This is a genomic window from Streptomyces macrolidinus, assembly GCF_023887685.1.
GTDB classification, from domain to species: Bacteria; Actinomycetota; Actinomycetes; order Streptomycetales; family Streptomycetaceae; genus Streptomyces; species Streptomyces macrolidinus.
In genome coordinates, this window is the sequence record NZ_JAMWMR010000002.1 from 1 (window position 1) to 56,226 (window position 56,226).

At 71.5% G+C, this 56,226-nt stretch carries 54 protein-coding genes, 1 pseudogene and 1 riboswitch (1 of these 56 only partly in view); of the genes and pseudogenes, 30 read left to right on the top strand and 25 right to left on the bottom strand.

Annotation, left to right across the window (positions count from 1 at the left end; genetic code table 11):
* Window positions 1-450, top strand: a pseudogene (locus NGF19_RS02195) (hypothetical protein); the annotation flags it as partial.
* Here the strand turns inward: NGF19_RS02195 and NGF19_RS02200 are convergent.
* A complete protein-coding gene (locus NGF19_RS02200) occupies window positions 380-640 on the bottom strand; it encodes a hypothetical protein (protein ID WP_252421755.1) in 261 nt (86 codons plus the stop codon). The pseudogene NGF19_RS02195 and the gene NGF19_RS02200 sit on opposite strands and share 71 nt — an antisense overlap.
* Before the next feature lie 78 nt (window positions 641-718).
* Window positions 719-946, bottom strand: coding sequence for a DUF397 domain-containing protein (locus tag NGF19_RS02205; protein WP_252421757.1), 228 nt, complete (start codon window positions 944-946; stop codon window positions 719-721).
* Between the two features lie 186 nt (window positions 947-1,132).
* A riboswitch (cobalamin riboswitch) is annotated at window positions 1,133-1,272 on the top strand.
* A 100-nt stretch (window positions 1,273-1,372) separates the two neighbouring features.
* Between NGF19_RS02205 and NGF19_RS02210 the strand changes: the two genes are divergently transcribed.
* The 13 genes from NGF19_RS02210 (at window position 1,373) to cobC (ending at window position 18,659) form a co-directional block, all read left to right on the top strand.
* Window positions 1,373-2,329 (top strand): cobalamin biosynthesis protein, encoded by a 957-nt coding sequence (locus tag NGF19_RS02210; protein ID WP_252421759.1) that lies wholly within the window; start codon window positions 1,373-1,375, stop codon window positions 2,327-2,329.
* Complete coding sequence (locus tag NGF19_RS02215; RefSeq protein ID WP_252421761.1) at window positions 2,326-3,834, top strand: cobyric acid synthase; 1,509 nt, start codon at window positions 2,326-2,328, stop codon at window positions 3,832-3,834. The genes NGF19_RS02210 and NGF19_RS02215 overlap by 4 nt, the downstream gene beginning before the upstream one ends.
* The gene (gene cobN / locus NGF19_RS02220; protein WP_252421762.1) at window positions 3,831-7,481 is read left to right on the top strand and encodes a cobaltochelatase subunit CobN; all 3,651 of its coding nucleotides are present in this window, start codon (window positions 3,831-3,833) and stop codon (window positions 7,479-7,481) included. Before NGF19_RS02215 ends, cobN begins: the two co-directional genes overlap by 4 nt.
* Window positions 7,478-9,535: a putative cobaltochelatase gene (locus NGF19_RS02225; protein WP_252421763.1), complete on the top strand. Its 2,058-nt coding sequence runs from the start codon at window positions 7,478-7,480 to the stop codon at window positions 9,533-9,535. Before cobN ends, NGF19_RS02225 begins: the two co-directional genes overlap by 4 nt.
* Window positions 9,535-10,134: a cob(I)yrinic acid a,c-diamide adenosyltransferase gene (gene cobO, locus NGF19_RS02230; protein WP_252421764.1), complete on the top strand. Its 600-nt coding sequence runs from the start codon at window positions 9,535-9,537 to the stop codon at window positions 10,132-10,134. The genes NGF19_RS02225 and cobO overlap by 1 nt, the downstream gene beginning before the upstream one ends.
* Window positions 10,134-11,537, top strand: a complete 1,404-nt coding sequence (locus tag NGF19_RS02235) for a cobyrinic acid a,c-diamide synthase CobB (protein ID WP_252421765.1) — start codon at window positions 10,134-10,136, stop codon at window positions 11,535-11,537. The genes cobO and NGF19_RS02235 overlap by 1 nt, the downstream gene beginning before the upstream one ends.
* A complete protein-coding gene (gene cobI, locus NGF19_RS02240) occupies window positions 11,534-12,265 on the top strand; it encodes a precorrin-2 C(20)-methyltransferase (protein ID WP_252421766.1) in 732 nt (243 codons plus the stop codon). The genes NGF19_RS02235 and cobI overlap by 4 nt, the downstream gene beginning before the upstream one ends.
* A 67-nt stretch (window positions 12,266-12,332) precedes the next feature.
* Window positions 12,333-13,151 (top strand): precorrin-4 C(11)-methyltransferase, encoded by an 819-nt coding sequence (gene cobM, locus NGF19_RS02245; RefSeq protein ID WP_252421767.1) that lies wholly within the window; start codon window positions 12,333-12,335, stop codon window positions 13,149-13,151.
* Window positions 13,148-14,407 carry a precorrin-6y C5,15-methyltransferase (decarboxylating) subunit CbiE gene (gene cbiE / locus NGF19_RS02250; protein WP_252421768.1) on the top strand — a complete coding sequence of 420 codons (1,260 nt, stop codon included), beginning with the start codon at window positions 13,148-13,150 and terminating at the stop codon, window positions 14,405-14,407. The genes cobM and cbiE overlap by 4 nt, the downstream gene beginning before the upstream one ends.
* Window positions 14,404-16,074: a precorrin-3B C(17)-methyltransferase gene (gene cobJ / locus NGF19_RS02255; RefSeq protein WP_252421769.1), complete on the top strand. Its 1,671-nt coding sequence runs from the start codon at window positions 14,404-14,406 to the stop codon at window positions 16,072-16,074. The genes cbiE and cobJ overlap by 4 nt, the downstream gene beginning before the upstream one ends.
* Window positions 16,071-16,655 (top strand): precorrin-8X methylmutase, encoded by a 585-nt coding sequence (locus NGF19_RS02260; RefSeq protein ID WP_252421770.1) that lies wholly within the window; start codon window positions 16,071-16,073, stop codon window positions 16,653-16,655. Before cobJ ends, NGF19_RS02260 begins: the two co-directional genes overlap by 4 nt.
* Entirely contained in the window at window positions 16,655-17,593 is a 939-nt protein-coding gene (locus tag NGF19_RS02265; protein WP_252422198.1) for a sirohydrochlorin chelatase, read from the top strand. The genes NGF19_RS02260 and NGF19_RS02265 overlap by 1 nt, the downstream gene beginning before the upstream one ends.
* On the top strand, window positions 17,583-18,659 hold the full coding sequence (cobC, locus tag NGF19_RS02270; RefSeq protein ID WP_252421772.1) for an Rv2231c family histidinol phosphate aminotransferase CobC: 1,077 nt from the start codon (window positions 17,583-17,585) through the stop codon (window positions 18,657-18,659). The genes NGF19_RS02265 and cobC overlap by 11 nt, the downstream gene beginning before the upstream one ends.
* On the opposite strand, the gene NGF19_RS02275 is transcribed toward cobC, so the two are convergent.
* From NGF19_RS02275 to NGF19_RS02295, 5 genes are all read right to left on the bottom strand, one after another.
* Window positions 18,631-19,023: a hypothetical protein gene (locus tag NGF19_RS02275; protein ID WP_252421773.1), complete on the bottom strand. Its 393-nt coding sequence runs from the start codon at window positions 19,021-19,023 to the stop codon at window positions 18,631-18,633. The two genes, cobC and NGF19_RS02275, sit on opposite strands and share 29 nt — an antisense overlap.
* Window positions 19,023-21,518 carry a DUF4132 domain-containing protein gene (locus tag NGF19_RS02280; protein WP_252421774.1) on the bottom strand — a complete coding sequence of 832 codons (2,496 nt, stop codon included), beginning with the start codon at window positions 21,516-21,518 and terminating at the stop codon, window positions 19,023-19,025. The genes NGF19_RS02275 and NGF19_RS02280 overlap by 1 nt, the downstream gene beginning before the upstream one ends.
* An 88-nt stretch (window positions 21,519-21,606) precedes the next feature.
* Window positions 21,607-21,825 carry a DUF397 domain-containing protein gene (locus NGF19_RS02285; protein WP_252421775.1) on the bottom strand — a complete coding sequence of 73 codons (219 nt, stop codon included), beginning with the start codon at window positions 21,823-21,825 and terminating at the stop codon, window positions 21,607-21,609.
* A complete protein-coding gene (locus tag NGF19_RS02290; protein ID WP_372505550.1) occupies window positions 21,822-22,016 on the bottom strand; it encodes a Scr1 family TA system antitoxin-like transcriptional regulator in 195 nt (64 codons plus the stop codon). Before NGF19_RS02290 ends, NGF19_RS02285 begins: the two co-directional genes overlap by 4 nt.
* Window positions 22,017-22,132: 116 nt before the next feature.
* Window positions 22,133-22,774: a TetR/AcrR family transcriptional regulator gene (locus tag NGF19_RS02295; protein ID WP_252421776.1), complete on the bottom strand. Its 642-nt coding sequence runs from the start codon at window positions 22,772-22,774 to the stop codon at window positions 22,133-22,135.
* A 71-nt stretch (window positions 22,775-22,845) separates the two neighbouring features.
* Between NGF19_RS02295 and NGF19_RS02300 the strand changes: the two genes are divergently transcribed.
* Window positions 22,846-23,259, top strand: a complete 414-nt coding sequence (locus tag NGF19_RS02300; RefSeq protein WP_372505551.1) for a hypothetical protein — start codon at window positions 22,846-22,848, stop codon at window positions 23,257-23,259.
* A gap of 63 nt (window positions 23,260-23,322) precedes the next feature.
* On the opposite strand, the gene NGF19_RS02305 is transcribed toward NGF19_RS02300, so the two are convergent.
* Complete coding sequence (locus tag NGF19_RS02305) at window positions 23,323-24,297, bottom strand: SCO1860 family LAETG-anchored protein (protein WP_252421777.1); 975 nt, start codon at window positions 24,295-24,297, stop codon at window positions 23,323-23,325.
* Between the two features lie 241 nt (window positions 24,298-24,538).
* Window positions 24,539-25,630 (bottom strand): amidohydrolase family protein, encoded by a 1,092-nt coding sequence (locus NGF19_RS02310; protein ID WP_252421778.1) that lies wholly within the window; start codon window positions 25,628-25,630, stop codon window positions 24,539-24,541.
* A gap of 101 nt (window positions 25,631-25,731) precedes the next feature.
* Between NGF19_RS02310 and NGF19_RS02315 the strand changes: the two genes are divergently transcribed.
* The 6 genes from NGF19_RS02315 (at window position 25,732) to thpD (ending at window position 31,214) form a co-directional block, all read left to right on the top strand.
* Window positions 25,732-26,853: a pyridoxal-phosphate-dependent aminotransferase family protein gene (locus tag NGF19_RS02315; RefSeq protein ID WP_252421779.1), complete on the top strand. Its 1,122-nt coding sequence runs from the start codon at window positions 25,732-25,734 to the stop codon at window positions 26,851-26,853.
* 144 nt (window positions 26,854-26,997) lie between these two features.
* The gene (locus NGF19_RS02320) at window positions 26,998-27,528 is read left to right on the top strand and encodes a DinB family protein (protein WP_252421780.1); all 531 of its coding nucleotides are present in this window, start codon (window positions 26,998-27,000) and stop codon (window positions 27,526-27,528) included.
* A gap of 329 nt (window positions 27,529-27,857) precedes the next feature.
* Complete coding sequence (gene ectA, locus NGF19_RS02325) at window positions 27,858-28,415, top strand: diaminobutyrate acetyltransferase (protein WP_252421782.1); 558 nt, start codon at window positions 27,858-27,860, stop codon at window positions 28,413-28,415.
* 112 nt (window positions 28,416-28,527) lie between these two features.
* On the top strand, window positions 28,528-29,799 hold the full coding sequence (gene ectB / locus NGF19_RS02330) for a diaminobutyrate--2-oxoglutarate transaminase (protein ID WP_252421784.1): 1,272 nt from the start codon (window positions 28,528-28,530) through the stop codon (window positions 29,797-29,799).
* A gap of 127 nt (window positions 29,800-29,926) precedes the next feature.
* Window positions 29,927-30,325 carry an ectoine synthase gene (locus NGF19_RS02335; RefSeq protein WP_252421786.1) on the top strand — a complete coding sequence of 133 codons (399 nt, stop codon included), beginning with the start codon at window positions 29,927-29,929 and terminating at the stop codon, window positions 30,323-30,325.
* A 7-nt stretch (window positions 30,326-30,332) separates the two neighbouring features.
* The gene (thpD, locus tag NGF19_RS02340) at window positions 30,333-31,214 is read left to right on the top strand and encodes an ectoine hydroxylase (protein WP_252421787.1); all 882 of its coding nucleotides are present in this window, start codon (window positions 30,333-30,335) and stop codon (window positions 31,212-31,214) included.
* Between the two features lie 81 nt (window positions 31,215-31,295).
* On the opposite strand, the gene NGF19_RS02345 is transcribed toward thpD, so the two are convergent.
* The gene (locus NGF19_RS02345) at window positions 31,296-32,345 is read right to left on the bottom strand and encodes an aminotransferase class V-fold PLP-dependent enzyme (RefSeq protein WP_252421788.1); all 1,050 of its coding nucleotides are present in this window, start codon (window positions 32,343-32,345) and stop codon (window positions 31,296-31,298) included.
* Window positions 32,346-32,422: 77 nt separating this feature from the next.
* Entirely contained in the window at window positions 32,423-33,217 is a 795-nt protein-coding gene (locus NGF19_RS02350; protein WP_252421789.1) for an HAD family acid phosphatase, read from the bottom strand.
* Between the two features lie 210 nt (window positions 33,218-33,427).
* On the opposite strand from NGF19_RS02350, the gene NGF19_RS02355 reads away from it, so the two are divergent.
* Complete coding sequence (locus NGF19_RS02355; protein WP_252421790.1) at window positions 33,428-34,645, top strand: MFS transporter; 1,218 nt, start codon at window positions 33,428-33,430, stop codon at window positions 34,643-34,645.
* Window positions 34,646-34,660: 15 nt separating this feature from the next.
* Entirely contained in the window at window positions 34,661-35,848 is a 1,188-nt protein-coding gene (locus NGF19_RS02360) for a TerD family protein (protein ID WP_252422207.1), read from the top strand.
* A gap of 93 nt (window positions 35,849-35,941) precedes the next feature.
* Here the strand turns inward: NGF19_RS02360 and NGF19_RS02365 are convergent, their stop codons facing one another.
* Window positions 35,942-37,369: a hypothetical protein gene (locus tag NGF19_RS02365; protein WP_252421791.1), complete on the bottom strand. Its 1,428-nt coding sequence runs from the start codon at window positions 37,367-37,369 to the stop codon at window positions 35,942-35,944.
* A gap of 288 nt (window positions 37,370-37,657) precedes the next feature.
* Here NGF19_RS02365 and dapA point away from each other — a divergent pair, with 288 nt between their 5' ends.
* Window positions 37,658-38,566, top strand: a complete 909-nt coding sequence (gene dapA / locus NGF19_RS02370) for a 4-hydroxy-tetrahydrodipicolinate synthase (RefSeq protein WP_252421792.1) — start codon at window positions 37,658-37,660, stop codon at window positions 38,564-38,566.
* 112 nt (window positions 38,567-38,678) lie between these two features.
* Here dapA and dapD read toward each other — a convergent pair whose 3' ends face one another.
* The 11 genes from dapD to NGF19_RS02425 all read right to left on the bottom strand — a co-directional run bounded on the left by dapD (window position 38,679) and on the right by NGF19_RS02425 (window position 47,411).
* On the bottom strand, window positions 38,679-39,680 hold the full coding sequence (dapD, locus tag NGF19_RS02375) for a 2,3,4,5-tetrahydropyridine-2,6-dicarboxylate N-succinyltransferase (protein WP_252421793.1): 1,002 nt from the start codon (window positions 39,678-39,680) through the stop codon (window positions 38,679-38,681).
* 48 nt (window positions 39,681-39,728) lie between these two features.
* Entirely contained in the window at window positions 39,729-40,274 is a 546-nt protein-coding gene (locus NGF19_RS02380) for a TetR/AcrR family transcriptional regulator (protein ID WP_252421794.1), read from the bottom strand.
* Window positions 40,274-40,594, bottom strand: coding sequence for a DMT family transporter (locus tag NGF19_RS02385; protein ID WP_252421796.1), 321 nt, complete (start codon window positions 40,592-40,594; stop codon window positions 40,274-40,276). Before NGF19_RS02385 ends, NGF19_RS02380 begins: the two co-directional genes overlap by 1 nt.
* Before the next feature lie 164 nt (window positions 40,595-40,758).
* Window positions 40,759-41,094 carry a metal-sulfur cluster assembly factor gene (locus tag NGF19_RS02390; RefSeq protein WP_252421798.1) on the bottom strand — a complete coding sequence of 112 codons (336 nt, stop codon included), beginning with the start codon at window positions 41,092-41,094 and terminating at the stop codon, window positions 40,759-40,761.
* Window positions 41,091-41,558 (bottom strand): Fe-S cluster assembly sulfur transfer protein SufU, encoded by a 468-nt coding sequence (gene sufU / locus NGF19_RS02395; RefSeq protein ID WP_252421799.1) that lies wholly within the window; start codon window positions 41,556-41,558, stop codon window positions 41,091-41,093. Before sufU ends, NGF19_RS02390 begins: the two co-directional genes overlap by 4 nt.
* A gap of 11 nt (window positions 41,559-41,569) precedes the next feature.
* On the bottom strand, window positions 41,570-42,826 hold the full coding sequence (locus tag NGF19_RS02400) for a cysteine desulfurase (RefSeq protein ID WP_252421800.1): 1,257 nt from the start codon (window positions 42,824-42,826) through the stop codon (window positions 41,570-41,572).
* Window positions 42,823-43,614, bottom strand: coding sequence for a Fe-S cluster assembly ATPase SufC (gene sufC, locus NGF19_RS02405; RefSeq protein ID WP_252421801.1), 792 nt, complete (start codon window positions 43,612-43,614; stop codon window positions 42,823-42,825). Before sufC ends, NGF19_RS02400 begins: the two co-directional genes overlap by 4 nt.
* 6 nt (window positions 43,615-43,620) lie before the next feature.
* Window positions 43,621-43,947 carry a bifunctional 3-phenylpropionate/cinnamic acid dioxygenase ferredoxin subunit gene (locus tag NGF19_RS02410; protein WP_252421802.1) on the bottom strand — a complete coding sequence of 109 codons (327 nt, stop codon included), beginning with the start codon at window positions 43,945-43,947 and terminating at the stop codon, window positions 43,621-43,623.
* Window positions 43,944-45,134 (bottom strand): Fe-S cluster assembly protein SufD, encoded by a 1,191-nt coding sequence (gene sufD, locus NGF19_RS02415; protein WP_252421803.1) that lies wholly within the window; start codon window positions 45,132-45,134, stop codon window positions 43,944-43,946. Before sufD ends, NGF19_RS02410 begins: the two co-directional genes overlap by 4 nt.
* An 85-nt stretch (window positions 45,135-45,219) precedes the next feature.
* Window positions 45,220-46,641, bottom strand: coding sequence for a Fe-S cluster assembly protein SufB (sufB, locus tag NGF19_RS02420; protein WP_252421804.1), 1,422 nt, complete (start codon window positions 46,639-46,641; stop codon window positions 45,220-45,222).
* Entirely contained in the window at window positions 46,638-47,411 is a 774-nt protein-coding gene (locus NGF19_RS02425; RefSeq protein WP_252421805.1) for a helix-turn-helix transcriptional regulator, read from the bottom strand. The genes sufB and NGF19_RS02425 overlap by 4 nt, the downstream gene beginning before the upstream one ends.
* A gap of 160 nt (window positions 47,412-47,571) precedes the next feature.
* Between NGF19_RS02425 and NGF19_RS02430 the strand changes: the two genes are divergently transcribed.
* The 4 genes from NGF19_RS02430 (at window position 47,572) to NGF19_RS02445 (ending at window position 51,206) form a co-directional block, all read left to right on the top strand.
* Window positions 47,572-48,381: an AAC(3) family N-acetyltransferase gene (locus NGF19_RS02430; RefSeq protein WP_252421806.1), complete on the top strand. Its 810-nt coding sequence runs from the start codon at window positions 47,572-47,574 to the stop codon at window positions 48,379-48,381.
* Window positions 48,382-48,412: 31 nt separating this feature from the next.
* Window positions 48,413-49,336: an ABC transporter ATP-binding protein gene (locus NGF19_RS02435; RefSeq protein ID WP_252421807.1), complete on the top strand. Its 924-nt coding sequence runs from the start codon at window positions 48,413-48,415 to the stop codon at window positions 49,334-49,336.
* Between the two features lie 50 nt (window positions 49,337-49,386).
* Window positions 49,387-50,103: an ABC transporter permease gene (locus tag NGF19_RS02440; RefSeq protein ID WP_252422209.1), complete on the top strand. Its 717-nt coding sequence runs from the start codon at window positions 49,387-49,389 to the stop codon at window positions 50,101-50,103.
* An 86-nt stretch (window positions 50,104-50,189) separates the two neighbouring features.
* The gene (locus tag NGF19_RS02445; protein ID WP_252421808.1) at window positions 50,190-51,206 is read left to right on the top strand and encodes a COX15/CtaA family protein; all 1,017 of its coding nucleotides are present in this window, start codon (window positions 50,190-50,192) and stop codon (window positions 51,204-51,206) included.
* 83 nt (window positions 51,207-51,289) lie between these two features.
* Here NGF19_RS02445 and NGF19_RS02450 read toward each other — a convergent pair whose 3' ends face one another.
* Both NGF19_RS02450 and NGF19_RS02455 read right to left on the bottom strand, forming a co-directional pair.
* Window positions 51,290-51,643 (bottom strand): hypothetical protein, encoded by a 354-nt coding sequence (locus tag NGF19_RS02450; RefSeq protein ID WP_252421810.1) that lies wholly within the window; start codon window positions 51,641-51,643, stop codon window positions 51,290-51,292.
* 134 nt (window positions 51,644-51,777) lie between these two features.
* Window positions 51,778-52,731, bottom strand: coding sequence for a heme o synthase (locus NGF19_RS02455; RefSeq protein WP_252422211.1), 954 nt, complete (start codon window positions 52,729-52,731; stop codon window positions 51,778-51,780).
* Window positions 52,732-53,039: 308 nt separating this feature from the next.
* On the opposite strand from NGF19_RS02455, the gene tkt reads away from it, so the two are divergent.
* Together tkt and tal are read left to right on the top strand one after the other, a co-directional pair.
* Window positions 53,040-55,127, top strand: coding sequence for a transketolase (gene tkt, locus NGF19_RS02460; protein WP_252421812.1), 2,088 nt, complete (start codon window positions 53,040-53,042; stop codon window positions 55,125-55,127).
* Window positions 55,128-55,161: 34 nt separating this feature from the next.
* On the top strand, window positions 55,162-56,226 hold the 5' portion of the coding sequence (gene tal / locus NGF19_RS02465) for a transaldolase (protein ID WP_252421813.1). Its footprint extends 54 nt past the window's final position; the window shows 1,065 of its 1,119 coding nt (coding positions 1-1,065); its start codon is at window positions 55,162-55,164; its stop codon lies off the right edge, out of view.

Below are 56,226 nucleotides of genomic sequence, written 5' to 3' on the forward strand. Positions count from 1 at the left end.
GGCCCCCCCCCCGCCCCCCCCCCGCGGGCGGGCGCGGCCGACAACAACGCCCCCGCCTGTCTCGACGACGTCACGCTCAAGGCCCGCGCCATGCAGCGGCGGGAGTGGGCCGAGGCCCTCATCGACGTCGAGAACGCCCGGGTCAACGGCGAGATCCGGCTGCTGTCGGTCCGGCTGCTGCTGGGCACCGCCTGCGGCAGCGTCCTGCTGTTCAGCATCGCCGTGTCCGCACGAGTGGCGCCCAGCCTGCGGATCAGCGCCCTGACTCCGCTGACCACCACGGTGCTGGGCGCGCTGAGCGCTGCGCTCGTCACCGCCCTCGCGGCGGGCCTCGGCCGGGCCGTGCGCGGGCGCTCGGGAGCGGGGCGCGCGGGCGAGGTCAGCGGCTGTGCGAGTCCCGTGGACGAACCGCCGCAACGGCCCGGTCCAGAACGCGGAGGCGCTCCGTGAGCGGGGTGAGACCCCACCACAGGCCGGCGCAGCCCGCGGCCACGAGCGTCACCACCAGCCAGACCAGGGCCCGCGCCGAGGAGCCGGGCACGAGCAGTGCCGCGAGCGCGCCCATGCCGACGGCGAGCACGCCGGTCGTGAGGGAGAAGAGGGCGAGCGGAGCCGCCGCCGTCAGCGATACACGCGTCATAGGTGGACCTCCCGCACGCGCCGGGACGTCCTTGGCCCTGTCCCCCATGTGGGTCCCTCCCGTCCTGTGGACGGATCTTCAGAAGCGGTCCGCTGCCGGGTTCTCGAGTGCAGCCAGCAAACCACACCACGCGGTACGGCGAAAGACGAGCACCGGGCCTTCGCGCCGTTTCGAGTCACGCACCCGCACACACGCCCCCGCGGCGGTGACTTCGACGCAGGCGCTGTCGTCACCGGACGAGTAGCTGCTCTTGAGCCAGCCTCGCCCGGCCAGTGCCTGACACGGTGCTGGGTCCCTGCCGATCACACCGACCTCCTCCTGGCCCTGCCGTTCGTCGGCGCCCACCCCGCTCGTACTGCTGTTCCCTCTCCAGTGTTCCCGGCTTCCGCTGCGGGGAAGAGCCCAGAAACCGTCGATTCGGCGTACCGATCCGGACTTCCGCCGTGTGGGGCCGGGCACACTGTGGCGCCGCTGGTCAGGAGGCGGTTGACGGGTGTTCGGGAGGCGTGGTGAACTGCCGGGGCCATACGGCGGCAGGAGAGGAAGCCGGTGCGAATCCGGCGCGGTCCCGCCACTGTCACCGGGGAAGTACATCCCGGGAGCCAGGAACTCTCACCGCCGGTCTCGTCGAACCAGGGCGTGGACACCCTGAGTGAGGACACATCGCCATGCGCGGCTGCCGTTCCCGGTTCCGTACCCGACCCCTGACCGATCCCGCGGCCGACTGAGCCCATGGGTGCCGATCGCGTCTTCGCGTACGGCGCCGCCGCCGGCCTTCTCGGTGACCTCCTGTTCGGCGATCCACGCCGTGGGCATCCGGTCGCCGTGTTCGGGCTGGCCACCGGTGCCGTGGAGCGGGCGTTGTGGCGCGACCACCGAGGGTGGGGCGCGCTGCACACCGCTGTGTGCGCCGGTGGCGCCGTGGCCCTCGGGGCCGTGGCCGCCCGCCGCGTACGTCCCTGTCCTGCCGCCTCTCTCGCGCTGACCGCCGCCGCGACCTGGGCCGTCGTCGGCGGCACGTCGCTCGCGCGGGAGGCCCGGAGCATCGGGCGCGCTCTCGACGCGGGCGATGTCGAGGGCGCTCGCGCGCGGCTGCCGCATCTGTGCGGGCGGGATCCGCAGGCGCTCGACGCCGACGGGATCGCGCGGGCGGTCGTGGAGTCCGTCGCCGAGAACACCTCCGACGCCGTAGTAGGCGCGCTGGTGTGGGGGGCGGTCGCGGGGGTCCCCGGGCTGCTCGGGTTCCGGGCCGTCAACACCCTTGATGCCATGGTCGGGCACCGGTCGCCGCGGTACCGGCGCTTCGGGTGGGCCTCGGCCCGGCTCGACGACGTCGCCGGATGGCCGGGGGCGCGGCTGACCGCCGTCCTGGCGGCAGTGGCGGGCCCCGATCCGCGGGGCGCCGTACGGGCCCGGCGTGCCGACGCCGCGGCGCACCCGAGCCCCAACGCCGGGCCCGTGGAGGCCTCGTTCGCAGGGGCTCTCGGGGTGCGGCTCGGCGGGACGCTCTCGTACGGGGGCCGGGTGGAGCACCGGCCGGTCCTGAACAGCCCAGGGCGGGCGGTCCGGTTCGAGGACATCGAGCGCGCGGTACGGCTGTCCCGGCGCGTGAGCGGGCTCGCGCTCGGGGTCACGGTCGCCGGGCGGTTCCTCGCCCGGCGGGTTCTCACGAAGGGACGTCTGTCATGAGCGGCGGACTGCTGGTCGCCGGTACCACCTCCGACGCGGGCAAGAGCGTCGTCACCGCCGGGATCTGCCGCTGGCTGGTGCGACAGGGCGTCGAGGTCGCGCCGTTCAAGGCGCAGAACATGTCCCTCAACTCCTTCGTCACCCGCGAGGGCGCGGAGATCGGGCGGGCGCAGGCCATGCAGGCCCAGGCCTGCCGGATCGAACCGACCGCGCTCATGAACCCCGTACTGCTCAAGCCGGGCGGCGACCGGTCCAGTCAGGTCGTGGTCATGGGCCGGGCGGTGGGCGAGATGAGTGCGCGCGGCTACCACGGTGGGCGGCAGGAGACGCTGCTGGACACCGTGCTGGAGTGCCTTGCCACGCTGCGGAGTTCGTACGACGCGGTGATCTGCGAGGGGGCCGGGAGCCCGGCGGAGATCAATCTGCGGCGGACCGACATCGTGAACATGGGGATCGCCCGCCCCGCGCGGCTGCCCGTCCTCGTCGTCGGCGACATCGACCGCGGCGGTGTGTTCGCCTCCTTCTTCGGGACCGTCGCCCTGCTCGCGCGCAAGGACCAGGAGTTGGTGGCCGGGTTCCTGGTCAACAAGTTCCGCGGGGACGTCGCACTGCTGGAGCCCGGACTCGACATGCTGCGCGGTCTCACCGGGCGGCGCACCTACGGTGTGCTGCCCTTCCGGCACGGCCTCGGGATCGACGAGGAGGACGGCCTGAGGGTGTCGTTGCGGGGTGCGGTGCGGGAGTCGGAGGTGGCCGCGCCCGTCGGCGAGGACGTGCTGCGGGTCGCGGTGTGCGCGATCCCGCTGATGTCCAACTTCACCGATGTGGACGCCCTGGCCGCCGAACCGGGCGTCGTGGTGCGGTTCGTGGACCGGCCCGAGGAGCTGGCCGACGCCGACCTCGTGATCGTCCCCGGCACCCGGGCCACGGTCCGCGCCCTTGAGTGGCTGCGCGAGCGCGGTCTCGCCGAGGCCCTCGTACGCAGGGCCGCCGAGGGGCGGCCCGTCCTCGGGATCTGCGGCGGCTTCCAGATCCTCGGCGAGCGCATCGAGGACGAGGTCGAGAGCGGCCGAGGGGTGGTGGACGGGCTCGGGATGCTGCCCGTGCGGGTGCGGTTCGCACGGGAGAAGACCCTCGCGCGGCCCGTCGGCGAGGCGCTCGGCGCGCCTGTCGAGGGGTACGAGATCCACCACGGGGTCGCCGACGTCATGGGCGGTGAGCCCTTCCTGGACGGCTGCCGGGTCGGCTCGGTGTGGGGCACGCACTGGCACGGTTCGCTGGAGTCGGACGACTTCCGGCGGGCGTTCCTGCGCGCGGTGGCCGCCACCGCCGGTCGCCGCTTCGTCCCGGCTCCGGACACCTCGTTCGCCGCGCTGCGCGAGGAGCAGCTCGACCGGCTCGGCGATCTGATCGAACAGCACGCGGACACGGACGCGTTGTGGCGGCTCATCGAGTCCGGCGCACCGCTCGGTCTGCCCTACCTTCCCCCGGGAGCGCCCGTATGAGCACGGTGTTGTTGCTGTCGACCGCCGACACCGATCTGCTGGCCGCCCGTGCCTGCGGCGCGGCCTACCGGATCGGCAACCCGACGCGGGTCGATGTCGGCGCGGAACTCGCCGAGTTGGTCGAGGGCGCGGACGTGGCCGTCGTACGGCTGCTGGGCGGGAAGCGCGCCTGGGAGGACGGGCTGGCCCGGCTCAGGGCCCTCGGCATCCCGACGGTGCTGCTCGGCGGGGAGACCGTCCCCGACGCCGAGTTGATGGCGGAGTCGTCCGTGCCCGCGGGCGTGGTCGCCGAGGCGCTGCGCTATCTCGTGGAGGGCGGCCCGGCCAACCTCGCGGAGCTGGCCCGGTTCCTGTCCGACACCGTGCTGCTGACCGGTGAGGGGTTCGAACCGCCGACGACGATGCCCGCGTACGGAGTTCACGGTGAGCGCGCGTTGGTCGAGGGCCGCCCCACCGTGGGCGTGCTCTTCTACCGGGCCCATGAACTGGGCGGCAACACCGCCTTCGTGGACACCTTGTGCGACGCGATCGAGGCGCGGGGCGCCAACGCCCTTCCCGTGTACTGCGGTTCGCTGCGCGGCGCGGACGCCGGGCTGTACGAGCTGCTGGGGCGGGCCGACGCTCTCGTCACCACCGTGCTGGCCGCCGGGGGCGCCCACGCGGCGGAGGCATCGGCGGGCGGGGCCGAGGAGTCGTGGGACGTCGGAGCCCTCGCGGACCTGGACATCCCGGTGCTGCAAGGACTGTGCCTCACCTCCTCGCGCGCCGCGTGGGAGGCGTCCGATGCCGCCCTGTCCCCGATGGACGCGGCCATGCAGGTCGCGATCCCGGAGTTCGACGGCCGGCTGATCACCGTGCCGTTCTCCTTCAAGGAGGAGGGCCAGGGCGGCGTACCGGTGTATGTCGCCGACCCCGAACGGGCCGCGCGGGTCGCCGGGATCGCCGTACGCCACGCCCGGTTGCGGCACACGCCGAACGCCGACAAGCGGATCGCGCTCGTCTTCACCGCCTATCCGACCAAGCACTCGCGCGTCGGCAACGCGGTCGGCCTGGACACTCCGGCCTCGGCGGTCCGGGTGCTGGACGCGCTGCGGGCGGCGGGGTACACGCTGTCCGAATACCCCGCCGAGGGCGACGAGTTGATCCACCGGCTCATCGAGGCCGGGGGTCACGACGTCGAGTGGCTGACGGAGGAGCAGTTGGCCGCCGCGCCCGCGCGCGTGCCGCTCGCCGACTACCGGGCGTGGTTCGAGACGCTGGATCCGGGGCTGCGGGAGGCGATGGTCGAGGCGTGGGGCGAGCCACCGGGCTCGCTGTACGTCGACGGGGACGACATCGTGCTGGCGTCGCTGCGGTTCGGGAACGTCGTCGTGATGATCCAGCCGCCGCGCGGCTTCGGCGAGAACCCGATCGCGATCTACCACGACCCCGCCATGCCGCCCTCGCACCACTATCTGGCGGCCTACCGCTGGCTGGAGAACTCCTTCCGGGCCGACGCCCTCGTGCACATGGGCAAGCACGGCACGATGGAGTGGCTGCCGGGCAAGGGGCTCGGGCTGAGCCGGGGCTGCGCACCGGACGCCGTGCTCGGTGATCTCCCCCTGGTCTATCCGTTCATCGTCAACGACCCCGGCGAGGGCACCCAGGCCAAGCGGCGCGGCCACGCCACCGTCGTGGACCACCTCGTCCCGCCGATGGCGCGTGCCGAGACCTACGGCGACCTGGCCAAGCTGGAGCAACTCCTCGACGAGTACGCCCTCGTGTCCGACCTGGACCCGTCGAAGGCGCCCGCCGTACGGGCTCAGATCTGGACGCTCGTCAAGGCCGCGGAGCTGCACCACGACCTGCACATGGACGAGCAGCCGGACGACGCCGACTTCGACGAGTTCGTGCTCCACATCGACGGCTATCTGTGCGAGATCAAGGACGTGCAGATCCGGGACGGTCTGCACATCCTGGGCGAAGGTCCCGTCGGTGAGCCGCGGGTGAACCTCGTGCTCGCCGTGTTGCGCGCCTCGCAGGTGTGGGGCGGGCGGGCGCACGCGCTGCCGGGGCTGCGGGCGTCGCTGGCCGCGTGTTTCGGGCTGGTGGAGAAGGAGTTGCTGGCCGCGCCGGGGGCGCCGGTGAAGGTGCCGGTGGAGCTGACGGACCTGGTGGCGGGTCCGGCGCGCACGGCCGCCGACGCCATCGACCTCCTGGAGGCGCTGTGCCGTCGCCTCGCGGAGGGCATGGAGGAGCGCGGCTGGGACAGCGCGAGCGCCCCTGCCCTCGTCCGTGAGGTCCTCGGCCTCGAACTCCCCGACGCCGTCGCGGTGTTGGAGTTCGCCTGCACGGAGGTCGTGCCCCGGCTGACCCGGACCACCGACGAGATCGGCCATCTCCGCACGGCACTTGACGGTGGTTACGTCCCGGCGGGCCCCTCCGGCTCCCCCACCCGCGGTCTGGTCAACGTCCTGCCGACCGGCCGCAACTTCTACTCGGTCGACCCCAAGGCGATCCCGTCGAGGCTGAGTTGGGAGGTCGGCCAGTCGCTCGCGGACTCGCTGGTGCAGCGGTATCTGAGCGACACCGGCGCCTACCCGAAGTCCGTCGGACTCACCGTCTGGGGCACATCCGCAATGCGCACCCAGGGCGACGACATCGCCGAGATCCTGGCACTGCTGGGCTGCCGCCCGGTGTGGGACGACGCCTCGCGCCGGGTGACCGGCTTCGAGGTGGTCCCCCTGGAGGAGTCGGGCCGGCCGCGCATCGACGTGACGGTCCGCATCTCTGGCTTCTTCCGGGACGCGTTCCCGCATGTCGTCGGGCTGATCGACGACGCGGTACGGACGGTGGCCGAACTGGACGAGCCCGCCGAGTCCAACTACGTACGCGCGCACGCCGACGAGGACACCGCCCTGCACGGCGACCGGCGGCGGGCGACCGCCCGGATCTTCGGGTCCAAGCCGGGTGCGTACGGCGCGGGTCTGCTGCCGCTGATCGACGCGCGCAACTGGCGCAGCGACGCCGACCTGGCCGAGGTGTACGCGGTCTGGGGCGGCTACGCCTATGGGCGCGGCCTCGACGGGCGGGCGGCGCGCGGGGACATGGAGACGGCGTTCCGTCGGATCGCGGTGGCGGCGAAGAACGTGGACACGCGTGAACATGACATCGCGGACGCGGACGACTACTTCCAGTACCACGGCGGCATGGTCGCCATGGTCCGGCATCTGACGGGCGCCGACCCCCAGGCGTACGTGGGCGACAGTGCCGTACCCGACCAGGTGAGGACGCGGACGCTGGGCGAGGAGACGCACCGCGTCTTCCGCGCGCGCGTGGTCAACCCGCGCTGGATGAGCGCGATGCGAAGGCACGGCTACAAGGGCGCCTTCGAGATGGCGGCCACCGTCGACTACCTCTTCGGGTACGACGCCACGGCCGGGGTCGTGGACGACTGGATGTACGAGCGGCTCAGCGCGGAGTACGTCTTCGACGCCGAGAACCGGGCCTTCATGCGGAAGTCCAATCCATGGGCGCTGCGGGGCATCACCGAGCGGCTGCTGGAGGCCGCCGAGCGCGGGCTGTGGGCCGAGCCGGACCAGCAGACGCTGGAGCGACTCCGCGCCACCTATCTGGAACTCGAGGGCGATCTGGAGGCCGACGAGTGAGTGTTCCGTTTCCGTTCACGGCCGTGGTCGGGCAGGACGACCTGCGCTTGGCCCTGCTGCTCAACGCGGTGTCGCCGCAGGTCGGTGGCGTTCTCGTACGCGGCGAGAAGGGAACCGCGAAGAGCACCGCTGTCCGTGCGCTCGCCACGCTGCTGCCCGCGGTGGACGTGGTCCCCGGCTGCCGCTTCTCCTGCGACCCGGCCGCTCCCGACGCGCAGTGCCCGGACGGGCCGCACGAACCGGGGCCCGGTGTCGAACGGCCCGCCCGCATGGTCGAGTTGCCCGTCGGCGCCTCCGAGGACCGGCTCGTGGGTGCCCTCGACATCGAGCGGGCGCTGGCCGAGGGCGTGAAGGCCTTCGAGCCGGGGCTGCTGGCCGCCGCGCACCGGGGCATCCTCTACGTCGACGAGGTCAATCTCCTCCACGACCACCTGGTCGACCTCCTGCTGGACGCCGCCGCCATGGGTGCCTCGTACGTCGAGCGCGAGGGTGTCTCCGTACGGCACGCCGCGCGGTTCCTGCTCGTCGGGACCATGAACCCCGAAGAGGGCGAACTGCGACCGCAGTTGCTCGACCGCTTCGGACTCACCGTGGAGGTGGCCGCCTCGCGCGAGCCCGACCAGCGGGTGGAGGTGGTCCGGCGGCGGCTCGCCCACGACGACGACCCCGCCGGATTCGCCGCCCGCTGGGCCGACGAGGAGACCGCCCTGCGGGCGCGGATCGTGGCCGCGCGTGACCTGCTGCCGTCCGTACGACTCGGGGACGGGGCGCTGCGGCAGATCGCGGCGACCTGCGCGGCGTTCGAGGTGGACGGCATGCGCGCCGACATCGTGATGGCGCGTACGGCGACCGCGCTGGCCGCCTGGGCCGGACGGACCGACGTCCTCGCCGAGGACGTACGCCAGGCCGCGCTGCTCGCGCTGCCGCACCGCCGCCGCCGCAACCCCTTCGACGCACCGGGGCTCGACGAGGACACCCTCGACGAGGCCCTGGAGCGGTCCGGCGAAGGCTCGAACGAGAACGAGAACGAGGGCAAGGGCGAGGGCGAGGACGATCCGGATCCTGATCCGGACGGGCCGAGTGGTGGCGGTGGACAGCCGTCGCCCGACGACGGCCCGCAGGGCGGTGACACCGCGGCGCAGCCCGAGGCCGGGGCGAACGGGCAGGCGGAGAACGGGCAGGCGGAGAACGGGCAGGCACCGGCCGCCGGTTCCGGGGAGCAGCAGGCCGTAGGGGCGTCGGAGCCGTTCCGTACGAAGGTGCTGAGCGTGCCAGGCGTCGGCGAGGGTGCCGCCGGGCGGCGTTCGCGCGCCCGGACCGAGCACGGGCGGACCACCGGGGCGCGGCGCCCGCAAGGGGCGCTGACCAGGCTGCATCTGGCGGCGACCGTGCAGGCGGCGGCACCGCACCAGCGGGCGCGGGGCCGCACCGGGTCCGGGCTTCTGCTGCGTCGTGACGACCTCAGGCAAGCGGTACGAGAGGGCCGCGAATCCAATCTCGTCCTGTTCGTCGTGGACGCCTCCGGCTCGATGGCGGCACGGCAGCGGATGAGCGCCGTGAAGGGCGCCGTGCTGTCGCTGCTGCTGGACGCCTACCAGCGCAGGGACAAGGTGGGGCTGGTGACCTTCCGGGGGTCGACGGCCGAGGTGGCGCTGCCGCCGACCTCGTCCGTGGACGCCGCGGCGGCCCGGCTGCGGTCGCTGCCGACGGGCGGGCGGACCCCGCTGGCCGCCGGACTGCTCAAGGCCCATGACCTGCTGCGGATCGAGCGGCTGCGGGATCCCGCGCGCCGTCCGCTGGTCGTGGTGGTGACGGACGGGCGGGCCACCGGCGGTCCCGAGCCGGTCGCGCTCGCCGGGCGGGCCGCGCGCCTGTTCGCCGCCGAGGGCATCGCGTCCGTCGTCGTGGACTGCGAGTCGGGGCCCGTGCGGCTGGGGCTCGCCGGTCAACTCGCGCGGGATTCGGGCGGGTCGGCGGTGACGCTGGACGAGCTGCGCGCGGACCGCATCGCGGGCCTGGTGAGGGACGTACAGGGGATCAGGAGGGCCGCATAGTGCCGCAGGGACAGCCGAGTGTCGTACCGGACGACGGCCTGACGACCCGTCAGCGCCGCAACCGTCCGCTGGTCGTCGTGCACACCGGTGTCGGGAAGGGCAAGTCGACCGCGGCCTTCGGGCTCGCGCTGCGCGCCTGGAACCAGGGGTGGCCGATCGGGGTGTTCCAGTTCGTCAAGTCGGCGAAGTGGAAGGTCGGCGAGGAGAACGCGCTGCGGGTGCTGGGGGCGTCCGGGCAGGGCGGCAGCGTCGACTGGCACAAGATGGGCGAGGGCTGGTCGTGGGTGCAGCGCGACGAGCAACTGGACAACGAGGAGAAGGCCCGGGAGGGCTGGGAGCAGGTCAAGCGTGACCTGGCCACCGAGACGTACCGGCTGTACGTCCTCGACGAGTTCGCGTACCCGATGCAGTGGGGGTGGGTCGACACCGACGAGGTCATCGACGTCCTGCGCCATCGGCCCGGTACCCAGCATGTCGTGATCACGGGGCGGAACGCGCCGGAGGCGCTGCTCGGCTTCGCGGATCTCGTCACCGAGATGGCTAAGGTCAAGCACCCGATGGATGCCGGTCAGAAGGGCCAGAGAGGCATCGAGTGGTGATGTCCACCACGTCGTCCACCACGTCGTCCTCCGCCTCGTCCTCCACCGCGTTCTCCCCCTCCTCCGTCCCTCGGCTGGTCATCGCGGCGCCCGCGTCGGGCAGTGGGAAGACCACCGTCGCCACGGGGTTGATGGCCGCGTTCGCCGAGCGGGGGTCGGCCGTCTCCCCGCACAAGGTCGGACCGGACTACATCGACCCCGGGTATCACACGCTCGCGACCGGGCGTCCGGGGCGGAACCTCGACGCGTGGCTGTGCGGGCCCGAGTTGATTGCGCCGCTGTTCCTGCACGGCGCGCGAGGTTGTGAACTCGCCGTGGTCGAAGGGGCAATGGGGCTGTACGACGGTGCCGCCGGGGCGGGCGAGCTGGCCTCCACCGCCCAGGTGGCGAAGCTGCTGCGGGCGCCCGTGGTGCTCGTGGTCGACGCGTCCTCGCAGTCGCGGTCGGTGGCGGCGCTGGTGCACGGCTTCGTGTCCTGGGACCCGGAGGTGTGGATCGGGGGCGTGATCCTGAACAAGGTGGCGTCCGACCGGCACGAGGCGCTGCTGCGCGAGGCCCTGGAGTCCACCGGGGTGCCGGTGCTCGGGGCCCTGCGCAGGAGTGCGCGCATCGACACGCCGTCGCGTCATCTCGGTCTGGTGCCGGTCGCCGAGCGGCGGGCGGAGGCGGTGGAGGCCGTCGCCGCGATGGCGGCGCGGGTGCGCGAGGGCTGCGACCTGGAGGCGTTGCTGGCGCTGGCGAGGAGCGCAGGACCGCTGTCGGACGCGCCCTGGGAGCCCCCGGTCGCCCCCGCCGAGACGCGGGCCGTGGTCGCCGTCGCCGGGGGCGCGGCGTTCACGTTCTCCTATGCCGAGCACACCGAGCTGCTCGCCGCCGCGGGAGCCGAGGTCGTTCCCTTCGACCCACTGCGCGACGAGCAACTCCCGGAGGGCGTGGGCGGGTTGGTGATCGGCGGCGGCTTCCCCGAGGTGTACGCGGCCGAGTTGTCCGCCAACGAGCCGCTGCGCAAGGCCGTCGCCGAACTCGCGCGGAGCGGGGCTCCCGTGGCCGCAGAGTGTGCCGGACTGCTCTATCTCTGCCGGGAGTTGGAGGGACGCCCGATGTGCGGGGTGCTCGACGCGCGGGCCCGCATGGGGGAACGGCTCACCCTCGGCTACCGGGACGCGGTGGCTGTCGGCGACAGCGCCCTCGCCCCGGCCGGGGCACGGATGCGCGCCCATGAGTTCCACCGGACGGTCGTCGCGCCCGGCGCGGGGGCGGCTCCCGCCTGGGGGGTGCGCGGCCCCGAGCGGCGCGTCGAAGGCTTCGTACAACAGGGCGTGCACGCCAGCTACTTGCACACGCACTGGGCCGCCGCGCCCGGTGTCGCCCATCGGTTCGTGGAGAGGTGCCGGACGTCATGAGCAGCAGGCTGATCGGGGTCGGAGTGGGGCCCGGCGACCCCGAGCTGGTGACCGTCAAGGGCGTCCGCGTGCTGCGGGACGCCGATGTCGTCGTCGTCCCCGTGATGGACTCCGGCGAACGAGGGCGCGCGGAAGCGACCGTGCTGCACCACGTGCCCGAGGAGAAGGTCGTACGCGTCGTGTTCGCGCTCAACGAGCGCACCGACCGGGCGCGGCGCGAGGCCGCCTGGGACGCGGCCGGGGAACGGGTGGCCGAGCTGCTGCGGCAACACACCACCGTCGCCTTCGCCACCCTCGGCGATCCCCATGTGTACTCGACGTTCACGTATCTCGCCCAGACCGTACGGGAGTCGGTGCCGGGCTGCGAGGTCGGGACCGTGCCCGGCATCACCGCGATGCAGGATCTCGCCGCGCGGTCCGGGGCGGTGCTGACCGAGGGCACCGAGCCGCTCATGCTGGTGCCCGTCACCGCCGGGGCCGACGTGCTCAGGGACGCGCTCGACGGGCCCGGCACCGTGGTCGCGTACAAGTTCGGGCGGCAGGCGGGCGAGGTCGCCGAGGCGTTGCGCGCGAGCGGGCGGCTCGGGGACGCGGTGTGGGGTGCGGCGCTCGGGCTGCCCGAGGAGTCGATCCGCCCGGCCGCCGATCTCGACGGCGCGCCCCTCCCCTATCTGTCCACCCTCATCGCGCCCGCCCGCCGGGACGGCACCCGCGGCGGCAAGGTGTGACAGGGCCGCCGACTCCCGTACGCCCACCCGTGTTTCACACCCCCTTCGTAGGAGAGGACCCGTTCCCATGGCCGACGCCCCCACCGGCAAGGTGACCTTCGTCGGTGCCGGCCCCGGCGCCGCCGATCTGCTGACCTTCCGTGCCGCCCGCGCCATCGCCGAGGCGGACGTCGTGATCTGGGCGGCCAGCCTGGTACGGGCGGAGGTCCTGGAGCACGCGCGCGAGGACGCCGAGATCCTCGACTCGGCGGCCCTGTCCCTGGAGGACGTCGTCGCCGTCTACCGGCGCGCGCTGCGGGAGGGTCTGCGGGTCGCCCGTATCCACTCCGGTGACCCGGCGCTGTGGGGCGGCACGCAGGAACAGCTCGACCGGTGCGCCGAGATCGGCATCGAGACGGAGGTCGTACCGGGGGTCTCGTCGTTCTCGGCCGTCGCCGCCCTCGCCGGGCGGGAGTTGACGATCCCCGAGGTCGCGCAGTCCGTGGTGCTCACCCGGCTCGGCGGCGGCAAGACACCCATGCCGCCCGGCGAGGAGGTGCGCGAGTTCGCCCGGCACGGCACCACCATGGCGGTCTTCCTCTCGGCGGCCCGCAGTGGGCAGTTGGTACGGGAGTTGCTGGAGGGCGGGTATCCGACGGCCACCCCGGTCATCGTCGCGCACCAGGTGACCTGGCCGGAGGAACTGGTCGTCCGGTGCACGGTCGGCACACTGGAGGAGACCGTCAAGCGGCACCGCCTGTGGAAGCACACCCTCTTCCTGGTCGGCCCGGCGCTCGACGCGCACGGCACGCGCTCGCATCTGTACCACCCCGGCCACTTCCACGGGCACCGCAAGGCCGACCCCGAGGCCCGCAAGGCCCTGCGCGCACGAGGTGCGGGCACGTGATCACGGTCATCGGCACGGGTACGGGGGCTGGGGCGGGGGCGCCGCTTCCGGCGGAGGTCCTCGCCGGAGCGGACGCGGACCTGGTGGTGGGCGGCCGGCGGCATCTGGACGCCGTACGCCTGCCCGCGGGGGCGCGGCATGTCGTCCTCGGGCCGACCGCGCCCGCTCTCGACGCGATCGAGCGGGCCCTCGGCGAGGGGCGGCGGGTCGTCGTACTCGCCTCCGGGGACCCCGGGTTCTTCGGGATCGTCCGGCTGCTGGCCGAGCGGTTCGGGCCCGAGCGGCTGGACGTACGGCCGGGTGTCTCCTCGGTGGCCGCCGCCTTCGCACGGCTCGGGCTGCCGTGGGACGACGCGGTGGTGGTGAGCGCGCACGGACGTGACGCGCGGACGGCGGTGAACGTGTGCCGGGCGCATCCGAAGATCGCGGTGCTGACCGGGCCCGGGGCCGGGCCCGCCGAGCTGGGAGCGGCGCTCGCGCGCGAGCCGGGTGAGCGGGTCCTCGTCGTGGCGAGCGCGCTCGGCGATCCGGAGCGGGAACGGGTGGAGCGCGTGACGCCCGCCGAGGCGGCGGTACGGGACTGGGGCGCGGCGGTGAGCGTGGTGCTCTGCCTCGACCCGGCGCGGGCGCTCGGGCCGGTGCGTACGGTCGCCGGGCCGCCGCCGGGTCCCGCCGGGTGGGCACTGGAGGAGAGCGCCTTCGCCCATCGCGACTCGATGATCACCAAGTTCGAGGTGCGCGCCCTGGCGCTGGCCCGGCTCGGGCCCCGGCTCGGGGAGCTGGTCTGGGACGTCGGCGCGGGCTCCGGGTCGGTGGCCGTCGAGTGCGCCCGGCTGGGCGCGGCCGTCGTCGCGGTCGAGCGGACGGACGACGGGGCGGAGCGGATCCGCGCCAACGCGGCGGCCCACGGTGTGGACGTCCGGGTCGTGCACGGGTCCGCGCCGGACGCGCTGGCCCCGCTCCCCGACCCCGACGCGGTGTTCGTCGGCGGCGGCGGACGCGAGCTGCCGGACATCGTGGCGGTGTGCGCGCGGCGCGCCCGGCGGGCGGTGGTGGTCGCCATGGCCGCGCTCGACCGGGTACCGGCGGCGCGTGCGGCGCTCGTCGCGGCCGGGTTCTCCTGCGACGGCGTACTGCTGCACGCCTCGCGCCTCGCGCCGCTGCCGGGGGACGTGTCCCGGCTCGCGGCGACCAACCCTGTCTTCCTGCTGTGGGGCACGCGGCCCCCGGCGCGTCATGAAGGAGTCGTTCAGTGATCGGCCTGATGTCCGCGAGCGCGGCGGGGGCGGTGGCACGCGACCGGCTGGCCGCGGCCTGGCCGGACCGTACCCGGGTGTACGACGGGCCCGTCGGGGACGCCGTACGGGCCGCCTTCGCGGAGTGCGAGCAGATGGTGTGCTTCCTGGCGACCGGGGCGGTCGTCCGGTTGATCGCCCCGTTGCTCGGGGACAAGGCGTCCGATCCGGGCGTGGTGTGCGTCGACGAGAGCGGACGCTTCGCGGTGTCCCTCGTGGGCGGCCACGCGGGCGGCGCCAATGAACTCGCCCACGCGGTGGGCGAGGTGCTCGGCGCACACCCGGTGGTGACGACCGCGACGGACAGCACGAACCTGCCGGGCCTGGACACGCTCGGGTTCCCGGCGGAGGGCGACATCGCGTCGGTCTCACGGGCACTGCTGGACGGGGAGCGGGTCGTCCTACGGACAAAGGTGCGGTGGCCGTTGCCGCCGTTGCCCTTGAGTGCTGACGGGGCCTACACGATCCGAGTCACCGACCGTGCCGTCCCGCCCGGCGAGCGGGAGGTCCTGTTGCGGCCTCCGACTCTCGTCGTGGGTGTCGGCGCGTCCAAGGGTGTATCGGTCGCGGAGGTGCTCGCGCTCGTCGACGGGGCGCTGCGGGACGCCGGGCTCTGTGTTGGTTCCGTCGCCGAGCTGGCCACCGTGGACGCCAAGGCCGACGAACCCGGCCTCGTGGCGGCGGCGGAGCGGCTCGGGGTGCCCCTGGTCACGTACCCCGCCGGGGAGTTGGCGACAGTCGACGTGCCGAACCCGTCCGCCGCGCCACTGGCGGCCGTCGGTACGCCGTCCGTCGCGGAGGCCGCCGCGCTCGTCCGCGGGGGTGAACTCCTCGTCCCCAAGCGGAAGTCGGCCATGGCCACCTGCGCCGTCGTACGCCGCCCCGGACGCGGCCGGCTGGCGCTCGTCGGGCTCGGGCCGGGCGCGCGGGACCTGCTGACCCCGCGCGCGAAGGCCGAACTGCGGCGCGCCTCCGTGCTCGTGGGCCTCGACCAGTACGTCGACCAGATCCGCGATCTGCTGCGCCCCGGCACCCGCGTCGTGGAGTCCGGGCTCGGCGCGGAGGAGGAGCGGGCGCGCACGGCGGTCGCCGAGGCCCGCGCGGGGCACGCGGTCGCGCTGATCGGCAGCGGTGACGCGGGCGTGTACGCGATGGCGTCGCCCGCGCTCGCCGAGGCCGCCGACGACATCGACGTCGTCGGGGTGCCCGGTGTCACGGCCGCGCTGGCGGCAGCCGCGCTCCTCGGCGCGCCCCTCGGCCACGACCATGTGTCGATCAGCCTCTCCGACCTGCACACCCCCTGGGAGGTCATCGAGCGCCGGGTGCGCGCCGCGGCCGAGGCGGATCTCGTGGTGACCTTCTACAACCCGCGCAGCCGTGGCCGCGCCTGGCAGTTGCCGATGGCCCTCGCGATCCTCGCCGGGCACCGGGCGCCGACGACGCCGGTCGGTGTCGTACGGAACGCGTCGCGCCCCGACGAGTCCAGCCGCCTGACGACCTTGGCCGCGCTGGACCCGACGACGGTCGACATGATGACGGTCGTGACCGTGGGCAACACCGCCACCCGCGAGATCGCGGGCCGCATGGTGACGCCGCGCGGCTACCGCTGGCAGGAGGCGGACAAGTGAACCGTACGGTCCATCCGATCGAGCAGGAGTCCTACCGGCGGCTGCGCGCCCGCCTGGACACCTCGCCGCTGCCGCCGCTGACCCGCGCGGTGGTGGAGCGGGTCATCCACTCCGCCGCCGACCTCGCCTACGCGAGCGACCTCGTACTGAACGAGCGCGAACTCACGGCGGCGCACGCCGCGTTGCACGCGGGCGCGCCCGTCGTGGTGGACGTGGAGATGGTCGCGGCCGGGATCACCCGGCGGGAGACCGTGTGCCGTCTCAAGGACGCCACCTCCGGTCCCGGACGGACCCGTTCGGCGCACGCGGTCCGACTGGCCTACGAGGAGGTCGGTCCCGGAGCGCTGTGGGTGATCGGCTGCGCGCCGACCGCCCTGGAGGAACTGCTGCGGCTGGACGCCGCGCCCGCGCTGGTGATCGGGCTGCCGGTCGGCTTCGTCGGCGCGGCGGAGTCCAAGGCCGCGCTGCGCGCGAGCGGGCTGCCCGCTGTCAGCAACGTATCGGAGAAGGGCGGTTCGGCGGTCGCCGCCGCCGCGCTCAACGCCCTTCTCTACCACCCCACTTCGAAGGAGACCCTGTGATCACGCCGCCGCCCGCCCTGCTCATCGCCGGTCATGGCACCCGGGACGAGGCCGGAGCCGAGGCGTTCCGCGCCTTCGTACGGGAGTTGGGGCGCCGCCGCCCCGAACTGCCCGTCGCGGGCGGCTTCATCGAGCTGTCGCCGCCGCCGCTGGGCGAGGCGGTGACCGAGCTGGTGGAGCGCGGGGTGCGCCGCTTCGCGGCCGTACCGCTGATGCTGGTGTCCGCCGGGCACGCCAAGGGGGACATCCCGGCGGCGCTGGCCCGCGAGAAGGAGCGGCACCCCGGGATCTCGTACACGTACGGGCGCCCCCTCGGCCCGCACCCGGCGCTGCTGACGGTCCTGGAACGGCGGCTGGCCGACACGCTGGACCCCTCCTGGGAGCGCGGCGAGGTGACCGTCCTGCTGGTGGGCCGCGGCTCGACCGACCCGGACGCCAACGCGGAGGTGCACAAGGCCGCGCGGCTGCTGTGGGAGGGGCGCGGGTACGCGGGCGTGGAGACGGCGTTCGTGTCGCTGGCGGCGCCGGATGTGCCGAGCGGTCTGGACCGGTGTGCGCGGCTGGGCGCGCGGCGGATCGTCGTCCTGCCGTACTTCCTGTTCACGGGCGTCCTGCCGGACCGAGTGCGGCGGCAGACCGAGGAGTGGGCGGTGGCGCACCCGGACACCGAGGTGCGCTCGGCCGATGTCATCGGCCCGGAGCCGGAGTTGCTCGACCTGGTGTGGGAGCGGTACGAGGAGGCCGCGGCGGACGGGGTGCGGATGAACTGCGACGCGTGCGTGTACCGGATCGCGCTGCCCGGCTTCGAGGACAAGGTGGGCCTGCCGCAGCAGCCGCACTTCCATCCGGACGACGAGGGCCACGGAGGTCACGGGCATGGCCATGGCGGCCACGGGCATCACCACCACGCCGGGCACAGGCACTCCCATGGACACTGAGAGGGGCGACCACGACCTGCGGCACCACGGGGACGCGGAGATCCGTGACGACGGGGCGGCCCTGACGGACCTCGCGGTGAACGTCCGCGCGGGCACGCCCCCGGTGTGGCTGCGCGAGGTGATCGCCGCGTCGCTGGGCGGCCTCGCCGCGTACCCCGACGGGCGGGCCGCGCGGGCGGCGGTGGCGGCACGGCACGGGCTGCCGACCGAGCGGGTCCTGCTGACGGCGGGCGCGGCGGAGGCGTTCGTGCTGCTCGCCCGCGCGCTGAAGGTACGCCGACCGGTCGTGGTGCACCCGCAGTTCACGGAGCCGGAGGCGGCACTGCGGGCCGCCGGGCACACGGTCGACCGGGTACTGCTGCGCCCGTCGGACGGCTTCCGCCTGGACCCGTCACTGGTCCCGGACGACGCCGACCTGGTGGTACTGGGCAACCCGACGAACCCCACGTCCGTCCTGCACCCGGCGACCACGCTCACCGAACTGGCCCGACCGGGACGGACGTTGGTGGTGGACGAGGCGTTCATGGACGCGGTGCCGGGCGAACGCGAATCCCTGGCGCACCGAACGGACGTACCCGGCCTGGTGGTTCTGCGCAGCCTGACCAAGACCTGGGGCCTGGCGGGCCTGCGCATCGGCTACGTCCTGGCCGCCCCCGACACGATCACCCTCCTGGAACAGGCACAACCCCTGTGGCCGGTCTCGACCCCCGCCCTCACGGCAGCGGAGGCGTGCGTGTCACCGCGGGCGTTGGCGGAGGCGGCGGAAGCGGCGGACCGGTTGGCGACAGACAGGGCGTATCTGGTGTCACGCCTACGGGAGTTGGCGCCGCACGGCCTGACGGTGACCGAACCGGCAGAGGCCCCGTTCGTCCTCGTCCACCTGCCCGAGGCGGCAGCGCTCCGCCACCACCTCCGAAACCTCGGCTTCGCGGTCCGCCGCGGAGACACGTTCCCGGGCCTGGACGAACAGTGGCTACGCCTGGCGGTACGGGACCGAGCGACGGTGGACCGCTTCCTCGGGGCACTGGACCGGTCTCTCAACCTCCTGCGAGGGCAACGAGCTTGATGAAGACCACGTCGGGATCGACGGTGAGATCCACAACGTCGTCGAGGTCCTCGACCTGGCGCTCACCGGCCAGCATGAAGAAGCCGTTGGCGAGGAAGGCACGCTCGGCGATCTCCGCCTGACGCTCCCCGTCGATGCGGCGGGGCTCGCGGAAGCGGTAGCCGTTCACCTCGGTCTCGGCGTCGACGGGACGGACGAGGCCGTGGAAACGGTCGCTCGGGCGGGCGTTGTGCCGCGCGACCTCCTCGTGGACCCGGAGCCTGATCAGTTCCCGTACGGTCATCCGTTCTGGCAGCCCGGCGACCTCCCACTCGGTGACCGCCTTGCCCGTCGCGGTCTCGTCCCGGAATGTCACGGTGGCCATCAGGCACCTCGCTCGATCTGGATGCGGATGGATGCGTCGGTGATCTTCGTGTCGGCGGCGAGCAGGAAGGCCTTGCTGAGGATCAGGGAGAGCCGTTCGTCCTCGAACGGCAGGAACACCTTGCCGCCGCCCTTGCCCCGTGCCGGAACGATGCACAGGTAGGCGTCGTCCGGTTCCATCAGGATGTTGGCCGAGCCCAGGTGGATCCTGTAGGTACGCAGATCCCCGCGGACGACCAGGTAGCGGCCGTCGAGCGAACACCGGTCGGCGATCTTCAGACGCGGCAGGATCCGTTCCAGGGCGTCGCGACGGATCTCCGCACTCTCCGTCAGCGCACCGAACGTGGCCGTCCGCCAGTACCCGGCGAAGCGGTCCTCGCCCCGGTCGGTCCACTCCGGATCGGCCGCGATCGAGGTCACGCCCACGAAGAGGTCCACGTCGCGCATCGCCTCGCTGAACACCAGCGGGGGCACATCGGCGAGCGGGGTCTCCCGCCAGCGTCGGCCGTCCCGGCGCTCGAAGCGGACCTGGTCCGTCGCGGCGTACTCGGGCGCGTAGCCGCCGCCGTCGTCGTTCGCGGCGGGCTCGTGGTGGAAGCAGGCCCGCCACTCGCCGCCGCCGAGCTCGGCCCGTGCCCTCCCGTCGTAGCCACCGTCGTACCGGCCGAGGAAGTCGGCCTGCCAGCCGCGTTCCTTGAACAGCGCGTAGAGCTGCCGGTAGTGGACGATGTGGGCGGCGAACCGGTTGGAGTACGTGCCGGTCTCCTCCTCCGCCGGGGTGAGCAGGTAGATCTCCCGGAAGGCCTGTTTGAACGGCTGCCGCAGCCGCTCGCCGAGGAGCCGCTCCCGCCACGCCCCGATGTCGTCCGCCGATGCCCGGATCGGATGCCACAACCGGACGCGCTCGGACTCGCCGGGCGGCTCGGCCGTCGGTGCCACCGCGCGCCACTCGCCGTCCGCGCCCTGGAACTCCCAGATCAGGCCGCGGACGAGGGTCCCGGTGACCGGATGGTCGCGGTAATAGCGGCGCCACTCGTCGTACGGCCACTCGTGCCCGGCCGACATCAGCGCCTCGACGCGGGTCCGCTCACTCGACAGCGTTCCCCGTACCTCCTTGGCCAGGGCCTTCAACTCCCGCAGTTCGTCGGGGAAGCCGTCCTTCACCGCCGCCGGGGCCGTGCGGGACGTCTTCCCGTCGGGGCGGGTGAAGGTGAGCCGTACAGTCGACGCTTCCTCGATCGCCACCCGTACCCGGTGTTCGCCCAACTCCCGTTCCAGCGAACCGTCCCGCGCCAGGCCGTGGTCCGGCACGCTGCGCTCGATGAGCTGCTCCGCCGTGATGCCCTGCTTCCCGGCCGCCGTCACCAGCGCGGTGTCGAGCTGCTTGCGCAGCGCCCGGTGTCTGATCCGCGCTTGCAGCCGCCACAGAGTCTCCAGCGCGGCCGGGTCGTCGGTCTCGGCCAGCGCGTTGATCGCCGCGCCCGCGAGCTTGAGGTCCTCGACCACGTCGGCTCCGGGGCCGCTGGTGCGCAGGGCGAGCGCGCCGAGGTGCTGTACGGCGGTCGGACCGCCGACCAGTGTGCCCGCCCAGACGGCACCGCGCGCCAGGTCTCCGTCGTTCTGGTGGACGAGGTAGTGGTAGTGGTATTCGTCGGAGCCCCAGGCGACGGACGGGCCGCTCTCCTGGCTGCACAGCGGGTCGTCCTCGGCCAGCGCGCGCAGGATCTCGGCCACCGACTCGCGCGCGGACGCGGCGTCCACGAGCGTGCGGCACGTCTGCCGCCAACGCCGCGAGGGGCGCGGCGCCGACAGACCCGCCAAGTGCCGGACGAGGTCGGCCAGTTCCGGGGTCGGCGACGTGCTCGCGCGGTCCCGCAGCGGGGCGGCCCAAGGGGCGGGCGGGATCAGCCCCTCGGGGAGGTACGCCTCGTCCACACTCGCGAGCAGCGCACGGAGGCGTTTGGCCACCGGCCCACGCTGGTATGCGGGAACGTCGTGGCTCATGAGCTTCGCGTGAGCACGCCGCAGCAAGAGCGCGACCGCACGGCAACCATCGACGTCGAGCCGCTCGGCGGCGGTCAGCGCCAATCCCAGGGAATCGGCGGACCAGAAGTCCATTTCGCTGTCGAGTTCGGTGACGCGGAGCAGCATCACCGCGACCTCGTCCGGTGTCCAGGTGTGCACCCGTGAGATCACGGCCTTGGTCGACTCGTCGAAGCGGGAGGCCAGCGTCAGGCACAGGGCCGCGGCCCTGCTCTCCTCCTCCGAGCAGGCCGCGAGCCGCCCGTCGATCTCGGCCCAGGTCGCCGCGCGTATCGCCTCTATTCGCAGGTACTCCCCAGGCCCCCGCAACGCCGCGGCGGCATCCCACGAAGGAACCATCCGCTGACGTTCCAAGAGATCGACGAGCCAGCGGGCACGATCGAGCGCGGCGCACCGCACGTCGTCGAGCGAGTCGTTCCTACGGGAGTCGGCCACCAAGGCGTCGTACAACATGGCGGGATGATGGCAGGGGGGACTGACAATGTGGTCAAGTCGCAGGTTGCCGACGCCTGTTCACGGCCTCGGTCCGGTGATCCGAAGCTCAGCGAACGGGACAACGGTCCGCAGCGTAGGGCAGGAAGTGCGCCCAAGCCTCCGGGCCGAGACGCACCACGCCCCCCTTCACGTTCTTCGAGTCCCGCACGGCGACCTCACCGGCCGCCTCGGCGATCTCGACACAGTTCCCGCCGCCGGAACCGCTGTACCTGCTCTTCCGCCAGCTCAAATGCCGCTGGAGGCCGGTGCTCTGCCTCGTGTTCATGATGCTCCCGCAAGTCGCTCGATGAGACGTGCGGACTCTTCCACGTTCAGAGCCTGCGACCGCAGCTTGCCATACCGCAAGCCAAGGGTGCTGACCTTTGCCGGGTCCTCGATCACCACTCCGACTTCCTGCGTCTCGATGTAGCCCACGGCGTCGGCCAGTTGCTGCCGGGTGAGCCCTCCAAGTGCCAAGGTCTCCGGCCCGGTTGAACGTCGGACGCCTTGCCCCGGTCACGGCGGTATCGCGTACAGATCCGCGCCCGACTCGTACACCACAGGCCCGACCCGCCGGACCGCTCCAGCGAAGGTCACTCCGAGCCGCGCGCCTCGGAGGCGTCTCCGTCGTGATCGATGAGGGTCACCTCAGACGCAAGGGCGCGGGCCGTGTCGGCGAAGTACTGTTCGTCGGCATCGGGGGCGAGGCCGAGGACGACGCCCTGACTGAGGCCTACGAACAGTGCCCTGAGCGCGGTGGCCAGGCGTCGCGCCTGGTACGGCGTCACGACGCGCCCGTTGTGGAGCCGTCCGGTGAACAGTGCCACCAGGTGAGTCTCCTGCGCCCGGACAGAGGTGGCGAGCCGGTCCCCCAACTCGCGGTCGTGCAGCGCCATGTCCAGCAACGTGATCTGCAACGACAGACCGGCCAACGCGTTGGGAGCATCACAACTGCGCCGGTAGTACCGGGCGAAGGCGTCGACCACTTCCAGGAGATCCGATCCAGCGGGAGCCGCTTGCTCGATCTCTTCATAGTGCGGCCGCAGGTAGTCCGCGACGAGGGCGACCACCAGGCCGCTCTTGCTGCCGAACAGTGAGTAGACGGCGCCGGTGGTCAGATCGGCCCGCTCTGCGATCTCCTCAAGCCTTGCCCGGTACCCGTCTCGAGAGACGACTTCGAACGCGGCGTCCAACAGGGCGCGACGGTTCCGTTCCTTGGCCTCCGCTCTCGTCATTCTCATAGTCTCATTATTACAGTAATTACGTTACGAGTAACGCGAGTTGAGATGACCGGGAGGAACTCTTCATGGCTCAGACCCAGGCCACCGCGACAACAGCGACCCGCAGGATGGTGATGGGGGTCGTCGGCGACGGCGCCGTCAAGGTGTTACTCGGTGCCGCCTTCGTCGTGGGCGCCAACCAGATCGGTCATCTGCTCGGCGTGCCCATCTGGCTGATGGTCGGCTCCGGCGTGGCGCTGCTCATCGGTGGCGGGACCGAGATCGGGTATGTGCGCAGCCGCCCGATGCGTACCTACACGCGGCTCATGGTCGCCTACGACAGCGGCTGGGTGCTGGCGGCGCTCGCCGGAGTGCTGGTCGCCTGGCGGGGCAGCGATGGTGGGGGTGAGGTGTGGGTCGGATACCAGACGGCCGCACCCCTCGCGCTCGCCGTGTTCCTGGTGGCCGCCTGCTCGGAGCGGGCGGCCTCCGCGTCCTGACTGCCGTCCGCCGAGGCCGGGGCGGGCTCGGTCGTCACCGTGTCCGCCCCGGCGGGTCATCGCTCAGCTACGGCGGCGGCGTGCCAGTACGACCGCTCCCCCGCCCGCCGCCAGCAGGGCCACCGCTCCGCCCGCGATGTACGGCGTCATCGAACTCGACCCCGTCTCCGCGAGGTTCGCCTCCTTCGCGGGGGCGCCCTGGGCCTTCACGTCGCTCGCGGGTTCCGCCTGCGGCTTCGTGTCGTTCGTGGAGGGCTGCTCCGGTGCGGTGGACGCTTCCGGTGCGGTGGACGCTCCCTCCTTCGCGGGTGACGACGGCGCCGGTGCGGCCGGTGTGCCCGCCGGGCTCTCGCAGGTCGCGCCCGCCAGGGTCACCTTGCCCTCGACCTCTGCCACGTTCAGCTTCAGCGGGTTGACGGAGACCGTCAGTTCGAGGGCGGAGGCCGCCGCCGTGCGGGTGGTGGTGTGCGTCGATGCCAGCGCGAGTCTCACCTCCCCGACGCCCGGCACCTTCACCTCCGTGACGCCGCTCGCGGACAGCGTCACCTTCTTGCCGAGCACGGTCACCGGGCCCACCAGGTTCGCCGAGGCGACCGGCTTCTGTCCGGCCGCGCAGACCGCCTTCGACGTGACCCCGTCGACCTCGATGAGCGACAGCAGCGGCAGACCGGGTACATGGACGCGGGCGTGGGCGAGGCGGGTGGTGGCCTCGGCGCGGCTCGCGGTCACCGTGGCCTTCGCCGAGGCGACGTCGGCCTGCAGCACGCTGAACGGGCGCCCGCCGTCGACACCGTCGAGGTGGACCGAGAGCGCGGTCCGGTCGGCGCTCTGCGGCGCCTGGACCTCGTTGAGGGTGACCGCGAGCGGCACGTTCACGCTCTTGTTGAGCAGGGACACGTCGAGCCCGGTACGCAGGACGACGGCACCGGCGCGACCGTGGTCGGTGGTCGCCCCGGCGGGCCCGGCGCCGGCGAGCGCCGCAGGACCGGCGGCGAGGGCGGTGGCCACCGCGATGGTGGCCAGACGGCGTGCGGGCATACGGAAGTTGGTGTTCAAGGTGGTGGGACCCCCCAGAGAGGACGTGCTTGGGACCCGGAAAGAATCACCGCCCGCCGAACGCGGCGTCAGCGATACCGCACGACTTCACCCTTTCGTGGTGTTCTCGGGAGCGTGTTCGGAATTTGCGGCACGCTTGTTCCCTCTCGCCGTCCTCGCCTCACCCGCACCGGGGGCGTACGAAGCACGCGGTTGACCTGGGGCGTACGCAGGTCCGCGCCGCCTACCCGATCACCCGCCCGTTCACCACCACGAGCCGCGGTGCCGCCAGTACCCGTACGTCCGCGCGCGGATCCGTCTCGTACACCACGAGGTCCGCCGGGGCCCCCTCCTCCAGGCCGGGACGTCCGAGCCAGGTGCGCGCGCCCCACGCGGTCGCCGACAGCGCCGCGAGCGGCGGGATCCCGGCGGTCACCAGCTCCGCCACCTCCGCCGCCACCAGACCGTGGGGCAGCGAGCCGCCCGCGTCGGTGCCCACGAACACCGGGATCCCGGTGTCGTACGCGGCCCGCACGGTGTCGTACCGCCGCTCATGCAGCCGTCGCATATGGGCCGACCAGCGCGGGAACTTGGTCTCGCCGCCGTCCGCGAGCTTCGGGAAGGTCGCGATGTTCACGAGCGTCGGGACGATCGCCACGCCCCGCTCGGCGAACAGCGGGATCGTCTCCTCCGTCAGCCCGGTCGCGTGCTCGATGCAGTCGATGCCCGCCTCGACCAGGTCCCTCAGCGACTCCTCCGCGAAGCAGTGCGCGGTGACGCGCGCGCCCAGGCGGTGTGCCTCCGCGATCGCCGCCTGCACGGCCTCGCGCGGCCAGCACGCGGACAGGTCCCCGGCCTCCCGGTCGATCCAGTCGCCGACGAGCTTGACCCAGCCGTCGCCGCGCCGGGCCTCCTGGGCGACGTAGGCGACGAGGTCCTCGGGCTCGATCTCCCAGGCGTAGTTGCGGATGTAGCGCCGGGTGCGCGCGATGTGCCGACCGGCTCGGATGATCTTCGGGAGGTCGTCGCGGTCGTCGATCCAACGGGTGTCCGACGGCGAGCCCGCGTCGCGCAGCAGCAGCGTTCCCGCGTCGCGGTCGGTCAGCGCCTGCTTCTCGGAGACGTCGTCGGGCACCGGGCCATGGGCGTCGAGACCGACATGGCAGTGCGCGTCGACCAGACCGGGCAGGACCCAGCCCTCGACGGTGCGGACATCGCGGGCGCCGGCCGGGCGTTCGTAGGCGATCCGGCCGCCGACCACCCACAGTTCGTCGCGGACGTCCTCGGGCCCGACGAGCACCCGCCCCTTCACCTGCAGCACCACGTGATCGCTCATGTATCGCACCCTAATTCGGCCCCTGCCGGTCCCGTCCACCCTTCGGAGGCCTCTTCTCGGCGGCGGGACGGGCGCCGGATACCCTCGACTCCGTCGAACCCATGACTGAAGAGAGCACCGCCGTGACCCACCCCTTCCTGGACCTCGCACCGCTGAGCGCCGCCCGCTTCGCCTCGATCGAGGACCGTGTGGCCCGGCTGCTCTCCACCACGCAGGATGTCGTGATCATGCAGGGCGAGGCGCTGCTGCCGCTGGAAGGCGCCATCCGCGGGTGCGCCGGGCCCGGTACGACCGCGCTGAACGTGATCACCGGCCCGTACGGGCAGACCTTCGGCGACTGGCTGCGCGACTGCGGCGCCACGGTCCACGACCTGGCGGTGCCGTTCCACACAGCGGTCACCGCGGACCAGGTCCGCGAGGCGCTGGCCGCACACCCGGAGATCGACTTCGTCTCCCTGGTGCACGCCGAGGCGGCGACCGGGAACACCAACCCGGTGGCGGAGATCGGCGCGGTCGTACGGGAGCACGGTGCGCTGTTCTACCTGGACGCGGTCGCCTCGATCGGCGCCGAGCCGGTGCTGCCGGACGCCTGGGGCGTGGACCTGTGCGTGATCGGCGGGCAGAAGGCGATGGGCGGCCCGGCGGGTGTGTCGGCGGTGTCGGTGAGCGAGCGGGCCTGGGCCCGGATGGCCGCGAACCCGAAGGCGCCGCGCCGCTCGTACCTGTCGCTCCTCGACTGGAAGGAGCGCTGGATCGACGGCGGCCGGAAGGTCCTGCTGCACGCGCCGGCGCAGTTGGAGATGCTGGCGCTGGAGGCGTGCGTGGAGCGGATCGAGTCGGAGGGTCTGGAGACCGTGATGGCCCGGCACCGGTCCGCCGCCGCGGCGACGCGGGCCGGTGCGCTCGCGCTGGGCGGGGGCCTGGAGCCGTACGTGTACGAGGCGACGGAGGCGGCACCGGTCGCCACGACGCTGCGGACGCTGTCCGGCGTGGTCGCCTCTGAGCTGGTCGCGAGCGCCCTGAAGACGGACCCGGCACTGCCGCTGGCCGCGGGCGGAGGCGCGCTCGCGCAGGAGATGATCCGCGTCAACCACTACGGCCCCGACGCGACGCTGAAGACCGTCCAGGCTTGCCTGACCACCCTGGGCACCGCGCTCGGCGCGCATGGGGTGACCGTGGATGTGAAGGCGGCCCAGGAGGCTGCCGCGGCGGCCTGGAAGTAGGACACGCGGGGGCGAGGACGAAGGGTCCCCGCCCCTGGGAAGCCTTGCGGCGCACGGGAGTTCGCGGAACAGAAGCTCGCCGCGCCGCAGTTCGCCGCGCGCTGAACCCGCACCCTCGCCACGTCCGAGTGCCATCCTCGGCCCATGAGCACCCCCACGCCCCTCACCCTTCCCGACGGCCGTCGCTTCCCCCTGCTGACCGGTGGTGAGCGGCCCCTGCTCGAGAGCTGGCTCGACTTCCACCGGGCCACGCTGGAGTTGAAGTGCGCGGGGCTGGACGACGCCCAACTGCGGTGCGCTTCGGCCGAGCCCTCGACTTTGACCCTGCTGGGGCTCCTCCAGCACCTCACCGAGGTCGAACGCAACTGGTTCCAGCGGGCGTTCGGGGACACCAGGATGCCCCCGGTGTTCGAGGAGCAGACGGGCTACCGGCTCAGCCCGGAGCGCGGGATCGAGGAGACGCTCGCCGTGTGGCGGCGTGAGATCGCCCGCGGGCGCGAGGTCTGCGCGGGCCGCTCGCTCGACGACGTGGGGCGGATCCCCGGCCACAACCCCTGGGCCGGGACGGAGGTCAGCCTCCGCTGGGTGTACGTGCACATGATCGAGGAGTACGCCCGCCACAACGGCCACGCGGACATCGTGCGGGAACGCATCGACGGAGCGACCGGCTTCTGAAATCGGCATTACCCGGCGAGCCACCTTCCCCGTAATTCTCGAATTCCCTTCAGCACAGCTCCCCGCATTCTTCTGCCCGCTTTCCCGTACCCTAAACACAGAGATTTCAGACGCCACGAACAGCGATATCCGGGCAGCCGCCACACCCGTCACCAAGGTGTGACCGATACCACATCGCGCCCTGATTGCCGGTTATCTGCCGGACAAATCACCATCAATCCCCGGGGTCTCGCGTGGCCGTACGCGCCCGCGTGATAACACACGAGGCCTTTGCCCGTAACCCCGCCCGGCGATGCGATCTCGCATTCACCTGGGTAAATTCCATTCACATGACCGCCGCACAAGCAGACCTGCAAGCGGAATTCCTGGAATTGCCGGGGGACGTACGGATCGACCGTCCGGAGGTGTCGGACGGGGCCGCTCTCTGGCGCCTCGCCAAGGACTCCGAAGCCCTCGACCTCAACTCCTCCTACAGCTATCTGCTGTGGTGCCGTGACTTCGCCGGCACCTCGGCGGTGGCGCGTACCGGCGACGGGCGACCCGTCGGGTTCGTCACGGCGTATCTGCGGCCCGACCGCCCCCGCACCCTGCTGGTGTGGCAGGTCGCGGTGGACGCCGCCCACCGCGGACACGGGCTCGCGGCGCGCATGCTCGACGCGCTCATGGCACGGGTGAGGTCCGAGCACGGGGTGACCGGGATGGAGACGACGATCACCCCCGGCAACACCGCCTCCGAACGGCTCTTCACCTCCTTCGCCACCCGGCACGGCGCACGGCTCGAACGCGATGTCCTGTTCGAGGCACGCCAGTTCCCCGACGGACCGCACGACCCCGAGGTCCTCTACCGCATAGGCCTGCCCGCGGCCACGACTGCGGCGACCGCGTAGACCCGCGGCCCGACCCGCACGCCGCACGCACTCCGCACGCACTCCGCCCGCGTCCCACGCCCCCTGTCCCACGCACTCCGTACCTCCCCCACATACCGAGGAGCGTTTCCGCGTGACCATCACCCAGCCAGACCTCAGCGTCTTCGAGACCCTGGAGTCGGAGGTGCGCAGCTACTGCCGCGGCTGGCCCACCGTCTTCGACCATGCGCGGGGCAGCCGCATGTACGACGAGGACGGGCACGAGTACCTCGACTTCTTCGCCGGCGCCGGATCACTCAACTACGGCCACAACAACCCCGTACTGAAACGGGCGTTGATCGACTACCTGGAGCGGGACGGCGTCACCCACGGGCTCGACATGTCCACCGTCGCCAAGCGCTCGTTCCTGCGCGCCTTCAAGGAACTGGTCCTGGCGCCGCGCGACTTGCCGTACAAGGTCATGTTCCCGGGCCCCACCGGCACCAACGCCGTAGAGTCCGCACTCAAGTTGGCCCGCAAGGTGAAGGGGCGCGAGTCGATCGTGTCCTTCACCAACGCCTTCCACGGGATGTCCCTCGGGTCCCTTGCCGTCACCGGCAACGCCTTTAAGCGCGCGGGCGCAGGAATCCCGCTCGTCCACGGGACACCCATGCCCTTCGACCAGTATCTCGACGGCGCGGTCCCGGACTTCCTGTGGTTCGAGCGACTGTTGGAGGACCAGGGGTCCGGGCTGAACCGGCCCGCCGCCGTCATCGTGGAGACCGTCCAGGGCGAGGGCGGCATCAACGTGGCCCGGCCCGAGTGGCTGCGGTCCCTCGCCGACCTGTGCGCACGGCGCGACATGCTGCTGATCGTCGACGACATCCAGATGGGCTGCGGCCGGACCGGCGCGTTCTTCTCCTTCGAGGAGGCGGGGATCGTGCCGGACATCGTCACCGTGTCCAAGTCCATCAGCGGCTACGGACTCCCCATGTCGCTGTGCCTGTTCAAGCCGGAGCTGGACCTCTGGGAGCCGGGCGAGCACAACGGCACCTTCCGCGGCAACAACCCCGCGTTCGTCACGGCCACCGCCACGCTGGAGACCTACTGGAGCGACGGGTCGGCCATGGAGAAGCAGACCCGGGCGCGCGGTGAGCAGGTCGAGCAGGAGCTGATCTCGATCACCGAGGAGAACCTCGCCGACGTCAGGGAGTATCGCGGGCGCGGGCTGGTGTGGGGCCTGGAGTTCCACGACCGGACACGGGCCGAGCGGGTCGCGCGGCGCGCCTTCGACCTCGGGCTGCTGATCGAGACTTCGGGCCCCGAGAGCGAGGTCGTCAAGCTGCTCCCGGCCCTGACCATCACCCCCGACGAGCTGGACGAGGGCCTCGGCGTCCTCGCCCGCGCCGTCCGCGAGACCGCCTGACGCTCCGTCAAGGCGCCGCAGGCAGAACCAAACAGGACAAGCACCAAACAGAACAACCAAGCAGGACAAGAACCGAGAGCACTAGAACCGAGCAGCACAAGCACCGAGTAGGAGGCGTCGCAGCACCGTGATCGTCCGTTCGTTCAAGGAGATCGAAGGCACCGACCGGCATGTGAAGGCCGCGTCCGGCACCTGGGAGAGCAAGCGCATCGTCCTCGCCAAGGAGAAGGTCGGCTTCTCCCTGCACGAGACGATCCTGTACGCGGGCACGGAGACGACGATGTGGTACGCGAACCACATCGAGGCCGTCGTCTGCGTCGAGGGTGAGGCCGAACTCACCGACCACGAGACCGGGAAGACGTACACGATCACCCCGGGGACCATGTACCTCCTCAACGGGCACGAGCGGCACACGCTGCGGGTCGTGGAGGACTTCCGCTGTCTGTGCGTCTTCAACCCGCCCGTGACCGGACGGGAGGACCACGACGAGCGGGGCGTCTACCCCCTGCTCACCGAGGAGGTGTGAGCGCGCCGTGACTTCCGATCTGTACCCCACCCGCGGCACCGCCGAGGTGTCCGTCCCGCGCCAGGACCCGGTGGTCTGGGGCGCGCCGGGCACCCCGGGACCGTTCTCCGTCGCCGACCTCCAGGCGTACGAACGCGACGGCTTCTTCGGTGTCGACGCGCTGCTCACCGAGGACGAAGTCGCCCGCTACCACCGGGAGTTGCAGCGGCTGGTCACCGACCCGGCGGTGCGCGCGGACGAGCGGTCGGTGCTGGAGCCGAGGTCGAAGGAGATCCGGTCCGTCTTCGAAGTGCACCGGATCAGCGAGGTGTTCGCGGAGCTGGTGCGCGACGAGCGCGTGGCCGGGCGGGCGCGGCAGATCCTCGGCTCGGATGTGTACGTCCACCAGTCGCGGATCAACGTCAAGCCCGGCTTCGGGGCCAGCGGCTTCTACTGGCACTCCGACTTCGAGACCTGGCACGCCGAGGACGGTCTGCCGCACATGCGGACGGTGTCCGTCTCGATCGCGCTGACCGAGAACCACGACACCAACGGCAGCCTCATGATCATGCCGGGTTCGCACCGGACGTTCCTGGGGTGCGCCGGGGCCACGCCGAAGGACAACTACAAGAAGTCGCTGCAGATGCAGGACGCGGGTACGCCGTCGGACGCGGCGCTGACCGCGATGGCGAGCAGCCACGGCATCAACTTGTTCACGGGCAGGGCGGGTTCGGCGACCTGGTTCGACTGCAACTGCATGCACGGCTCCGGGGACAACATCACCCCGTTCCCGCGCAGCAACGTCTTCATCGTGTTCAACAGCGTGGAGAACGCGGCGGTGGAACCGTTCGCGGCGCCGGTGCGCAGGCCGGAGTTCATCGGGGCGAGGGACTTCACGCCGGTGCGCTGAGCGAGCGCCGCTGAACGAGCACCGCTGAGCGGGCTGCCCGTCCTTCACAGGACCGGCGGCCCGCTCGGCCGTGCGCTGGGCTCAGTCGGCCAGGACGTCCAGGAGTCGGTCGACGTCCGTCGGGGTGTTGTAGAGGTGGAAGGCGACCCGCAGGTTGCCCGCGCGGTCCGAGACCTCGACGCCCGCCTGGCTCAACTCGCCCTGGCGGTGCCCCAGTTCGGGAACGGAGACGATCGGGGAGCCCGGGGCGGGTACCGGTGCGACGTCCAGGGTGCGCAGGCCGTCCCGGAAGCGGTCGGCGAGGGCGAGGTCATGGGTGCGGACCCGCTCCACGCCGAGTTGCTCCAGCAGTTCGAGGGAGCGGCGGGCGCCCGCGTAGGCGAAGGGGGCGGGGCTCTCGTCGAACCGCCGGGCGGAGTGGGCGAGTTCGGCGACCGGTCCGTAGCAACTGTCCCAGGGTTCCTCACCGGCCACCCAGCCCGCGAAGAGCGGGGTGAGGGACCCGAGGTCGTCCGGGACCACCAGGAAGGTCACCCCGCGCGGGCACAGCAGCCACTTGAAGGCGACGGAGGCGACGTAGTCGTACGCCCCCGCGTCGAACTCCAGCCATCCGGCGGCCTGGGACGCGTCCACGTACGTACGGGCGCCATGCTCACGCGCGGACGCCCGCACGGCGGACAGGTCGGCGATACGGCCGTCGGCGGACTGCGCGGCGCTGACCGCGACGAGCGCCGTACCGGGGCGTACGGACTCGGCGATCCGCTCGAGCGGGACCGTACGGACCGTGAGGTCACCGCGCACATGGAAGGGGTTCACCAGGGAGCTGAAGTCGCCCTCGGCGGTGAGCACCTCGGCGCCCTTCGGCAGCGAGGCCGCGATCAGCCCGGTGTAGACGGCGACCGAGGCCCCTGCCGCCACCCGCCGGACGGGAACGCCCATCAGCCGGGCGAAGGAGGCACGGGCGGCCTCGACATCGGTGGACATGTCGGCCGGCTGCCCGGCGGCGGCCGACTCCAGCGCGCCCCGCATGCTCTCCACGGTGCGCGCCGGAAGCAGCCCGGTGCTCGCGGTGTTCAGATAGGTGTTCTTCGGAGCGAACTCGGCCTGGACGAGGGTCTCGAAGGTCTCCATGGCACCACTGTGCGACCCCCCGAGCCCCAAGTCCATCGCGAACCGCCGCGCGAGTCCGGCGGCCCAGGGCTCGGGAACTAGCCGACGAAGTACGTCGGGTTCGGGAGCTTGTAGCGCTTGTCGGCGTGGCCTCCGTCGAGGTCCGAGTACTGGTCGCCGAAGTTGGCGATGATGTTGTACCCGAGGGACTCGATGTGCGCGCGGGTACCCGACTTGTACTGCACGGTCGTGCACTTCCACGTGCCCGGCGTGGCGCAGGAGTTCAGGTAGGCGGGCGGGTTGGCGGTGTCCTTGAGGAAGATGTGCGCGGCGTCGAGGTCGACGTCCGCACCGACCTTCTTCAGGTTCTCGACCGCGTAGGCGCGCTGCGACTCGTTCAGGCCGGAGTTGTAGAAGACCTCGACGCCCTTGGCCTTGGCGTAGTTGATCAGGTCCGGGGTGCCGGGGACGGCCGGGCGGTCGGCCTTGGCCACGTAGTCGGCCCAGGTCGCCGAGTTGTAGGTGTAGTTGGTCTTCTTCTCGTAGTCGAGGCTGAGCAGCAGGGTGTCGTCGATGTCGAAGACGACCGCGGGCTTCTGCCCCTTGTGCTGCGCCTTGCGGGACGCCTGGTCGATGTACTTCTTGGCGTCCGCCTCGATACCGGTGAGGTCCTTGACGTACTGGCTGTCCGCGGACGGCTGGTACACGCCGTTGCTGTCGAGCGTGGTGCCGTAGTAGGTGTCGATGTCCTTGACCAGGACGCCGATGTTGTACGGCTCCTTGGTCGAGTTCGCCGTCGACTGACCGGCGGTGGCGGCACCCGCGCCGTACAGGGCGGCACCGGCCACGGCACAGGCGGCGGCGAGGGACACGAGACGAAGTGGCTTCTGCATGACTGGATTTCTACGCGCGTCACCCCCACGCGCGCGAGCCCTGTTGCCCGATCGATATCTCCGGGCCGGCGATTCACAGGCTCGTTCACGCGTACGTACGGGGCCGTTCACGACAGTGACGGTGACTCAGCCGACTCGGCGTCACCGACCGGGCTTCTAGGGCATCTGCCCGATCCGCGCCCCACCGTCTTAGCACCACGCTGTCCAGCCATGACGAAGACATGGACCGGTGCGCGTGTGCTGCGCGACCGTAACGCGGGGCTCTATCTGGGCGGGGTGGTGGTCTCCGGCTTCGGCACCTCGGCGATGTGGCTGGCGGCCGGGGTGTGGGTCAAGGACCTCACGGGCTCGAACGGCCTGGCCGCCCTGTGCCTGCTCGCCATGTGGGCGCCGTCCCTGATCGGCCCCGCCCTTGGCACACTCGCCGACCGCACCCGCCGCAAGCCGCTGCTGATCGGCACGAACCTGGCCCTGGCGGCCGTCCTGCTCGCCCTCTTCGCCGTCGGCTCCCCGGGCCGGGTGTGGCTCGTGTACGTGGTGCTGTTCCTGTACGGCGCGGCGGGGATCGTGCACGACGCGGCCGAGTCGGCGCTGGTCACCGCCGCCGTCGACAGTTCCCTGCTCGGCGACTTCAACGGGCTGCGGATGACGGCCACCGAGGGCATGAAGCTCGTGGCGCCGCTGACGGGGGCGGGTGTGTACGCGGTCTACGGCGGCCCGGCCGTGGCCCTCCTGGACGCGGTCACGTTCGTCCTGGCCACCGGCCTGTACGCGGGTCTGCGCGTCCGCGAGAGCCGCCCGGAGCCGCCCACCACGGGCTGGCGCGCGCAGACGGCCGAGGGCGCCCGCTACCTGTGGGCGCACCCGCGGCTGCGGCCCCTGGTGCTGGCGGGCGGCATCACGATGCTCTGCGCGGGCGTCAACGGCGCGCTGATCTACGCCGTCGTCGACGGGCTCGGGCACGCCCCCTCGTACGCCGGTGTGCTCGCCGCCGTCCAGGGGCTCGGCTCGGTGGCGGTGGGGCTGACCTCGGGCGCCGCGCTGCGCCGCCTCGGCGCGCGCCGCTTCGCGGGCTGGGGCATCGCCGTGGTGGCCGCCGGGGTGGCGCTGCGGGCGATCCCGTCCGACCCGGTGGCGCTGGTGTGCAGCGCGGCGATCGGAGTGGGCCTGCCCTGCGCTCTGATCGCCGCGTTCACCACGGTGCAGCGCGAAACGCCCGACCGACTGCTGGGCCGTACGGCCGCCACGGCGAGCACCCTGGTCTTCGCGCCGAACGCGATCGGGCTCGCGGTGGGCGCCGGGCTGGTCGATCCGCTCGGCCATCGGGTGGTGCTCGTGGTGCTGGGAGTGCTTCTGCCCTGGGCGGCGCTCCCGCTGCGTCAACGCCCGGCTTGGGTAAGGGAACGGCAAAGGGGTGTCGCTCGTTGACCCGGCATGACCGCTATGACCCCCGGCTCGAACATCCCTCTCGCCGTCGCCCGTGTGACGGTGGACGTCGCCGCCCCGGTACGGCTCGACGTGTCGGGCCTGCTGCTCACCGCCGACGGCAAGGTGCGCTCGGACGACGACTTCATCTTCTACAACCAACCATCAGGACCGGGGGTGACCTACCGCTCGGGCGGCGGCACCGCCCCCGACGCGATCACCGTCGACACGGCCTCCCTCCCCCCGGACATCGAGAAGATCGTCGTCACGGCGAGCCCCGACGCCGCGGGCCAGACCTTCCAGGGCATCGAGCCGACGGCCACGATCCGCAGCGCGGACGACCACGGCGTGCTGGCCACGTTCACCCCGCCCCGGCTCGGCTCGGAGACGGCCCTGGTCGTCGTGGAGATCTACCGGCGCAACGGCCAGTGGAAGGCCCGCGCCGTCGGCCAGGGATATGCCGACGGACTGGCGGGCATCGCCACGGACTTCGGTGTCACGGTGGAGGAACCCACCCCCGCGCCGCAGCCGATGGCGCCCCCGCAGGCCGTGCCGCAGATGCCGGTGACCGCTCCCCCGCCGCCGTCCGCCCCGCCCACGGTCGGCACCGGCGCCGGCGTCGGCGCCGGGAAGATCAACCTCGACAAGGGCCGGGTCAGCCTCCAGAAGAACCAGACGGTGTCCCTCGTCAAGGGCGGCCGGCCGCTGCTCTCCCAGGTGAGAATGGGCCTCGGCTGGGAGCCCGCGTTCCGCGGCAAGGACATCGACCTGGACGCCTCCGTCATCGCGTACGGCCCGCAGCGCAACCACATCGACAGTTGCTACTTCGGCAAGCTGTCGATCCTGAACGGCGCGATCAAGCACTCCGGCGACAACCTCACGGGCGAGGGCGGCGGTGACGACGAGGTGATCGTGGTCGACCTCGGCCGCGTGCCGCAGGACGTCACGGGCCTGGTCTTCACCGTGAACTCGTTCTCCGGGCAGAAGTTCACGGAGGTCGCCAAGGCCTACTGCCGTCTGGTCGACGCCGCCTCCGGCGAGGAACTCGTCCGCTTCGACCTCACGCGGACCGAGCCGCAGACCGGCGTGATGATGGCCAAGCTCATCCGCACGTTCACCGGCGAGTGGGAGATGACGGCCATGGGCGACTACCTCAAGGCCCGTACGGTACGGAACATGGTGAAGCCCGCGGCGCAGGCGCTGTGACCGGCCGTCCGCTGTAACCCACCGTCATCGAGCATCGACGCGAAGGGGCCCGCACCATGGTCGTGGTGCGGGCCCCTCGCAGCGGTCGGTCGCTCAACTCCCGTGCTGGGAGCGCGCCTTGAACGCGGCCTTCCGGGCCGCCTTCGCCACCTTCTTGTCGGGGTGCAGACGCCCCATCGCCTCCAGGACCTCCGCGGTGGCCGGGTGGTCCACCCGCCAGGCCGTCGCGAAGAAGCCGCTGTGCTGGGCCGCCAACCCCTCGACCAGGGCCTGCAGTTCCTCCGAGTTGCCTTCGGCGGCCAGTTGCGCGGCCACCGTGTCGACGGTCAGCCAGAAGACCATCGCCTCCGAGGGCGCGGGCACGTCCGCCGCGCCGTTCTCGGTGAGCCAGACCCGCGCGAGACCGCCCAGCTCCTGGTCGTCCAGCACCTCCCGCAGCGCGGGCTCGGCCTCCGTACCGACCAGGGAGAGCGCCTGCTGACAGCGCAGCCGGCGCAGCGGCGCGCCCAGGTCCGTCCCGCGGGCTGCCGCGAGCAACTCCCGGGCCGCGGCGAGCGGTTCGCGCCGCGCCAGCCACTGCTCCGTCTCCGCCTGCGCCGCGGCGGCCGGGAAGACGGACGTGCTGTCGAGCAGCGCGTCCGCGCCCTTGTCCGCCAGTTCCCCGACGGTCGGCGCGCTCACTCCGGCCTCCTCCAGCCGGGTCCGCACCCCGTACAGTCCGAGCGGAGTCAACCGCACCATCCCGTACCGGCTGACGTCGGTGTCGTCCACGGGGGCCGCGGGCTCCTCGTCGACATCGGCCATCAGCGCCTCGTCCACCGGCTGGAAGTCCACGAGCCCGATCGGCTCCAGCAGCCGGAACTGGTCGTCGAGGCGCATCATGGCGTCCGACACCTGCTCCAGGACGTCGTCGGTGGGCTCGCCCATGTCGTCGGGCACGATCATCGACGCGGCGAGGACGGGCAGCGGCACCGGCCCGTCGCCGGGGCCGTCCTCGCTGACGGTCAGCAGATAGAGGTTGGCGAGGACGCCGTCGAGGAACTCGGCCTCCGCCTCCAGGTCCCAGTCGAGGGAGGAGAGGTCGATCTCCCCGTCCTCGTCCACGGCGTCGACCAGGTCGTCGAGGTCGGGCACGCTCGCGTCGGCGAGCACGGTCTCCAGCGCGCCGAGCCACACGCCGAGCACATCGCCGGGGCTGCCGCTGGTCAGCAGCGCGAGGTCGGCGCCCTGGGTGACCGTGCCCTCCTCCTCGTCGACGACCTCGACGAGTCCGGTGTCGATGGCGACGCGCCAGGCCTCACTGGTCCAGGCGGCGGCGTCCTCGTCGCTCAGCCCGAGTACCTCGGCCGCGGCGGGCACCTGCTCCTCCACCAGCTCACCCCCGGCGTCGACACGGGTGTCCGGACCGGCCCAGCGGGCGAGCAGGGCGGCGCGGGAGAGCAGCGGTGCGGCAAGCGCGTCCCGCGCGAGCTCCGCTTCGGAGCGCAGCCGAACCGGCGGCAAGGGCGAGCTGTCTGACATCTGCGGGATCTCCTCGGGCCGTACGGAGTCACGGGGGCGGCGCCCCGAAGCACACAGGCCAGCCTAGACGGATTTCCGCCCATGCCGCCCGGTTCCCCTCCAGAACCGGCGCCGCAGCGGCCGTGGCGTTGACAACGGGCCTGGCCGCAGCGGCGGTTGAGGCCCGCGGCGACCGTCGGATCGCGTCGCCCCGGCTTGACCCGGCATGCCTTCGATACAGCGTTGCTGATCAATACTGTGCAGAAGATGTAAGTAGCACTTCACGGTCGCGTTGCCGAGACTACTGCCATGACGACACCGGCTCTTCCCGCCCACCCCTTCGGCCGCGCCCTGTGCGCGATGATCACGCCCTTCACCGACTCGGGCGCCCTCGACCTGGACGGAGCGCAGTCGCTCGCCGACCGGCTGATCACCCAGGGCTGCGACGGCCTCGTCCTCTCGGGCACCACGGGCGAGTCACCGACCACGTCCGACGCCGAGAAGTCCGCGCTGGTACGGGCGGTGCGCGAGGCGGTCGACGGGCGGGCGTCGATCGTGGCGGGGGTCGGCACTTCGGACACCCCGCACACCGTGGAGCTGGCGCGGGCGGCGGAGAAGGCGGGCGCGGACGGTCTGCTGGTGGTCACGCCGTACTACAGCCGCCCTCCGCAGGACGCGGTCGAGGCCCACTTCCGCGAGGTCGCGGACGCCTCCGGGCTGCCGGTCATGCTGTACGACATCCCGGGCCGCACCGGCACCCGGATCGAACCCGACACGATGATCCGGCTCGCCGGGCATCCGCGGATCGTGGCGGTCAAGGACTGCGCGTACGACCTGCTCGGCAGCCAGAAGGTGATGGAGCGCACCGAGTTTGCGTACTACGCGGGCTGCGACGAGCAGGTGCTCGCGCTGTACGCGGTCGGCGGCGCCGGATACGTGAGCACGGTGGCCAACGCGCTGCCCCACTGGTTCCGCGCGATCCTGGACGCGTTCGACGCGGGCAGGACGGCCGAGGCCGCCCGGCTTCAGCAACGCGTCGTACGACTGGTCGAGTTGATGATGGCCTCCGGTCTGCCCGGCACGGTCACCGCGAAGGCCCTGCTCGACGGACTCGGCCTGCCCGCGGGCCCGGTCCGCGCGCCACTGCGCCCCGCGGCCCCGGAGACGGTCGACGCGCTGCTGGACGAGTACGAGCGGCTGATGTACACGAGCGACTGAGGTCCGACGACCCCGTCGGCCTGGCATGATCCGAACGAGAGGCCCTGAGCGCCCTCCCGGGCCGTCAGGGGCACGGAAGGGCGCTCGTGAGGGAAGTGCGCTCAGCCGGTGGTCAGTTGTGGCTGTGCAGGATCTCGTTCAGACCGCCCCAGACCGCGTTGTTCGGGCGGGCCTCGACCGCGCCGGTCACGGAGTTGCGGCGGAAGAGGATGTTCGAGGCGCCGGACAGCTCACGGGCCTTGACGATCTCGCCGTCGGGCATGGTGACCCGCGTACCGGCGGTGACGTACAGGCCCGCCTCGACGACACATTCGTCACCGAGGGCGATGCCCACGCCCGCCTCGGCGCCGATCAGGCAGCGCTCACCGATGGAGATGATCACGTTGCCTCCACCCGAGAGCGTGCCCATGGTGGAGGCGCCGCCGCCGATGTCCGAGCCGTCGCCGACGACGACGCCCGCGGAGATACGGCCCTCGACCATGGAGGAACCGAGCGTGCCCGCGTTGAAGTTGACGAAGCCCTCGTGCATGACCGTGGTGCCCTCGGCCAGGTGCGCGCCCAGGCGGACCCGGTCGGCGTCGGCGATACGGACACCCTTGGGGACGACGTAGTCCGTCATGCGCGGGAACTTGTCGATCGAGGTCACCTGGAGGTGCAGCCCCTCGGCGCGCGCGTTGAGCCGTACCGTCTCGACGGTGTCCACGGCGACCGGGCCGAGCGAGGTCCAAGCGACGTTGGCGAGGAAGCCGAAGATGCCGTCCAGGTTCTGGCCGTGCGGCTTGACCAGGCGGTGCGAGAGCAGGTGGAGGCGCAGGTAGGCGTCGTGCGCGTCGAGCGGCTTCTCCTCCAGCGAGGCGATGACCGTACGGACCGCGATCACCTCGACGCCACGGCGGGCGTCCCTGCCGACGGCCTTCGCGACGCCGGAACCGAGCAGCTCCACGGCGCGCGCGGCGGACAGCCGCTCGGTGCCGGAGGGACCAAGGCCCTCGGCACTCGCGGTGGCGAGTTCGGGCGCGGGGAACCAGGTGTCGAGAACGGTGCCGTCGGCGGCGAGGGTGGCGAGGCCGGCGGCCACGGCACCGGTGGTGCGGGGAGCAGTCGTGTCGGTCATAGGGGAAACCTAACGTGGCGCGGGGCGTGCGGCGAAACCACGCCCGGGTCAGGGGGTGCCGCCCAGGACGCGCCCGAGCATCTCGCGCGCGTACGCCTCGTCGTACGGCGCGCCGGTCAGCAGGACCTGCAGGCAGATCCCGTCCATCAGCGCGAGCAGGGCGCGCGCGGTGACCGGGTCGGTACGCCGGGCCAGCCGCTCGGCGGTCTCCTCGGTCCACTCGGCGGCGACGGGGCGCAGGGCGGGGCGCCGCAGGGCCGCGAGATACAGCTCGTACTCCAGCTCGACGCCGGTGTGGTCGCCGCCCAGCCAGGCGCCCAGCGCGCGGGCGAGCCCTTCCGCGAGGTCGCCGCCGGTGTCCTCCAGCAGGCCGCTGGCGGTGAGGACCCGGGAGAAGCCCTCGTTGGCCTGCCGCAGCGCGGCGACCAGCAGTTCGTCGAGGGTCGTGAAGTGGTAGGTGGTGGAGCCGAGCGGCACGTCGGCCTCGGCGGCGACGGAGCGGTGGCTCAGCCCGGCGATGCCCTTGCGGCCGACCACCCGGATCGCGGCGTCGATGATCCGCTGCCGCCGCTCGGGGTCGTAGCGCCGTGACATCAGTGCGCGCCTCCCAGGTTGAGGACCACCACGCCGACGACGATCAGCGTGAGTCCGGCGACCTTCGCGAGGGTCACGCCCTCTCCGAAGAGCACCAGCCCGATCCCGGCCACGGCGGCCGTGCCGACCCCCGACCAGATCGCATAGGCCGTGCCGATCGACAACGTCTTCAGGGTCTGCGCGAGCAGCAGGAACGACAGGACATAGCCGAGCAGGGTGACCAGCGAGGGCCACAGCCTGCTGAATCCCTCGCTGTACTTCATGGCGGTCGTGGCGACGACTTCGGAGGCTATGGCCCCGGCGAGGAAGGCGAATCCCATGTGTACGAGTGTACGCATCGTTGTGTACGGCCGTACACAACGGCTGACCTGCGACGACGGGCTGCGACGACGGCCGCCGAGGGACCCGTGAACGGCGAGGACCCCCGGCACGCTGCCGGGGGTCCTCACACGGTCGTGGTGTCGACGTCGGGGTGGTCGACGTCTCAGACGTTGAACCCCAGCGCCCGAAGCTGCTCGCGGCCCTCGTCCGTGATCTTGTCGGGGCCCCACGGCGGCATCCAGACCCAGTTGATGCGCAACTCGCCGACCAGACCGTCCGTGGCGGACTTGGCCTGGTCCTCGATGACATCCGTCAGCGGGCAGGCCGCCGAGGTCAGGGTCATGTCGACGGTGGCGATGTTCGCCTCCGCGTCGATGTGGATGCCGTAGATGAGGCCGAGGTTGACGACATCGATGCCCAGCTCGGGGTCGACGACGTCCATCAGGGCCTCGCGGAGCTCCTCCTCCGAGACCGGCTTCATCTCCACGGTGTCGCTCATGCCGTCTTCCTTTCGGCGTCGGCTCCGCCCAGCACCTGGGCCGTCGCGTCCTTCCACGCCATCCAGCTCAGGAGGGCGCACTTCACCCGCGCCGGGTACTTGGAGACCCCCGCGAACGCCACCGCGTCCTCCAGGATCTCCTCCATCTCGTCGTCGGGTTCGACCCGGCCCCGGGACTGCATCAGCTCCAGGAAGGTCTCCTGGATCCGCTGCGCCTCGGCCAGGTCCTTGCCGACGAGGAGATCGTTCAGTACGGACGCCGAGGCCTGGCTGATGGAGCAGCCCTGGCCCTCGTAGGAGACGTCCTCGATCGTCGTTCCGTCGTACTTCACGCGAAGGGTGATCTCGTCGCCGCACGTCGGGTTCACATGGTGCACCTCGGCGTCGCCGTCCCTCAGACCACGCCCGTGCGGGTTCTTGTAGTGGTCCAGGATGACGTCCTGGTACATGGAGTCCAGCTTCACGCCTCAGCCCCTCATCCGAAGAAGTTCCGTACGTGCTCCAGGCCGTCGACCAGGGCGTCGATCTCGGCAGGCGTGGAGTACAGATAGAACGACGCTCGGGTGGTCGCAGGAATTCCGTAGCGCAGGCAGACGGGGCGGGCGCAGTGGTGGCCGACCCGGACGGCGATGCCCTGTTCGTCGAGGACCTGGCCCACGTCGTGCGGGTGGATGTCACCCAGCGTGAAGGAGATCGCCGCGCCCCGGTCCTCGGCCGTGGCGGGGCCGATGATCCGCAGGCCGGGGACCTCCGCCAGCCGCTTCACCGCGTACTCGGTGAGCGCGTGCTCATGGGCGAGGACGCGGTCCATGCCGATGGAGTTCAGGTAGTCGATCGCCGCGCCGAGACCGACCGCCTGGGCGATCGGCGGGGTGCCCGCCTCGAACTTGTGGGGCGCGGGGGCGTAGGTCGAGGAGTGCATCGACACCGTCTCGATCATCTCGCCGCCGCCGAGGAACGGAGGCAGGTCCTCCAGCAGCTCCTGGCGGCCCCACAGCACGCCGATGCCGGTCGGGCCGCACATCTTGTGGCCCGTGAAGGCCACGAAGTCGGCCTGGAGGGCCTGGACGTCCAGCGGCATGTGCGGCGCGGCCTGCGAGGCGTCGACGCACACCAGCGCGCCGACCTCCTGCGCCCGGCGCACGATCGCCTCGACCGGGTTCACCGTGCCCAGGATGTTGGACACGAGCACGAAGGACACGATCTTCGTCTTCTCCGTGATGACCTCGTCGATGTTCGACAGGTCGAGGCGGCCGTCGTCCGTGAGGCCGAACCACTTCAGCTTCGCGCCCGTGCGCTGCGCGAGCAACTGCCACGGCACGATGTTGGAGTGGTGCTCCATCTCCGTGATGACGATCTCGGTGTCGCGGTCCACCCGGTAGGGCTCGTCGGCCCAACCGAGCATGTTCGCCACGAGGTTGAGCGATTCGGAGGCGTTCTTGGTGAAGACCACCTCGTCGCGGCTCGGCGCGTTGATGAACGCGGCGACCTTGTCGCGCGCGCCCTCGTACAGCGCCGTGGCCTCCTCGGCGAGCACATGCACACCGCGGTGGACATTGGCGTTGTGCTCTTCGTAGTACTCGGAGAGAACGTCGAGCACCTGGCGCGGCGTCTGCGAGGTCGCCGCGTTGTCCAGGTACACCAGCTTCTTACCGTCGTGGACCTGCCGGTCCAGGATGGGGAAGTCCTTGCGGATCGCCTCTGTGTCGAGGAGGCCCGGCAACTGTGTCACGCGGCACCCTCCTTTGAGTTCGCTCCGCTCACGGGGCCACCCTTCACGTAAGCCTCGTAGCCCTCGTTCTCCAGCTTGTCCGCCAGCTCCGGGCCGCCGGACTCGACGATGCGGCCACCGGCGAAGACATGGACATGGTCGGGCTTGATGTAGCGCAGGATGCGCGTGTAGTGCGTGATCAGCAGCGTGCCGACCTCGCCGGACTCGCGGACGCGGTTGACGCCCTCGGAGACGATGCGCAGCGCGTCGACGTCCAGACCGGAGTCCGTCTCGTCCAGGATCGCGACCTTGGGCTTGAGCAGTTCGAGTTGGAGGATCTCGTGGCGCTTCTTCTCACCGCCGGAGAAGCCCTCGTTCACGTTGCGCTCGGCGAAGGAGGCGTCCATGTGGAGGCGCTCCATGGCCCCCTTGACCTCCTTGACCCAGGTGCGCAGCTTCGGCGCCTCGCCGCGGACGGCCGTGGCGGAGGTCCGCAGGAAGTTGGAGACGGAGACACCGGGGACCTCGACCGGGTACTGCATGGCGAGGAACAGGCCCGCACGGGCGCGCTCGTCGACGGACATCGCGAGGACGTCCTCGCCGTCGAGCAGCACGGTGCCGCTGGTGATCGTGTACTTCGGGTGACCCGCGAGCGAGTAGGCGAGCGTCGACTTGCCGGAGCCGTTGGGGCCCATGATGGCGTGCGTCTCGCCCTGCTTCACGGTGAGGTCGACGCCCTTGAGGATCTCCTTCGTGGCGTTGTCGGCCTCGACGGTGACGTGCAGGTCTCGGATTTCAAGCGTTGCCATGGGGCCTCAGGACTCCTGGGTGAGGGAGACGAGCACATCGTCCCCTTCGATCTTTACGGGGTATACGGGGACGGGGCGCGTCGCGGGAAGACCGGACGGCTTGCCGGTGCGGAGGTCGAAGCTGGAGCCGTGCAGCCAGCACTCGATCTGACAGTCCTCCACCTCGCCCTCGGAGAGCGAGACGTTCGCGTGGGAGCAGATGTCGTAGATGGCGAACACCTCTCCCTCGGTCCGCACGATCGAGACCGGCGTGCCGTCGAGTTCCACCCGCTTCGGGGTGCCCTCCTCCAGCTCGCTCAGTCCGCAGACGCGTACGAAGGTCGAGTCCGTCATGCGACCGACGCCTCCAGCTCCTCTTCGATCCTGGCGATCAGGCGCTCCTCGATGTCCTGGACGCCGATCTGCTGGACCAGCTCGGCGAAGAAGCCGCGGACCACCAGGCGGCGGGCCTCGTGCTCCGGGATGCCTCGGGCCATCAGGTAGAAGAGCTGCTCGTCGTCGAAGCGGCCGGTCGCGGAGGCGTGGCCGGCGCCGACGATCTCACCGGTCTCGATCTCCAGGTTGGGGACCGAGTCGACGCGCGCGCCGTCCGTGAGGACGAGGTTGCGGTTCATCTCGTAGGTGTCGGTGCCCTCGGCCTTGGCCTCGATGAGCACGTCACCGATCCACACGGCGTGCGCGTCGTCGCCCTGGAGGGCGCCCTTGTAGGCGACGTTCGACTTGCAGTGCGGGGTGTTGTGGTCGACGAAGAGGCGGTGCTCCTGGTGCTGGCCCTGGTCGGTGAAGTACAGGCCGTACAGCTCGGCCTCACCGCCGGTGGCGGCGTACTCCACGCGGGGGTAGAGCCGGACCAGGTCGCCGCCGAAGGTCACGACGACCGACTTGAAGTGGGCGTCCCGGCCGATACGGGCGTTGTGCTGGCCCGCGTGCACGGCCTTCTCGTCCCAGTCCTGGACCGAGACGACGGTCAGCTTGGCGCCGTCGCCCACGACGAAGTCGACGTTCGCGGCGAAGACCGCGTCACCGGTGTGGTCGAGGACGACGACCGCCTCGGCGAAGGCGCCCAGCTCGATCACCTGGTGGCCGAAGGCGACCCCGCCCTCGCCGTGCACCGCGATACGGACCGGTTCGGTGAGGACGGTCTCCTTGGGGACGGTCACGACCGAGGCCGTCTCGAAGGCCGAGTAGGCCTGGGCGGCGACGCGGTCCACGGGGACGCCCGCCTTGCCGAGCCGTGCGTCGTCGCGGCCGACGGTCTCCACGAGGACGCCCTCGGGGGCCTCGACGGTGATCTTCACGCCCGTGCCGTTGGCGACGGCGGTCCCGTCGTGCAGACCGCGCAGCCGCTCCAGCGGCGTGAAGCGCCACTCCTCCTCGCGGCCGTGGGGCACGGGGAAGTCCGCGACGTCGAAGGACGGCGGCGCGCTCATACGGGTCGCGACGGTCGACTCGGCCGCCACCGCGATCTGGCCGGCGGTGGTGGAGCCCACCGGGACCGGGTTCTTCTGAGCCTCAGCCATGGCTGTCGTTGTGCTCTCTTCCTACGTCAGTGGTGATCTTCGGCCCGCCCCGTACGGGCGGGCCATGCCGCTTCGAGGGGGGCGGTCAGCCGACCGCGCCCTCCATCTGCAGCTCGATCAGCCGGTTCAGCTCGAGGGCGTACTCCATGGGCAGCTCCTTGGCGATCGGCTCGACGAAGCCGCGCACGATCATCGCCATCGCCTCGAACTCGCTCAGACCGCGGCTCATCAGGTAGAAGAGCTGGTCCTCGGAGACCTTGGAGACGGTCGCCTCGTGGCCCATGGACACGTCGTCCTCGCGGACGTCGACGTACGGGTAGGTGTCGGACCGCGAGATCGTGTCGACCAGCAGCGCGTCGCAGAGCACGTTGGACTTGGAGCCCGGGGCGCCCTCGCCGATCTCGACCAGGCCGCGGTACGAGGTGCGGCCACCGCCGCGCGCCACCGACTTGGAGACGATGTTGGACGAGGTGTTCGGCGCCATGTGGACCATCTTGGAACCGGCGTCCTGGTGCTGGCCCTCGCCCGCGAAGGCGATGGACAGGGTCTCGCCCCTGGCGTGCTCGCCCATCAGGTAGACGGCCGGGTACTTCATCGTCACCTTGGAGCCGATGTTGCCGTCGATCCACTCCATGGTCGCGCCCTCGTAGGCGACGGCGCGCTTGGTGACCAGGTTGTAGACGTTGTTCGACCAGTTCTGGATGGTCGTGTAACGGCAGCGGGCGTTCTTCTTGACGATGATCTCGACGACCGCGGAGTGCAGCGAGTCCGACTTGTAGATCGGCGCCGTGCAGCCCTCGACGTAGTGCACATAGGCACCCTCGTCGACGATGATCAGGGTCCGCTCGAACTGGCCCATGTTCTCCGTGTTGATCCGGAAGTAGGCCTGGAGCGGGATCTCCACGTGCACGCCCGGCGGCACGTAGATGAAGGAGCCACCGGACCACACGGCGCTGTTCAGCGAGGCGAACTTGTTGTCACCGACGGGGATGACCGTCCCGAAGTACTCCTTGAAGAGTTCCGGGTGCTCCTTCAGCGCGGTGTCGGTGTCCAGGAAGATGACGCCCTGCTCCTCCAGGTCCTCGCGGATCTGGTGGTAAACGACCTCGGACTCGTACTGCGCGGCGACACCGGCCACGAGGCGCTGCTTCTCCGCCTCGGGGATGCCGAGCTTGTCGTACGTGTTCTTGATGTCCTCGGGCAGGTCCTCCCAGGACTCCGCCTGCTTCTCCGTGGAGCGCACGAAGTACTTGATGTTGTCGAAGTCGATGCCCGACAGGTCCGAGCCCCAGTTGGGAAGCGGCTTCTTCTCGAAGAGCCGCAGGCCCTTCAGGCGCAGCTTGGTCATCCACTCCGGCTCGGACTTCTTCGCCGAGATGTCGCGGACGACGTCCTCGTTCAGACCGCGCTTCGCCGCAGCACCGGCCTCGTCGGAGTCGGCCCAGCCGTATTCGTAGTTGCCCAGGCCCTCGAGTTCGGGGTGGGCAGTCTCCGTGGGGAGAGTCATGCGGGGTTCCTCCCGGCCGTGCTGGCAGATGCGTTGTGAGTGGTCTTCTTGGGGTGCTTGGCGCTCTTGGCGCTGTGCGGCGCCTTGGGGATGAACGTCGTACAGACGCCGTCGCCGTGCGCGATCGTCGCGAGTCGCTGGACGTGCGTGCCGAGCAGTTCGGAGAAGACCTCCGTCTCGACCTCGCAGAGCTGCGGGAACTCCTCCGCGACATGGACGACCGGGCAGTGGTGCTGACAGAGCTGCTCGCCGACCGGTGCGCTGCGCGCCGTAGCAGCGTACCCGTCCGCGCTCAAGGCCTTGGCCAGCGCTTCGGTGCGATCCTCGGGGCCGGCTGCCTCGATCGCCTGGCGGTAGGCGGTCGCCTGCTCGGCGAGCCGCGCGCGCGCGAAGGCGACGACGGCCTCGTCCCCGCCGCACTGCTGCTGGATCCAGCGCAGGGCGTCCGCGGCCAGCTTGTCGTAGGACTGGTCGAAGGCGTCGCGGCCGCAGTCGGTGAGCGCGAAGACCTTGGCGGGACGACCACGCGTCCGCGCCCCGTAGACACGCTGCTCACGGGCTTCCACGACGTCGTCGGCGACCAGTGCGTCCAGATGCCGCCGTACGGCCGCCTGAGTGAGGCCCAACCGCCCGGCCAGCTCGGCGACGGTCGACGGCCCGTGATCCAGGATGGATCGCGCGACGCGGTTGCGCGTGGAGCGCTCACCGGTCGCGAACTCCTCCTGCGGGGGCCCCACGGGGGTCTCCCGAGCCTCGCCGACGTTTTTCACAACGCCATTGTTGCGTAATTCCGCGGACCCTGACAAGCGCCGTCCGGCCGACCGGCGGTGCCGTGCATCACTTAGGTGCACCTAACCTGACCTGCGGAAACGATCTCCGATCGATCAAATCGCTGGCGGCCCACGGGGCCGGGCGGCAGACTCCTCGACCATGTCCACACCCCCTGTGACCGGCCCTCTTGTCACCCGCGGCACGCTGGCGGCCGAGCTGCGCGTGCTGGGCGTGCGACCCGGCGAGACGCTCCTGGCGCACTCCTCGCTCAGCTCGCTCGGCTGGGTGTGCGGCGGCGCCGTCACGGTCGTCCAGGCGCTGCTCGACGCCCTCGACCCGGACGGCACCCTGGTCGTCCCCACCCACTCCGGCGATCTCTCCGACCCGGCACTGTGGGGCAATCCGCCGGTCCCCGAGGAGTGGTGGGAGCCGATCCGCGCCGCGATGCCCGCCTACGACCCGCTGCTCACCCCCGCACGCGGGGTCGGCGTGATCCCGGAGACGGTCCGCACCTGGCCGGGCGCCCTGCGCAGCGCCCACCCCCAGACCTCCTTCGCGGCCCTCGGCCCGCGCGCGGCGGAGATCACCGACGGCCACGCGCCCGACTGCCGCCTCGGCGAGCAGAGCCCGCTGGCCCGGCTGGAGGCGCTGGGCGCCCGCGTTCTGCTGCTCGGCGCGGGCTACGACAGTTGCACCGCGTTCCACCTCGCCGAATACCGCATACCGGCGCCGCTCGTCGAGGACGGCCGCCCTGGTCCGAACGGCTGGGAGAGGGTCACCGAGGTGTCCATCACCTCGGAGCGGTTCGACGAACTCGGGCACGACTTCGAACGGGACCGGCCCGTCGTCCGGGGAACGGCGGGCGCGGCCGACGTACGGCTGTTCCCGCTGGCGGACGCGGTGGCCTACGCGGAGCGTTGGCTGGCCCTGCACCGTCCCCGCGAGGAGTTCCGGAACCCGCCCTCCTGAGGACCCCGGCCGCTCCTTAGACTCTTGAACCATGCGAAGTGAGCCCGTCGTCCAGGTCCAGGCCCTGGTGAAGCGGTACGGCACGAAGACCGCGGTCAACGGCCTCGACCTGGTGGCCCAGGCGGGTGTGACCGCCGTGCTCGGCCCCAACGGCGCGGGCAAGACGAGCACGATAGAGACCTGCGAGGGGTACCGGAAGCCGGACGGCGGCACCGTGCGCGTGCTGGGCCTCGACCCGATCCGCGAGGCCGCCGCGCTGCGCCCCCGGATCGGCGTGATGCTGCAGTCCGGCGGGGTGTACTCGGGCGCGCGGGCGGACGAGATGCTGCGCCATGTCGCCAAGCTGCACGCCCACCCGCTGGACGTGGACGCGCTCATCGAGCGACTCGGCCTCGGAAGCTGCGGGCGGACGGCCTACCGCCGCCTCTCGGGCGGTCAGCAGCAGCGGCTCGCGCTCGCCATGGCCGTGGTGGGCCGCCCGGAACTGGTGTTCCTGGACGAGCCGACGGCCGGGCTCGACCCCCAGGCCCGCCGCGCCACCTGGGACCTCGTACGGGATCTGCGCACCGACGGCGTCTCCGTGATCCTGACCACGCACTACATGGACGAGGCCGAGCAGCTCGCCGACGACGTCGCGATCATCGACACCGGGCGGGTCATAGCCCAGGGCTCCCCCGAGGAGCTGTGCCGCGGCGGCGCCGAGAACACGCTGCGCTTCACGGGGCGGCCAGGCCTCGACGTGGCGTCCCTGCTGAAGGCGCTCCCGGAGGACTGCACCGCGGCGGAGCTGACGCCGGGCTCGTACCGCGTGGTCGGCAAGGTCGACCCGCAACTGCTCGCGACGGTCACCTCCTGGTGTGCCCAGCACGGCGTGATGCCGGACCGGATCTCCGTCGAACGGCACACCCTCGAAGACGTGTTCCTGGAGCTCACTGGAAAGGAGCTGCGGTCGTGACGGCCATCAGTACCTACGCGCCGAAGCCGGGCGCCGCGCCCCTGTTCCGCATGATCGGGGCGCAGGCCGCGCTGGAGACGAAGATGCTGCTGCGCAACGGCGAGCAGCTCCTGCTGACGGTCGTGATCCCGACGCTGCTGCTCGTGCTGTTCAGCTCGGTGGACGTCGTGGACACCGGCTCCGGCAAGTCGGTCGACTTCCTCGCCCCCGGCATCCTGGCGCTCGCCGTGATGTCGACCGCGTTCACCGGACAGGCGATCGCGACGGGCTTCGAGCGCCGCTACGGCGTACTGAAGCGGCTCGCCGCCTCCCCACTGCCACGCTGGGGCCTGATGGCCGCGAAGACGGTGTCGGTGCTGGTGACGGAGGTGCTCCAGGTCGTCCTGCTGACCGTGATCGCCTTCGCGCTGGGCTGGTCGCCGCAGGGCAACCCGCTCGCGGTCCTGCTGCTGCTGATCCTGGGCACGGCCGCCTTCTCCGGCCTCGGCCTGCTGATGGCGGGCACGTTGAAGGCGGAGGCGACCCTGGCCGCCGCCAACCTGGTCTTCCTGCTGCTGCTCGTCGGCGGCGGGGTCGTCGTCCCGCTGGACAAGTTCCCCTCCGGCGCGGAGGACGTCCTCGGGCTGCTGCCCATCTCGGCGCTGTCGGAGGGCCTGCGGGACGTGCTCCAGCACGGGGCCGGGATGCCCTGGGGCAACCTCGGGATCCTCGCGGTGTGGGCGGTCCTGGGGCTCGCGGCGGCCGGGAAGTTCTTCCGCTGGGAGTAGCCGGAGGCACGGTCGGCGGGGCCTCGTACACCAAAGGCACGGTCGGCGGGGACCCTCGTGAAACCGTGCACAAGCGGCCCCCTACGATGAGAGGCGTGCCAAACGTGACCCGTGCCGACGCGGAAGCCGCCGTGCGCAACCCGCTCGCCTTCATCGCCGATCGCTGGACCCCGCAGCAGAAGACCGTCCAGCGGGCGGCCCTCACCGCGCTCGTCATGGCGGTCGTCATCGTCGTCACGGGCGGCGTGGTCCGCCTGACCGGCTCGGGCCTCGGCTGCCCGACCTGGCCTACCTGCACCGACGACTCGCTGACCACCACCCGGGCCATGGGCTTCCACGGTGTGATCGAGTTCGGCAACCGCATGCTGACGTACGTACTGTGCGCGGCGGTCGGCTGGGCGATCATCGCCGCGCGCGCGCAGAAGCCGTGGCGGCGCAGCCTCACCCGGCTCGGCTGGGCGCAGTTCTGGCTCGTCATGGGCAACGCGGTCCTCGGCGGCATCGTCGTCCTCGTCGGACTGAACCCCTACACCGTCGCGGCGCACTTCCTGCTCTCCACGGCGCTGATCGCCGTGGCCGCGGTGATGTGGCAGCGCACCCGTGAGGGCGACGCCGCGCCCCGGCCGCTGGTCGGTAAGGCGGTGGTGCAGTTGGTGTGGTTCCTGGTCGCGGCGAGCACGCTGCTGATCATGGTGGGCACGGTGGTGACCGGGGCGGGCCCGCACGCGGGCGACTCCACGGAGGTCTACCGCATCCCCGTCGACTGGGAGACGGTCGCCAAGCTGCACGCCGTGCTCGCCTGGATCGTGGTGACGCTGACGTTCGCCCTGTGGTTCATCCTCAAGGCCGTCGACGCGCCGCGCGGACCGCTGCTGCGCACCCGCGAGCTGTTCCTGATCCTGCTGGCCCAGGGGGCGCTGGGCTACGTCCAGTACTTCACGCATCTGCCCGAGGCCCTGGTGGGCGCGCATCTGTTCGGCTCGTGCGTGATGTGGGTCTGGGTACTGCGTGTTCTGCTGTCGCTGCGGGAACGCCCCGTCGCCGAGCCCGGCCTCGACGCTCCCGCCCCCTCGGACCGACCCGTCGAGCACGCGTCGAGCTGACCCGACCGCTCCGCACAGCCCTTGAAGTGCCCGGTGAGATCACCGGGCACTTCGGCGTTCGCGCGCTGGTCGCCCCGGCCGGTTCAGGCCGCCCGGCCGCCGACCTGGATGCCCGCCATGCGCGTCCATTCGTACGGGCCGGTCTTCACCTTGCCCGCGAACTCGCCGTCGAACGTCTCGTGGACGGTGATCCCCGCCCGCCGCACCGCCTGCTCGGCGATCGCGTAGGTCGGTGCGACGAGATCGCCCCACACGCCGTCCTCGCCGACGAGCACGATCCGGGCGCCGCGCTGTCCGATGTACGCGACCTGGCCCTCGGCACCGCCGTGCGCCTTGGCGAAGGCGCTGATCTCCTTGGCGAACCGGGCCGCCTTGCGCTCGGCCTTCGCGGCCTGCTTGGCGTCGGTGCCCTCGTCAACCTGCTTGGTGTCTCCCATGGTCAGGATGCTACCGACGAGTAGAGGGATCGGCGACGGGAGGGTCCCGTGGCCTTGGCCACGGACAGCAAGAAGCCCCGCGCCCGATGTCGGACGCGGGGCTGACGCCTTACGAGGCTCAGCGGCTCGGCGGCTCAGCGCAGGAACGGGTCCACGGCCACCGCGACGAACAGCAGGGAGACATAGGTGATGCTCCAGTGGAACAGCCGCATCTCCTTCAGCTTCACGCCCGTCGCCTCCGCCTTCGCGCGGTTCTGCAGGGCGTGCGCCTCCCACAGCCACCAGCCGCCCGCCGCGACGGCGACCGCGGTGTAGAACCAGCCCGTGTAGCCGAGCGGGGTCAGCAGCAGCGAGATCAGGACCATCACCCAGCTGTAGATGACGATCTGCCGGGCGACGACCTTGTTGGAGGCGATGACCGGCAGCATCGGCACGCCCACGCGCGCGTAGTCCTCCTTGACCTTCATGGACAGCGGCCAGTAGTGCGGCGGCGTCCAGAAGAACATGACGAGGAAGAGGATGACCGGCGCCCAGGACATCGAGTTGGTCACGGAGGACCAGCCGATGAGGACCGGCAGACAGCCCGCGATGCCGCCCCACACGATGTTCTGCGACGTGCGCCGCTTGAGGATCATCGTGTAGACGACGACGTAGAAGAGGAGCGCTCCGAGCGACAGCCAGGCGGACAGCCAGTTGACGGTGAAGCCGAACAGCAGCGTCGAGACGATCCCCAGCGTGATGCCGAAGGCGAGACACTCCCGGGGGCTGACCATGCCGGTGACCAGCGGTCGCTGCGCGGTGCGGTCCATCAGCGCGTCGATGTCGCGGTCGATGTACATGTTCAGCGCGTTGGCGCCGCCCGCGGAGAGGTAGCCGCCCAGGCAGGTGAGCAGCACGAGCCTGAGGCTCGGCACCCCCTGCTGGGCAAGGAACATCACCGGAACCGTGGTGATCAACAGCAGCTCGATGATCCGCGGCTTGGTCAGCGCCACGAATGCCTTCACCCGGGCCCCAAACGGCCGCTGGCCCCGGCTGCTGCTGCTCCCGAGCACCCCCGGCGGACGGGATTCGACGGCCGTCACGTACACCCCTGACAGAGACATGTGAGCGAGCCCCGTTGTGAACGCCCAATAAAGGCTCGCGCGTACCCACGCAACTTTAGACGTAGCCTCCGTCCCGCCCTTCGCGGGGGTGGCCGTGTTGGCGGCGGCCCCGCGACCCGCTCCTCGGGGCGGCCCGAAGCTCTTACGAGCGCCCACGAAAGAGGGATCCCGACGGTCCTGACAGACCCGGCGCAACTCGAAAGGACGCCCGCACCGACGAGGGTAGGCTCAGAGCGGCCGGTGGGCGCCCAGTGCACCGGCGTCCCATATGTGGAGAGGAGCCCTGACCCAGGGTGAGCACCATGCCGACCACCACAGACCTCGAGTGGACCGCGTTGGACCAGCGGGCCGTGGACACCGCCCGCCTCCTGGCCGCCGATGCCGTACAGAAGGTCGGAAACGGCCATCCGGGTACGGCGATGAGCCTGGCTCCGGCCGCTTACACCCTCTTCCAGAAGGTGATGCGCCATGACCCGGCGGATCCCGACTGGGTGGGCCGTGACCGGTTCGTGCTGTCCGCCGGACACTCGTCCCTGACCCTCTACACCCAGCTCTACCTGGCCGGCTTCGGCCTGGAGCTGGACGATCTGAAGGCGTTCCGCACCTGGGGTTCCAAGACCCCCGGCCACCCCGAGTACGGGCACACCAAGGGCGTGGAGACCACGACCGGCCCGCTCGGCCAGGGTGTCGCCAACGCCGTGGGCATGGCCATGGCCGCCCGCTTCGAGCGCGGCCTGTTCGACCCGGACGCCGCGCAGGGCACCTCCCCCTTCGACCACTTCATCTACTGCATCGCCGGTGACGGCTGCCTCCAGGAGGGCATCTCCGCCGAGGCGTCCTCCCTCGCGGGGCACCAGAAGCTCGGCAACCTCATCCTGCTGTGGGACGACAACCACATCTCGATCGAGGGCGACACCGAGACCGCGGTCTCCGAGGACACCGTCAAGCGGTACGAGGCCTACGGCTGGCACGTCCAGCGCGTCGCCCCCAAGCCGGACGGCGACCTGGACCCGCACGCCCTCTACCACGCGATCGAGGCGGCGAAGCAGGTCACCGACCGGCCGTCGTTCATCGCGATGCGCTCGATCATCGCCTGGCCCGCCCCGCACGCACAGAACACCGAGGCGGCGCACGGCTCGGCCCTGGGCGAGGACGAGGTCGCGGCCACCAAGCGCGTCCTCGGCTTCGACCCGGAGCAGAGCTTCGAGGTCGCCGACGACGTCATCGCGCACACCCGCGCCGCCGTCGACCGCGGCCGTGAGGCCAGGGCCGCCTGGGAGAAGTCCCTCGCGGAGTGGCGCGCCGCCCAGCCCGAGCGGGCCGCCGAGTTCGACCGCATCGCCAAGGGCGAGCTGCCCACGGGCTGGGAGGAGAAGCTCCCCGTCTTCGAGGCGGGCAAGGGCGTCGCGACGCGCGCCGCCTCCGGCAAGGTGCTCCAGGCGCTCGGCGCGGTTATCCCGGAGCTGTGGGGCGGCTCGGCCGACCTCGCCGGCTCCAACAACACCACCATCGACAAGAACAGCTCGTTCCTGCCGAAGGGCAACCCGCTGCCGGGCGCCGACCCGTACGGGCGCACGATCCACTTCGGTATCCGCGAGCACTCCATGGGCGCGGAGATCAACGGAATCGCGCTGCACGGCAACACCCGGATCTACGGCGGCACCTTCCTGGTCTTCTCCGACTACATGCGCAACGCGGTACGGCTGTCCGCGCTGATGCACCTGCCGGTGACGTACGTGTGGACGCACGACTCCATCGGCCTGGGCGAGGACGGCCCGACCCACCAGCCCGTCGAGCACCTCGCCGCGCTGCGCGCCATCCCCGGCCTGAACGTCGTACGCCCGGCCGACGCGAACGAGACCGCGATCGCCTGGCGCGAGATCTTCAAGCGGTACACCAAGGAGTTCGGCAAGGGCGCCCCGCACGGTCTGGCGCTCACCCGCCAGGGCGTGCCCACCTACGAGCCCAACGAGGACACCGCGCGCGGTGGTTACGTACTGGCCGAGGCCGAGGGCGGCGAGCCGCAGGCGATCCTGATCGCCACGGGCTCCGAGGTCCACCTCGCCGTCGAGGCCCGCGAGCGGCTCCAGGCGGAGGGCGTGCCCACCCGCGTGGTGTCGATGCCGTGCGTCGAGTGGTTCGAGGAGCAGGACCAGGGGTACCGGGACAGCGTCCTGCCACCGTCGGTGAAGGCCCGCGTGGCCGTCGAGGCCGGGATCGGTCTGACCTGGTACCGGTTCGTCGGGGACGCGGGACGCATCGTGTCCCTGGAGCACTTCGGCGCGTCCGCCGACGGCAAGGTCCTCTTCCGCGAGTTCGGCTTCACGGCCGAGAACATCGCGACCGCCGCCCGGGAATCGATCGCCGCGGCCCGGCGCTGACGCTCATATACGACACGTAGGAGATGCAATTTCCATGACAGACGCACTCAAGCGCCTCTCCGAACAGGGCGTCGCGATCTGGCTGGACGACCTGTCGCGCAAGCGGATCACGTCCGGCAACCTGGCCGAACTGATCGACCAGCAGCACGTGGTGGGTGTGACCACCAACCCGACGATCTTCCAGAAGGCGATCTCGTCGGGCGACGGATATGAGCGCCAGCTCGCCGACCTCGCGGCCCGCAAGGTGACCGTCGAGGAGGCGGTCCGCATGATCACCACGGCGGACGTGCGCGACGCCGCCGACATCCTGCACCCGGTCTTCGAGGCCACCGACGGCCAGGACGGCCGGGTCTCGATCGAGGTCGACCCGCGCCTGGCCCACAACACGCGGGCCACGGTCGCCGAGGCCAAGCAGCTCGCCTGGCTGGTCGACCGCCCCAACACGCTCATCAAGATCCCGGCCACCGAGGCGGGCCTCCCGGCGATCACCGAGACCATCGCGAACGGCATCAGCGTCAACGTCACGCTGATCTTCTCGCTGGAGCGCTACCGCGAGGTCATGGACGCCTACCTCACCGGCCTGGAGAAGGCCCGGGAGCGCGGCCTGGACCTGTCGAAGATCCACTCGGTGGCGTCCTTCTTCGTCTCCCGGGTGGACACGGAGATCGACAAGCGGATCGACGCGCTCGGCACGCCGGAGGCCAAGGCGCTGCGCGGCAAGGCGGCGCTCGCCAACGCGCGGCTGGCCTACGAGGCGTACGAGGAGGTCTTCGGCGGCGACCGCTGGCTGGCCCTGGACAAGGAGCACGCCAACAAGCAGCGTCCGCTGTGGGCGTCGACCGGCGTCAAGGACAAGGCGTACAAGGACACGCTGTACGTGGACGAGCTGGTGGCGCCGAACACGGTGAACACCATGCCGGAGGCCACCTTGGTGGCCACCGAGGACCACGGCGAGATCACCGGCGACACCATCACCGGCACCTACGAGCAGGCCCGAGCCGACCTGGCCGCGGTCGAGCGGCTCGGTATCTCGTACGACGACGTGGTCCAGCTCCTGGAGGACGAGGGCGTCGAGAAGTTCGAGGCCTCCTGGAACGAC

Coding starts and splice junctions, on each gene's coding strand:
- NGF19_RS02360 (WP_252422207.1), top strand. CDS start 34,661: ATGACCCCCGGCTCGAACATCCCTCTCGCCGTCGCCCGTGTGACGGTG.
- NGF19_RS02435 (WP_252421807.1), top strand. CDS start 48,413: ATGCGAAGTGAGCCCGTCGTCCAGGTCCAGGCCCTGGTGAAGCGGTAC.
- NGF19_RS02385 (WP_252421796.1), bottom strand. CDS start 40,594: ATGGGATTCGCCTTCCTCGCCGGGGCCATAGCCTCCGAAGTCGTCGCC.
- NGF19_RS02410 (WP_252421802.1), bottom strand. CDS start 43,947: ATGACGGACTCGACCTTCGTACGCGTCTGCGGACTGAGCGAGCTGGAG.
- NGF19_RS02285 (WP_252421775.1), bottom strand. CDS start 21,825: ATGAACACGAGGCAGAGCACCGGCCTCCAGCGGCATTTGAGCTGGCGG.
- NGF19_RS02315 (WP_252421779.1), top strand. CDS start 25,732: ATGACTGAAGAGAGCACCGCCGTGACCCACCCCTTCCTGGACCTCGCA.
- sufB (WP_252421804.1), bottom strand. CDS start 46,641: ATGACTCTCCCCACGGAGACTGCCCACCCCGAACTCGAGGGCCTGGGC.
- NGF19_RS02310 (WP_252421778.1), bottom strand. CDS start 25,630: ATGAGCGATCACGTGGTGCTGCAGGTGAAGGGGCGGGTGCTCGTCGGG.
- NGF19_RS02355 (WP_252421790.1), top strand. CDS start 33,428: ATGACGAAGACATGGACCGGTGCGCGTGTGCTGCGCGACCGTAACGCG.
- NGF19_RS02300 (WP_372505551.1), top strand. CDS start 22,846: ATGGCTCAGACCCAGGCCACCGCGACAACAGCGACCCGCAGGATGGTG.
- NGF19_RS02380 (WP_252421794.1), bottom strand. CDS start 40,274: ATGTCACGGCGCTACGACCCCGAGCGGCGGCAGCGGATCATCGACGCC.
- NGF19_RS02350 (WP_252421789.1), bottom strand. CDS start 33,217: ATGCAGAAGCCACTTCGTCTCGTGTCCCTCGCCGCCGCCTGTGCCGTG.
- sufD (WP_252421803.1), bottom strand. CDS start 45,134: ATGGCTGAGGCTCAGAAGAACCCGGTCCCGGTGGGCTCCACCACCGCC.
- NGF19_RS02390 (WP_252421798.1), bottom strand. CDS start 41,094: ATGAGCGACACCGTGGAGATGAAGCCGGTCTCGGAGGAGGAGCTCCGC.
- cobC (WP_252421772.1), top strand. CDS start 17,583: ATGGACACTGAGAGGGGCGACCACGACCTGCGGCACCACGGGGACGCG.
- NGF19_RS02295 (WP_252421776.1), bottom strand. CDS start 22,774: ATGACGAGAGCGGAGGCCAAGGAACGGAACCGTCGCGCCCTGTTGGAC.
- NGF19_RS02440 (WP_252422209.1), top strand. CDS start 49,387: ATGATCGGGGCGCAGGCCGCGCTGGAGACGAAGATGCTGCTGCGCAAC.
- NGF19_RS02235 (WP_252421765.1), top strand. CDS start 10,134: ATGTCCACCACGTCGTCCACCACGTCGTCCTCCGCCTCGTCCTCCACC.
- NGF19_RS02275 (WP_252421773.1), bottom strand. CDS start 19,023: ATGGCCACCGTGACATTCCGGGACGAGACCGCGACGGGCAAGGCGGTC.
- NGF19_RS02445 (WP_252421808.1), top strand. CDS start 50,190: ATGAGAGGCGTGCCAAACGTGACCCGTGCCGACGCGGAAGCCGCCGTG.
- NGF19_RS02450 (WP_252421810.1), bottom strand. CDS start 51,643: ATGGGAGACACCAAGCAGGTTGACGAGGGCACCGACGCCAAGCAGGCC.
- NGF19_RS02215 (WP_252421761.1), top strand. CDS start 2,326: ATGAGCGGCGGACTGCTGGTCGCCGGTACCACCTCCGACGCGGGCAAG.
- NGF19_RS02365 (WP_252421791.1), bottom strand. CDS start 37,369: ATGTCAGACAGCTCGCCCTTGCCGCCGGTTCGGCTGCGCTCCGAAGCG.
- dapA (WP_252421792.1), top strand. CDS start 37,658: ATGACGACACCGGCTCTTCCCGCCCACCCCTTCGGCCGCGCCCTGTGC.
- NGF19_RS02200 (WP_252421755.1), bottom strand. CDS start 640: ATGACGCGTGTATCGCTGACGGCGGCGGCTCCGCTCGCCCTCTTCTCC.
- cobI (WP_252421766.1), top strand. CDS start 11,534: ATGAGCAGCAGGCTGATCGGGGTCGGAGTGGGGCCCGGCGACCCCGAG.
- cobN (WP_252421762.1), top strand. CDS start 3,831: ATGAGCACGGTGTTGTTGCTGTCGACCGCCGACACCGATCTGCTGGCC.
- sufC (WP_252421801.1), bottom strand. CDS start 43,614: ATGGCAACGCTTGAAATCCGAGACCTGCACGTCACCGTCGAGGCCGAC.
- NGF19_RS02305 (WP_252421777.1), bottom strand. CDS start 24,297: ATGCCCGCACGCCGTCTGGCCACCATCGCGGTGGCCACCGCCCTCGCC.
- NGF19_RS02345 (WP_252421788.1), bottom strand. CDS start 32,345: ATGGAGACCTTCGAGACCCTCGTCCAGGCCGAGTTCGCTCCGAAGAAC.
- NGF19_RS02210 (WP_252421759.1), top strand. CDS start 1,373: ATGGGTGCCGATCGCGTCTTCGCGTACGGCGCCGCCGCCGGCCTTCTC.
- dapD (WP_252421793.1), bottom strand. CDS start 39,680: ATGACCGACACGACTGCTCCCCGCACCACCGGTGCCGTGGCCGCCGGC.
- NGF19_RS02320 (WP_252421780.1), top strand. CDS start 26,998: ATGAGCACCCCCACGCCCCTCACCCTTCCCGACGGCCGTCGCTTCCCC.
- NGF19_RS02280 (WP_252421774.1), bottom strand. CDS start 21,518: ATGTTGTACGACGCCTTGGTGGCCGACTCCCGTAGGAACGACTCGCTC.
- cobM (WP_252421767.1), top strand. CDS start 12,333: ATGGCCGACGCCCCCACCGGCAAGGTGACCTTCGTCGGTGCCGGCCCC.
- NGF19_RS02430 (WP_252421806.1), top strand. CDS start 47,572: ATGTCCACACCCCCTGTGACCGGCCCTCTTGTCACCCGCGGCACGCTG.
- ectA (WP_252421782.1), top strand. CDS start 27,858: ATGACCGCCGCACAAGCAGACCTGCAAGCGGAATTCCTGGAATTGCCG.